The organism is Microbacterium testaceum StLB037, assembly GCF_900104345.1.
GTDB lineage: Bacteria > Actinomycetota > Actinomycetes > Actinomycetales > Microbacteriaceae > Microbacterium > Microbacterium testaceum_A.
The window spans coordinates 398889-455029 of record NZ_FNJN01000003.1 but is presented as its reverse complement, the minus strand read 5'-3'; the positions used below and the strand labels follow the sequence as shown (position 1 = coordinate 455029).

The following is a 56141-nucleotide window of genomic DNA, read 5'->3' as shown; positions in this document are numbered from 1 at the left end:
GCGGCCCCTCTCGCCCCCCGCGGACTGCTCGATGCCACGCCGACCGTTCTGGGTCTGCGCGTCTCGGCGATCGACCCCGAGCTCGAGTGCGACCTGGTGGTCGAGGCGTCCGCCCTGCTCCCCGCCCCCGACGACGCGTCCGCGGTCGTGCTGCCCGAGACCGCGACCTCGCCGGCCTGGGCGGGCATCTCGCCCCCGCGCGGAGGATGGGAGCAGACGGATGCCATCGACTCGGCCGTACTCGCATCGCGAGCGCAGTACGGGGTCGCGGCCGTCGCCGACGCCCTTCCCGCCGACGCCGGCGAGGACATCGTGCGCCTCGTGCGGGCACAGGTGTGGGGTCAGCCCGACGAAGCACTGGGGGGACTGCCCCTGGGCACGGCCTTCGCGGCCTTCGCTCTGGGCTTCATCGCCGGGTCCGAGCAGGCGCCCGTGCGCCGCAGCGGTGCCTGGACGCGCGTGAGTCTCGCGCGCGGCCACGTGCTGGTGCGCGGTCCGGTGCGTTCGGGGCTCACCGCGGTGCGCGCCACGGGGAGCTGATCCAGCAAGCGCACAGGTGGCCTCCATACGCTGAAGAGACGCAAGGGGAGTACTCCCGACGCGACGTATCCGTCATCACGAGTCCACGATTGGATTCCGGGTACGTCGGTCCGAAAGGGCGGAGGAGACCTTGACGCCGCGGCCGCGTGCCGCCCGTCGAGAGGTCCTTCCATGGTCTCGTTCTCCCGTCTGTTCGATCTCGCCTCCAAGGCCGCCGGAAAAGCCGCATCCTCGTCGCGCCCCCCGGGTGCCGCCGGAGGAAAAGACTGGCGCGACATGGTGCGCTCCGCGGCCGACGCCGTGACCGGCGATCGCGGAGCGAGCACCCCGCCCGCCGCGACCCGCGGCCCCGCGTCGAACGGGCGGTACGCGCCGCCCGCGGCATCCCGTCCCTCGTCCGCTCTGTCGGACGCCGACCGTGCCGCCATCGCCCGCTACGACTACCTCCTGCGCACGGCCGACCCCGACAGGGTCGAGCAGATGCACCGCGAAGCGTTCGCCCGCCTCACACCGGCGCAGCGCGCGCACGTGAAGGAGCGGATGGATGCCGATCTGGCCCCTGACGAGCGCCCGCGCACGGACACCGCGGACGACCTCGCGCGCACGGCTGCGCGTGCCGAAGCGGCGCGTCCCGGACGCATGTCCGGGCTGCTCGCCAAGGCCGGGCGCGGCGGTCTGATCGGTGCCGGCGTCGTGGGCGCCGGGGGCCTCCTCGCGGCGGTCGCCGGGGGAGCCGTCGTCAGCGCCGTCGCGGTGCCCCTGCTCGCGCAGGCCGGGCAGATGGGCGTCGACTTCGCGGGGCTCGCAGAGGGCGTCGACCTCGAGGCGATGGCATCCGGGGTCGATCTCGCCTCCCTTGCCGAGGGCACCGGTCTCGGCGAGTGGGCCGGAGGAGCTCAGGATGCCGTGTCGGGCGCCGGCGAGCAGATCAGCGGTTTCGGCGAGGGACTGTCGAACCTCGACATCCCCGGGTTCGGGGACTTCCTCGGTCGGTGATCAGTCGTTCGCGCGGACGGGCAGGCCCGTATCGGGGCGCCCGTCCTGGCGCGGACCGATCCCGCGCGACTCGAACGTGTTGACCATCGCGTAGGCCGCCCGCTCGAGGTAGTCCCACAGGGGCTCTTCGAACGCGGGCGGCAGGGCGATCTCGTCGACGGCGGCGCGCATGTGCCGCAGCCAGCGGTCGCGGGCGTCGGGGTCGACGTGGAACGGCATGTGGCGCATGCGCAGTCGCGGGTGTCCGCGCGTCTCGCCGTAGGTCGTCGGGCCGCCCCAGTACTGCGCGAGGAACAGGGTGAGGCGTTCGGCGGCCGGGCCGAGGTCCTCTTCGGGGTACATCGGCTTCAGCACCTCGTCGGAGGCGACGCCGCGGTAGAACGCGTCGACCAGCCGACGGAACGTCTCCATCCCGCCCACCTGGTCGTAAAAGCTGACGGGCTCGGTCATGACTCGTCCTTGTCGTCGGCGCGGACCGCCGGAGGAGTGGGCTTGGGCGCGTCGGCGCCGGGAGCCGGGGGCAGGTCGACGATGGCCGTGGGGGTGTCGTCCTGAACGGTCTTCTTCTTCACCTTGGCAGGGGGCGCTTCGCCGGCGTGCTCGTCAGCGGTCTCGGATGAGTCCATCTTGCTGCGGCGCGGGCGCCAGATCGGGCGGCTCGCGCCGACCGCGACCTGGGTCTCTTTGGTCTTCGGCGGGTGCGCTCCGCGCACGCTCTGCGCGCCCTCCGCGCCCGTCAGCACGATCGAGTTGAGCTGGGGGAGCGCGATGCCCATCGCGTCGATGGCCTTCTTCAGGCGCGCGCGCAGCTCGCGGGCCACGTCGTCCTTCGCGCTCGAGCGGGTCTTCATGACGAGGCGGATGACGAGGGCGTCGCCACTGATCGACTCCAGGCCCCAGATCTCGGGCTGCTCGATGATGCGCGAGCGCCACTTCGTCTCTTTCGCCATCGTCTTGGCGGCGGACAGCATCGCCTTCTCGACGTCGTCAATGTCGGCATCGACCGGCACGGCCAAGTCGATGATGACGCGCGACCAGCCCTGCGACATGTTGCCGATGCGGGTGATCTCACCGTTGCGCACGTACCAGAGCGTGCCGTTGACGTCGCGAACGTGGGTGATGCGCACGCTGACGAACTCCACGATGCCGGTCGCAAGCCCCAGGTCGACGACGTCGCCGATGCCGATCTGGTCTTCGGCGACGATGAAGATGCCGTTGAGCACGTCTTTGACGATGTTCTGGGCGCCGAAGCCGAGGCCTGCACCGATTGCGGCGGTGAGCAGCGTGAGCGAGGCGAGCGCGTCGGGCGCGACGATGCTGGCGATCCACACGAGCGCGACGATCACGAGAATGACGTTGACGATGTTCTGCAGGATCGTGCCGAGGGTGCGGGTGCGCTGCACCAGCCGTACCGCGCTGAGCGGCGAGCGATCGAGCGCCTGCGTGTCGTCGACGCGGGCCTTGCTCTTCGCCCCGTTGACGATCCGATCCACCACGCGGCGGATGATCACGCGAAGGATCCAGGCGGCGACGGCGATCCCGATGATGATCCCGAGCACCCTCAGCAGCACACCGCCGAAGCCGAGCAGCTGATCGCCGATCCAGGCCCAGGTGTCGGGGTTGGCCAGATCGCTCGGCGACGTGATGGAGGGTGACGGGGCGGGCGAGGGGTTTTCGGCGAGAACGGACATCGGATTCAGACTAACGACGGATGCCTCGGCGCCGGCTGAGCGTCGAGGCATCCATCGCGGATCGGATCAGGCGTCGCGCCAGCGCAGCGCGATCCACCCGAGCAGGAGGGGCCCGATCACCCACCCGGCCATCGTGAGCGCGGGCTCCACCAGGTCGGTCGCTCCGGCCCGGGTGAGGCTGCCGGCGGCGCTGACCGGGAGGTATTTGCCCGCCTCGACGACCCACATCCAGTCGGGGCCGGCGATCGAGAAGAGGCTCAGCATGATCGGCAGCACGAAGAGCACTCCCACCGTGACGGCGATCGCACCGGCGCCGCTGCGCAGGACGAAACCGAAGCCGACGCCCATGAGGGTGAAGCAGGCCATCGAGAGCATGCCGAGGGCGAGGGGCACGATCGAGTCGGCGGGCGTCGCCCAGTCGATGCCCGTGCCACCCAGCAGGGGAGCGGTGGCGGCGATGGCGACGGCGTAGATGATCACGGTGGTCACCATCATCGTCACGGCCACGACGAGCGCCTTCGCCAGCAGCACGGCACCGCGACGGGGCTCCGCGGTGAGTGTCGAGCGGATCATCCCGGTCGAGTACTCCCCGGTCACGACGATCGCGCCGAGGATGCCGGCCACGAGCATCGTGAACTGGGTGGGCGCGAGGATGACGTTCGTCGGCTCCATCCCCCCGCCCATGCCGCTCGTGGCGAGCGCGATGAGCAGCGAGATCCCCACCGACAGTGCGGCGGTGACCCCGAGCGACCACCAGGTCGAGCGGAGCGTGAGGATCTTGATCGCCTCGCTCTTCAGCAGGTGCGCGAAGCTCAGGCGCGGGGTGTTCGGGTGCGTCGCCCGGCGGGGCGCGGCGGCGAGGGCGGTCATGCGATCTCCTTGGTCTTGTACTCGACGGAGTCGTCGGTCAGGGCGAGATAGGCGTCCTCGAGGGAGCCGACGCGCGGGCTGAGTTCGTAGAGGGGGATGCCGCGGGCGGCGGCGATGTCGCCGACCGTTTCGGCCGTGATCCCGGTGATCTGCGCCGCGCCCGGCTCGACGGCCGAGACGGTGGCATCCGGGATCTCGAGGGCGGTGACGAGTTCGCCGAGGCGGGGGGAGCGCACGAGCAGGGTGGTCGTGGTCCAGGTGCGGACGAGGTCGGGGAGGGCCGCGTCGGCGAGCACGCGCCCGCGCCCCAGCACGATCACGTGATCGGCGGTCTGCGACATCTCGCTCATCAGGTGGCTCGACAGCAGGACCGTTCGACCCTCGCCCGCGAGATGGCGCACAAACTGGCGCACCCAGCGGACGCCCTCGGGGTCGAGGCCGTTGACGGGTTCGTCGAGGATCAGCGTGTGCGGGTCGCCGAGCAGGGCGGCCGCGATGCCGAGGCGCTGACCCATGCCGAGCGAGAAGCCGCCCGCGCGCTTGCCGGCCACGGATCTGATGCCGGTGAGCTCGATCACCTCGTCGACGCGGGCGTTCCCGATGCCGTGCGTCGCGGCCATGGCGCGAAGGTGATTGCGCGCCGATCGGCCGGTGTGGATGGCCTTCGCGTCGAGCAGGACGCCAACCTCGGTGAGGGGAGAGCGGAGGTGCCGGTAGTCCTGGCCGCCCACGGTCACGCGGCCGGCGGTGGGGCGGTCGAGCCCGACGATCATGCGCATCGTGGTGGACTTCCCCGCACCGTTCGGTCCGAGGAAGCCGGTCACCCGCCCGGGTGCCACCGTGAACGAGACGCCGTCGACGGCGGTCTTGTCGCCGTACCGCTTGGTGAGGTTGTCTGCAACGATCATGCCTCCACGCTAGGGACGGCGACCCGGTCGCCGCGTCCTCCGTCCGGATGATCGCGAGCGACGGGAGGATGACCCCGCAACGACGGATGCCCCCTCCCGAGGGGGAGAGGGCATCCGACGCAGACGCGGATTACTGGGCGTCGCGCTCCTGGACCGCCAGCGCGCGCTCGACGCCGGCGAGGTTCTCGCCGACGAGGCGACGAAGCGCGGGGGCGGCGTCGGCGTTCTGCGACAGCCACTGACGCGTCGCGTCGCGCAGCGCCTTGTTCGCCAGGGCGGCGGGGTACAGGCCCACGATCAGGTACTGCGCGATCTGGTAGCTGCGCGACTCCCAGATGGGCAGCAGCATCGCGAAGTACGGCTCGACGAAGTCGGCGAGCACGTCGACCGTCGTCGGGTTCGTGAAGCCCGAGGCCGTCGACCGAACGATCGTGTTCGGCGCGTCGGCGCGCTCGATGAGCGAGTCCCACGCCTCCTGCTTCGCCGCGTGCGAGGGAAGCGACGCCTTGGCCATGGCCGCGAACTCCCCGCCCTTCGCCGTGTTGTCCGCGGCGCGCGCCTCGTTGATGTCGGCCGCCGTGACCACGCCCGCGGAGGCGAGCGAGACCAGCAGCTGCCACGACAGGTCGGTGTCGATCTCGAGGCCCTCGAGCGTGGTGTCGCCGTCGCGGAGCGCACGGACCGTCTCGGCGTGAGCCGGGGTGGAGGCCGCCGAGGCGAACGCCGTCACGAACTGCAACTGGCTGTCGCTGCCGGCCTCGGCCTTCTGCGCCAGCTCCCACAGGCCGTCGGCCACGCGCTCGCGCGCCGCGTCACGGGTCTCGGGGGCGACGTACGAGTTCGCGGCGAGCTGCAGCTGGCCCAGCGTCGTGCGCACCGTGGTCGACTCGGTCTCGGAGCCGATGTTCTGCAGGACGAGGTCGAGGTAATCGGTGGCCGAGGCCTCGGCATCCCGCGTCTGATCCCACGCCGCACCCCACACGAGCGAACGCGCAAGCGGGTCGGAGATGTCCTTCAGGTGCGCGATCGCGGTGGCCAGCGAGCGCTCGTCGAGACGGATCTTCGCGTAAGCGAGGTCATCGTCGTTGAGCAGCACGAGGTCGGGACGACGGATGCCACGGAGCTCGGCGACCTCGGTGCGGTCGCCGTCGACGTCGATCTCGACGCGGTGGACGCGCTCGAGCGAGCCCGACTCGGTCACCGAGTAGAAGCCCACGCCCAGTCGGTGCGGGCGGATGGTGGGGTAGTCGGCCGGGGCGGTCTGCACGATGGCGAAACGCGTGATCGTGCCGTCCGCTCCCTCTTCGATGAGCGGGGTGAGCGTATTGACACCCGCCGTCTCGAGCCACTTCTTGGCCCAGTCGCCCAGGTCGCGACCGCTGGTGGCCTCGAGCTCGACGAGCAGGTCGCCGACCTCGGTGTTCGACCACTGGTGCTTCTGGAAGTACGCGGCCACACCCGCGAAGAACTGCTCGATACCCACCCACGCGGCGAGCTGCTTCAGCACGGAGCCGCCCTTGGCGTAGGTGATGCCGTCGAAGTTCACCTGCACGTCTTCGAGGTCGTTGATCTCGGCGACGACCGGGTGGGTCGAGGGGAGCTGGTCCTGGCGGTACGCCCAGGTCTTCTCCATCGCGTTGAAGGTCGTCCAGGCGGCCTCCCACTCGGTGGCCTCGGCGGTGGCGATCGTGGAGGCCCACTCGGCGAACGACTCGTTCAGCCAGAGGTCGTTCCACCACTTCATGGTGACGAGGTCGCCGAACCACATGTGCGCGAGTTCGTGGAGGATCGTCACGACGCGACGTTCCTTCACGGCATCCGTCACCTTGCTGCGGAAGACGTAGGTCTCGGTGAAGGTGACCGCACCCGCGTTCTCCATCGCGCCGGCGTTGAACTCGGGCACGAAGAGCTGGTCGTACTTGGCGAACGGGTAGGGGAAGCCGAACTTCTCCTCGAAGTACGCGAAGCCCTGACGGGTCTTCTCGAAGACGTAGTCGGCGTCGAGGTACTGCCACAGGCTCTTCCGAGCGAAGACGCCGAGGGGGATGACGCGGCCGTCGGCGCTCGTGAGCTCGCTGTAGGTCGCCTCGTAGGGACCCGCGACCAGAGCGGTGATGTACGACGAGATGCGCGGGGTGGCGGGGAAGTCCCAGCGGGCGGTGTCGTCCGACACGACGACCGGCTCGGGCGTGGGGGAGTTGGAGACGACCTTCCAGCGCGCGGGGGCGGTGACCGAGAAGGTGAAGGCGGCCTTGAGATCGGGCTGCTCGAACACGGTGTACATGCGGCGCGAGTCGGGCACCTCGAACTGCGAGTAGAGGTAGACCTCGCCGTCGACGGGGTCGACGAAGCGGTGCAGGCCCTCGCCGGTGTTGGTGTATTCGCAGTCGGCCTCGACGACGAGCTCGTTCTCGGCCGCGAGGTCGTCGAGCGCGATGTGCGAGTCGGCGAAGACGGCGGCGGGGTCGAGCGAGCGGCCGTTGAGGGTGATTGCGTGCACGGTGCGCGCGATCAGGTCGATGAAGGTCGACGCGCCCTCGGTGGCGGCGAAGGTCACGACGGTGCGCGAGGCGAAGACCTCGTCTCCGCGCGTGAGGTCGAGCTGCACGTCGTAGGAGTGCGTGTCGACGATCGCGCGACGCTCCTGCGCTTCGATGCGGGTGAGGTTCTCTCCTGGCACTGGCGTTCTCCCGGGGATCTGGGTGGTTTGTCGCAGGTGACGCGGTTGACGTCGGTGACAACCGTATAAGCCTAGTAGCGAGATATCTCGCGTCCGCGCCTCGCGCGGGAGTGCGAGGATGTGATCGTGAGCACGACCGACACGGACACCAGCCCTGAGACCGTCCTCTACGCGTCGCCCGCTGCGGCGTCCGGACCCAAGTGGGTCGAGACGCCGGTGGCGTACGACGGCATCCTCCTCGCCGGCTTCGGCGGGCCCGAGGGTCAGGACGACGTCATCCCGTTCCTGCGCAACGTGACGCGTGGGCGCGGCATCCCCGATGAGCGACTCGAAGAGGTCGCCCACCACTACCGTCACTTCGGCGGCGTCAGCCCGATCAATCAGCACAATCGCGAGCTCAAGGCCGCCCTCGAGGCCGAGATCGCCAAGCGCGGACTGGGTCTGCCCGTGTACTGGGGCAATCGCAACTGGTCGCCGTACCTCGAAGAGGCCGTCACCGAGGCGGCCGAGGCGGGCGACACGACCCTCCTCGCGATCGCGACGAGCGCCTACAGCTCGTTCTCGAGCTGCCGTCAGTACCGCGAAGACTACGCCCGTGTGCTTGAGGCGACCGGTCTCGGTGAGACGGTGACGATCGACAAGGTCCGTCAGTTCTTCGACCACCCGGGCTTCGTGAGCACCTTCGTCCGGGGCGTGACGGATGCCGTCTCGGCCTACGTCGCCGACGGGATCGCGCCCGAGAAGATCCGCGTGCTCTTCTCCACGCACTCGATTCCGAGCGCCGACGCGGAGCGTTCCGGCCCTCGCGACGTCGAATTCGGAGAGGGCGGTGCCTACGAGGCGCAGCACAAGGCCGTCGCCGCCTTCGTCATGGCCGAGGTCGCCGCCGCCGTCGCCGACGTCGAGTGGGAGCTCGTCTACCAGTCGCGTTCGGGCCCGCCTACGCAGCCCTGGCTCGAGCCCGACGTCAACGATGTGATCGCGGAGCTTCCCGGCCGCGGCGCCGAGGCGGTCGTCATCGTGCCCCTTGGTTTCGTCAGCGACCACATGGAGGTGCTCTGGGACCTCGACACCGAGGCCATGGAGGCCGCTGAAGAGGCGGGCATTCGCGCGGTGCGCACGCCGACGCCGGGCATCGATCCTGCGTACGTCTCGGGTCTGATCGACCTGGTCGAGGAGCGGCTCAAGGGCACGCCGAAGGCGGAGCGCCCGCACCTGACCGACCTGGGCCCCTGGTACGACGTGTGCCGGCCGGGGTGCTGCGAGAACATCCGCGCCGGTTTCAAGCCGGTCGCCGCAGGTCTGCGTCCCTGACGACCTCGACGCCGCCCGTTCCTCACCCGGAGCGGGCGGCGTCGTCATGTCCGCGCGCGATGTCGGACCCGCTCAATAGACTTGCCGCATGCGCATCCACATCGGCACCGATCACGCCGGTCTCGAGTTCTCCACCCAGATCCAGCACCACCTCGCCGCTCAGGGGCACGAGGTCGTCGACCACGGCCCGGTCGAGTACGACGCCCTCGACGACTACCCGGCCTTCTGCATCCGCGCCGCGCAGGCGGTCGTGCGCGACCAGGCCGCGGGCGTCGAGGCCCTCGGTGTCGTGTTCGGCGGCTCGGGCAACGGCGAGCAGATCGCCGCGAACAAGGTGCTCGGCGTGCGCGCGGCGCTCGTGTGGAACACCTCCACGGCTGAGCTCGCCCGCGAGCACAACGACGCCAACGTCATCTCGATCGGTGCGCGACAGCACACCTTCGACGAGGCCGCGTCGTTCATCGACCGCTTCATCGCGACGCCCTTCTCGGGTGAGGAGCGCCACGCCCGTCGCATCGGGCAGCTCGCCGCCTTCGAGCAGGACGGGGTGCTGCTGCCCGACCCGCGCGCTGGCCAGAAGCCGAACACCATGACCGACGCGAGCGACTCGTTCGACCCTGAGGCAGGCTGATGCCCGAAGGGCATTCCGTCCACCGCATCGCGCGGCAGTTCGACCGCAACATCGTGGGACGCACGGTCTCGGCATCCAGCCCCCAGGGGCGTTTCGCCGAGGGCGCCTCGGTCGTCGACGGCCGCGAGGCGCTCGAGGTGCGGGCCGTGGCGAAGCAGATGTTCCTCCGCTTCGACGGAGACGTCTGGCTGCGCGTGCACCTCGGCATGTACGGCGCCTGGGACTTCTCGGGCGAGGTGGTCGTCGATGCGACCATCGGCTCGGCCAACGGCCGCATGGGCCAGACGAATCAGCGCGGCACGGTCGTCGACGACGAGCCGATCCTGGATGCAGCGGGCGAGAACTCCTTGACCTCCATCGGCGCACCACGTCGCACGCGCGTGCGCATGTCGGAGCAGACGACGGGCCTCGAGGAGCAGAACGAGTGGCCCCCGCCGGTGGTCGGCCAGGTGCGCCTGCGCCTGCTCACCGACACCACGTGCGCCGACCTGCGCGGGCCCACCGCCTGCGTGCTGCAGACCCCCGACGAGGTGCAGGCGACCATCGCGAAGCTCGGGCCCGACCCTCTCGTTGACGACCTCCCCGAGGGCGAGGAGCGCTTCACCGCCACGGTGCGCAAGAAGCCCACGCCCATCGGCCTGCTGCTGATGGACCAGGCCGTCGTGAGCGGCATCGGCAACGTGTACCGCGCCGAGCTGCTGTTCCGCGCGCGGCAGAACCCCCACACGCCGGGTCGCGACGTGCCCGAAGAGGTCGTGCGGGGCATCTGGCGCGACTGGGCGACGCTGCTGCCGATCGGCGTCGAGACCGGTCAGATGATGACGATGGACGGGCTCGACCCCGCCGCCTACCGCCGCGCGATGGCGCGCCGCGCCGACCGGCACTGGGTCTACCACCGCGAAGGACTGCCCTGCCGCGTGTGCGGAACCGCGATCGTCATGGAAGAAGCCGCCGGACGCAAGCTGTACTGGTGTCCGAAGTGCCAGGCGTGAGCGAGCGGGTTCCGGGCTCTGCGACGGACTCAGGGACCGGGGCAGGAGGCGGCTGAGCCTGTTCGAGCCGCCCGGCGCCGCGTTCTAGGCTGATCCGGTGCGTCAGAATCCGATCTTCGCGATGACCGATGTCGGTGAGATCCGTCGTCTCATTGACCTCAACCCCTGGGTCACCCTCGTCAGTCAGACCGACGACGGCCTCGTTGCCTCGCACTACGCGGTCATGCTCGACGACACCCGGGACGACCTGACGATCGTGGGCCATGTCGGCAAGCCCGACGACGCGATCCTCGGTCTCGGCGACCGGGAGCTCCTCGTCGTCGTCCAGGGCCCCCACGGCTACATCACTCCGCGGTGGTACGGGGACGTCCCTGCCGTGCCGACGTGGAACTTCGTGTCGGCGCACCTCAGCGGCATCCCGGAACTCCTCTCTCCGGAGGAGAACCTGCGGGTCCTCGAGCGCCTGGTGGAGCGTTTCGAGGGTGATGGTGACGACGCGAGAGGGCTGTACGCGGTGCCCAACGACGCCGCCTTCGTCGAAAGGCTCGAGCGCGGAACCATGGGGTTCCGCCTCACGCCGACGCGGGTGACGGCGAAGCGCAAGCTCAGCCAGAACCGTCCCGCGGAGGTCGTCGAGACGATCATCGACGGTCTGACCGCCGAGGGGCGCCACGAGCTCTCCGCTGAGATGCGTCGCGCCGCCGACGCGCGGGTCCGCCCGTGATCGGCGAGAACGTCGGGTTCCTCCGCGCGGTGCGTGTCGCCGGACCCGGACGCGAATTCCTCCCGACGTCCGAGCCCGTCGACATCGTCATCTCCGACGGACGGATCGCCGATATCGCGCCGACGGGCAACCTGCGGCCCACCGGCGCCGTCCTCGAGGGGGAGGGCGGGTGGCTTCTCCCCGGGCTCTGGGACCACCACGTGCACGTGCTCCAGTGGGCCCTCGCGGCGGATCGTGTGCCCCTCGGCGAGGTGGCGAGCGCGCGCGACGCCGCGACGATCATGGCGCTCGCCCCCGAGTCCGACGGCCGCCGCGTCGGTTCCGGATTCCGTGACGGGCTCTGGTCCGACGAGCCGAGCCTGGAGTTGTTGGATGCCACCACCGGGGGCGTGCCGACGTACCTGATCAACGCCGACGTCCACAGCGTGTGGATGAACACGGCGGCTTTCCGACGCGAGGGCTTCGAGCCCGTGGCATCCGGGATGCTCGTCGAAGAGGACGCGTTCGAGATCTCGCGCCGTGTGAACGCCGTCGAGGCCGACGTCGCCGACGCCGCCGTGGAGCGCATGGCCCGCGCGGCCGCGGCTCGCGGGGTCGTGGGTCTCGTCGACCTCGACATGACCTGGAACGACGAACCCTGGCAGCGGCGAGCGGCGCGCGGATTCGACACGCTGCGCATCTCGTACGGCACGTACCCGCAGGACCTGGATCGGGCCATCGCCGAGGGTCTTCGCACGGGCGACCCCGTGAGGGGATCGTCGAACGGTCTCGTGCGGGTCGGGCCGCTCAAGGCGATCACCGACGGCTCGCTGGGCACCCGCACCGCGGCGTGCGCCCACCACTATCCGGGCGACACCGGCAACCACGGGTTGCTGACCGTCCCGCCGGAGGAGCTCGTCGACATGATGACGCGGGCCACGGCGGCTGGACTCGAGTGCGCGATCCACGCCATCGGCGACGTCGCGAACGCCCACGCGCTCGACGCGTACGCCCTCACCGGCGCGGTGGGCACCATCGAACACGCGCAGCTCGTCGCTCACGCCGACATTCCGCGCTTCGCCCGTCTGAGGGTCGCCGCGAGCGTGCAGCCCGAGCACGCGCTCGACGATCGGGACATGACGGATGCCATCTGGGCCGAGCAATCCGCCCAGCCCTACCCGCTGCGGGCCCTGGCCGACAGCGGCGCGAACCTCCGCTTCGGTTCCGACGCGCCCGTCGCACCCCTCGACCCGTGGGCCGCGATGGCGTCGGCGGTGTTCCGCACGCGCGACGGACGCGACGCGTGGCAGCCGCACCAGCGGGTCGACATCGACACGGCGATCGCCGCCTCGACGGCGGGGGGATCGACCGCACCCGCCGAGATCTCACCGGGCGCCCTCGCCGATCTCGTCATCGTCGGGGCCGACCCGCTGATCGCCGACGAGCGTGGACTGCGCGCGATGCCCGTGCGGGCGACGCTGCTCGCGGGTCGCGTCACGCACGGCGCCTGACGCACGATGGTTCTTTTGGCGTGAGGGGTCACTTTCTGTCGCTGGGCGCGTCTCCTGGCGACAGGAAGTGACCCCTCACGCGCGCGGTGGAGGGGCGGGGGAGCGGGAGACGTGCCGGAACGACGAAGGGGGCGGTGCCGAAGCACCGCCCCCTTCGAGGAACGTCTTACGCGGCGAGGTGCGCGAACAGGAACCAACGGTCCTTGTCGAGGCCGCGCTTGATCTCGATTGCCACGTCCTGGCTCGACATGTCGATCTCGTCGAGACCCTCGATGGCGGCTTCGATGTCGACGAGCACCGCGTCGATGTCGGCGATCACGGCGCGGATGACGACGTCGGACTGCGCGAAACCGGCCGGGACCTCGGTGGCCTTCGCCTTGGCGGCGACGGTCGACAGGCGCGAGTCGATGGGAAGACCCAGGGCGACGATGCGCTCGGCGGCCAGGTCGGCCCACTCCTGCGCGTGAGCGACGACCGAGTCGAGCAGCTCGTGCACGCCGATGAAGTTGGCGCCGCGGACGTGCCAGTGCGCCTGCTTGCCGTTGACGACGAGCGCCTCGAGGCCGATGACGACGGGGGAGAGGAACTGGGCGGTGCCGGCGGCCATCGTCGGGTCGACGGTGGTGGCGGCGGGGGTCTGGACGGTGCTCATGTGTGCTCCTTAGGCGACGTTCGAAGTCTCGATGGATGCAACGCTACTCACGTGGCAGCATTCCGCAAGCAAGATGAGGCTCGGCTAAATCCCTGGTGAATAGGCAATCCTCACCTTCCTTGATCGCGTCTCAGCCCTACGGCGAGACCGAGGGTCACCACCGCGGCGGCTCCGGCGACGAGCATTCCCCAGGGCGTTGAGCGGATGCCGGTCCACGCGAGGGATCCTCCGGTCTGGGCCGGGTCCGCGAGGGACGGACCGGGTTCTCCGGTCGGAGGGTCGCTCGCCGTCGCGTCCGTGAGCCGGACGACGGGAGTCACGACGGCGTCAGCGTTACGCGAGAGGTTGCCGGAGGCGGCATCCATCCTCACTCCGAGGTCGATGCGCAGCGTGTCACCCGGCGCGATCACCGAGCTCACCCACTGGTCCCCCTGCGGCACCGGGCTCGAGGCCACGACCAGGGTGAGCGAGCGCGCGAACGAGGTGTCGCCCGGGTCCGAGCCGACGGGGGCGGTATCGAGGCGCAGGCCCGCCCGTGCCGGATCGGGACTCGCGTTTCGGATCCACAGGGTGGAGGTGAGCGTGCCACCAGGAACGATGCGGTCCGGCTGGTCGAACAGGCGCACCGCTCCGTCCGAGACGAAGCGCGCCCCATCGTCGCTCACGAGCAACTGGCTGGACGAAGCCGATGCGGGAGTCGGCGTCAGCAGGGGAGCGGATGCCGTGACGAGGATCAAAGCGAACGCCGTGGTCGTTCTCCGGTGGCGATGCGAACGGACGAGATCGAAGATGAGCAGGACCAGGCCGTAGCCGACGACCGCGACACCGACCGCCGCGATGACGATCCCGCGCTCCTGTCCTCCGAAGACGATCCCGGGATACCCGAGATACGGCACCGCGAAGACCACTTTTCCGCGAAGTTGCTCGCTCTGCACCGGGGGATCGTCGGCGTCGTTGGCGTCCCCTCGCGTGATCAGCAGCCGCGCGCCACCGGTGCTGCTGGTCGTACCCACGACGCGGTGCGTGACCACGGCGGGCTCGCCCGAGCGCAGTTGATAGGTCACGACATCTCCGACCGAGACGTCGTCTATCGAGGACGGGCGGACCGCGATCAACGTCCCCGGTGGCATGCCCGGCTGCATGCTCGCGGTCAGGACGGTGTACGTCTGTGCGCCGAGGAGCAGAGGGATCACCACAGTGATCAAGCCGAAAAGCGACACCGCGACGAGAACGATGCTGCCCACGATGGCGCGCGTCCGAGCCCACCCCGGCCGTTCCGGCGGCGGAGTGGTGGAGCCGGGAGTGCGGGGATCCTCGATCAGTTCTGACACTTGACGCCCCCGAGCAGTCCGCCGACCAGGCTGGAGAGGACGACCGGCTGCCCGTTGCTGGGCGGTGACGTCCACTTCTGGGTGACGGCGGTGACGGTGATCACGACAGTGCCGCCGTCGAGCAGCGCCCTCACCACCGACGCCAGGAGCGATGTCAGCACCGAGCCGGTGATGTCGATCGTCGTGGCGGTCACGCCCGTCGCGACCACCTGGGCGGCGCCGTTCGCGGAGTTCGTGGCGGTCACGGTGTACGACGTCGCGTCGGTGATCGGGGACCACGAGATCTGCGCGTACGACGACAAGCCGAGTACCGCCGGCTTCGACGTGCACGTCGTGACGGGCGCCGCGAGTGCGGACGTGCTGAGCGAGAACGCCGGCGCGGAGGCGGTCGCACGCCACGCGGCCGCGGCGGCGGTGGGCACGGTGAGCGCCAGGGCCAGGGCGGCGGCGACGGCGACGGCCGCACGACGACGGGTCACGATGTCGCCTGATCGACGGTGATGGTGATCTGCGGGGTGAGAGCGATCGCCTGGGTTGTGGACGGAGCGTTCGGGTCGAGAGTGACGCGCAGGCACAGGTCGACCGACGCTCCGAGCGCGTATCCGCCGGCTGGGGCGTACCCACCCGCGGGCAGGGGCGTTCCCGTCCCGCAAGCCCCGACGAACACCTGTGTCGAGACGTACGGCGCGAGCGCTGCCGACACCGACGCCGCAGCGTTCACTCGCCAGCGCAACGTGTCACCCGACCCGGTCGCGCTCACGCGCAGGGCTGCGGTGTCGCTGGAGCGCCCCGGTAGGAGCGGTTTCCACGCACTCCAGCTTCCCGTCCAGCTCGCCGCGGCTCCGAGCGAGCCGGTCGAGGTCACCCCAGCGGTGAGCGGGCGGCGGTCCGACCAGACGGCGTGTGCCGCCACGGTGCCGGGGCCCAGCACGAGCGCTGCGACGAGGACCGCGGTCCACCGGACGCGCCGTGGAACGCGATCGTCGCGACGGTGCATTGTCAGTCCCTCAGCTGGAGGCCTGGGTCAGCGAGAACGCGAGCTGGTTGAGGTCCACGGGCGTGTTCACGCCCACGAGGTTGGGCGTCGTCGAATCGAAGGTGACCGTGACGGTGGCCGTCAGGGTTCCGGCCGTGGCGGGAGTCACGCGATAGGTGTTGGTCCCCGTCTGCGCTCCCAGTCCGGTGATGTTCACCGCGACCTTCACGTAGGGGGCTGCGGGACCGGTGACGAAGCTGGCGCCCTGGGTGACCGCGAGGTCGGCGGCGAGGGTGTCGCCGACGAGGGTGACGGTGACCGGCTGCGTGAGCGTGAGTACGTCGCCCGGGACGATCTTGACGTTGGTGAGGTTCGACACCGACGTCGCCTGCCCGAGGACGCCCTTCAGGCTCCACGAGCCCGTGCCGAGCGACAGGGCGAGGTTTCCGGAACCTACGGTCCCCGCGGTCAACGCGGTCTGCGTGGTCCAGAACGCGTAGGTGCCGCCCCCGCCGAGAAGCAGGGCGGTGCCGGCCGCGATCGCGAGGATCGCCTTGGTGCGGCGGTGTCGTCGGGCCGGGCGGGCGGTGCGGGTGCGGGTAACGGGTTCGGTCGACTGCGACATGAGGTCTCCAAGGGCGATGCGGCTGTGGTGGGACCGAAACTATGAGCCGTGATCAGGATCGCCGCTACTGATCCGCGGGCCGGAGCTACGGTGTTCGCCCACCCTCGGTAGTGCTCTCGCGCTTCTCGGTAGCTCCTCGGTAGGGCTAGCCTCGGGCTCATGCCGATCGCCCCCGATGCCTCTGTTCTCGCCCTCAGCGGAGCCGCTCCGAGCCTGGACGACACCGCGTTCGTGGCGTCCGGTGCGCGCATCATCGGCGATGTCACGCTCGGCGAACAGGCCAGCGTCTGGTACAACGCCGTCGTGCGCGGTGACAGTGCGCGCATCGTCCTGGGCGCGCGCAGCAATCTGCAGGACAACGTGTCCGTGCACGTCGACGCCGGGCGCCCGGTCACCATCGGTACCGACGTCTCGGTGGGGCACAACGCCGTCGTGCACGGCTGCACGATCGGTGACGGCTCGTTGATCGGTATGGGCAGCGTCGTCCTGTCGGGCGTCGAGATCGGTCCCGGGTGTCTGATCGCCGGGGGAGCTGTCGTGCTCGAGGGCACCGTCATTCCCGAGGGATCGCTGGTTGCGGGCGTCCCCGCGAAGGTGCGGCGCGCGCTCACGCCGGAGGAACGGGCGAAGATCCTCCGCAACGCGCAGACGTATCTCGCGCACGTCGAGCGCCACGGCTCGGCGAGGCGGATTCAGGATGCCGCAACCCCGGCGGACGGCGACAGTTCCGGCGCGTAACCTCGCGCGCATGCACATCACATCGCTCGCCCCGAGTGAGATCTTCGTCTTCGGCTCGAACTCGTCGGGGGCGCACGGCGGGGGAGCGGCGCGGTTCGCGATGGACCGCTTCGGCGCGATCTGGGGTCAGAGCGAAGGCCTGCAGGGGCAGTCGTACGGGATCGACACGATGTCGGGACTCGACGTCTTCGAGGAGCAGGCGCGGCGATTCGTGGCCTTCGCCGCGGAGCATGCAGAGCTGCGCTTCCTCGTGACCGAGGTGGGCTGCGGCATCGCCGGTTACCGACCCGCGCAGGTCGCGGGCTTCTTCGCGGGAGCGGGCGAGAACGTGGTCCTGCCGGAATCGTTCACGAGGGAGCTCGAGCGCTGATTCGCCGGCGTCAGCGTCCGAATTCGAGCGCTCCGCCGGCGAAGCTCACGCCGTCGGGCAGTCGGGCGTCGGTAGCCTCAGGGCTCACGGGGAAATCCAGGTCGAAGGCGTCGACGTCGTCTGCCGTCGCGGAACCCGAGAACGCGACGCTGTATCGCGCCGGGAGCAGCGAGGCGTAGGTCGACTCGGCCCCCAGGTCGAGGGTGAGCGCGCCCGAGATCACCAGCCGGCCGTCTCCGCCGCCGGAGCGGAGAATGGTCGGCATGCCCGACCACTGCTCGATTCGCGGCGGATCCGCCTGGTCGAGCATCAGATTCAGCTCACGGTCGTCGTCACCGAGGCGGAAGTCGACCTGGACGGCGACCTTGTCGTCGATATCCGTGGCGACGGAGATGCGCGCGTCGGCGGGGTGTTCGACTGCCTTCGCGTAGAACTCGTCGGTCATCGCCTCTCGTGCGAACGACGTGGTGTCGGAGAGGTACGTGGACGCCTGCTGCGCGTCACCGCGTTCGAGAGCGGTCATGAACGCGGTCACCGTCTCACGCTGCGCGCTGAAGTCGCCACCGGAATCGGGACTGCCGGCGCAGCCAGCGAGACCGGCCCCCATGATCGCTGCGAGCGACAACGCGAGAGCTCGCCGTGTGACCGTCGTTCCGCGCATCGTCCGCCCCGCCCTCCGCCAGCGTGTGCGCCCCCGCGCACGGCAGAAAACGTAGCAAACACCAAGGCGTCAGCGAGAAAGTCGCGAATCGATGCGCGATGCGCTAGCAACGGCTCGGACAGGAATTGGAGGGGCTGACGAGAATCGAACTCGCATCATCTGTTTGGAAGACAGAAGATAGTACTGCTGGTTTAGCCCCCTCATCAGGGTTTCACGGGCATAGTGTTACGTACACCTTAACCCCCTATCGCGCCGTTTAGAGGATGTTTTGTGTCACGACGGTGTGTCACGAACGTCGAACCACGCGACTTTTCGGTCTGCGGCGTGTCGCGGGCCTGCCAGTGTTGCGCCGTTCGAACATGCGTTCGATACTTTGACCATGCATGATGACGGACCGCGATGGCACCCCATCATGCTCGCACGTGAGTCTCCACCGGCTCACTGGATCTTTCTAGACTCGAAGCGTGAGGTCGCCGGTCGCATCGAGCTGCGGCGTACCGACGACGGACCGCGATACCGGGTTGAGCACCGAGGCCAGTTAATCGGGTGGGCCACGTCGCTGAAGGTGGCCTCGGAGCGTCTACACCGCGTCATCATCCAAGAGGGTGTTCCGGGTGGGGGCGTTAATGGCCTTCGCTAGCGGGTGCTCGCCGTTGAGTCACTTTCCAACCCACGTCGAATCGCCGCACGAAAGGTAACTACCTGAAAGTTTTCCGCAAGTTTCTGGCGCGCGCGTCTCACACGACCGCTGGTACCGGAAACCAACGCAGGGATTGTCTGGGATTGACCCAGCGACGGGCGTACTACCCGTGCGGACAAATTCCGGCGGAGGGTGTGCCCGTCGCTGGCCCCCGCAGTCAGCCTCGGTGCACTCGCGACACGCCGTGTGGACACGCCAATATTGCCGACCGGGCCGGGGCGATGTCGGAGGCCGAACGTAGACTGAAGATCCAGCAGGTCACCTCCTGAAAAGGAGAAAGCCCCGGGTTGACAACCGGGGCTGACTCGCTGGGATGCAAACGGCGACCAGTAGACGGCACGAGCCGCCTACAGGGCCAAATCGGGCCGTCCGGGGCTGCAACCTCGGGCGGCCCACCCTCGTCTGAGGGCAGTGAGTAGTGACCTACTCACTCTCGATGCTAGACGCTTGTCGAAGTACGCGCACACCTCTTGGAGTGGACGCCTACCTCATCGAGTGGGGCTACACCGTGGACACTACGCCGGGGGTCCGACATTGGGTTGCAGTCAGCTGGGAATACTGTGTTTCGGGCACGAGTAGACCGGCTTGCCTTTGGATGATGCGGATTTCCCGTCGAACGCCACTACCTGCATGCGCTCGTTGCACCCAGGGACGGGGCACTTCCGTTCGTCGTACATCAGGCGTGCGCCTCGTCGTACTTTGCCAGCACATCGTTCGAGAGGCGACCACGGCCACCCTTCTGCACATGACCCTGCTCTTCAGCCCACGCACGAGCGCCCGGACGACTCTTGCCAGCCTTCGGCGTAGGGCTTTTCGGGGAGCCGTAGTAGCGGGTGTACGCCTTGCTCGCTTTGTCGATATACGGCGCGAGGAAGTCATCTAGCTTCTTCGCGCTGTTGACGCCAAGGTCAATTGTGTAGTGGTCACCGCCGTAGGAAAACTCGACCGTCTGAAAGTCGTCTTCTTCAACAATCTCGCCGGTCAGATCGTCGCGGTAAATATAGGTTTTAATTTCTTCTTTTGCCATGAGTCACATGGTAGCGAAGAAATGTTTCCTACAACAAACTGTCACGGTCTGGCAAGTGCAATCGTGATAAGCCAACGCGTAAGCGTGATTGACTGTTCGAGTCCCGCAACGATGGCGTCCCGTTCGAAACCCCGGTACTTCACGGCGACGCGCTGAACAATTTCTAGATTCTTGGCCCTGAAGATGTCCTTCTGCGCGTTCCACATGAACATTCTCTCGTCAAGGTAATAATTCTGCCGCACGTAGCCAGGACAACGCAGTTGACGCACACGAGTGCACTAGGCCGCCGGAGTCCGGCGAACCCCGCGCCTAAGGCGAGAATCGGCCTTCGGCCCCGTGCGGTCAAAGCAGACCGGCCTGCCTGCCTTCCTCGACAAGGTAGGAGACGAACGCGGAACACGTCACCAGAAAGTACTTCGCGAGTGCCTGATCGACCTCAGCCGCTTCGAGTCCGCCGTGCCTGATGCCGGAGCCGTCGGACGTGTACCCGTACATCTTCGACCACGCCTCCTTCAAAGCGGGATGGAGTTTTACCCCTGACCCTTCCAGCGCTTGGAGCCCCGCACCGAGCGTCCTCGCGCCGGTAATCGTCCTGACGACAGCCTCGACAGCCGAGACAGATTCCTTCATCGAGTTCGGGTAGTCAGGAACCTGTCGGTCAGCCAAGAGCTCGACAGCCCGATTCAGTGCATGCCGTGCCCCCGCTAGCTGCGCAGCGGCCTCCTGCGCCTCGGTCACAGCTTGAGCTTCTACGGTCGAATCGATCGGAGTGACCTCCAACCCGATGAATCGGTAGCCGACCAGAAACCGCTCAAAGCTTCTGTTGCAAGAGTCAGTCAGTGCAGAAAATAAACCACTTGTCCAGAATGTCTGGTGTCGTTCGAGACTCTTGGCGATGGCTTCAGTCAGGTCGAGAACGTCATACCACTCTGCTCGCAGGATATGATGCTTGATAGCGCCCCAGGTTGAGTCAGTCTGGCCAATCTCGTCAAGCGGCTGATGCAACTCAGACGTCCAGATGTCGGCAAGCAGATTGGCCTCAGTGTCGTCGTCGAAATTAGACTCGTATTTTGCTTCGTCGATTTGATGGCGCAAGCGCGTGATGACGTTCCAAAGTTCTATCCGAGTCTCTTGATCTAGGTCCTCGGATTGCACGAGACTTCTTGCATGCCTATGTCCGAGGCGTTCAGCAAATCCAGCCATCATCCGTCCCATCCATTCCGGTGACCGCCCAACAACAACCGCAACTATCGCCTAAACCGGTTTGATTTGCTCGCGTGCGGCTTCGTCGAAGGTGTTGTACTCGTGAGCGCCAGACCCACTGCGCATGAAGGCCGTGGATGGCAGCCGGCGGACCGCCCCGTGCGGGATACTCAACCCGCCGCTCGTCCGCCTCTTCAAACCCCAAATCTCGCCGACCGGTCGACGGTCGCATTCGACCTCTGCGTCAACCCACTTCAAGACAAACGCATCTAGGGCGAGGGCGGTCTCCATGTCGACAACGTCGCCGTGCAGGTCCGTGTACTCAGGCATGCCCGGGAGAGTACACGAGTCGGAGTCTGACGCTCCGACTCGTGAGGAGACAGGCCGCAAGGCCCAGAGGGTGTTGGGCAAACTGCGCGACGTAGGCACCTGGGCTTCGAGTTCCGCCCGATAGGCTCAGAGGAGATGCGGGGGTGGTCGGGCTGGAAGAAGTGTATGTATGGACGCCGAGCGACTGGTTCGGCCTAAGCCAGCTAGTCGTCGGCGTCGCGGGGTTAGCCTTCGCTGGCTATCAGCTTCGGCGTACTGCTGTCGCGACGGAGGCGTCGCAACAACTACTCGCACGACGGTTGCTGACGAACGACCTCCTCGTGCTTTTACCCGAGGTGCGCGACCTCGAGGACTCAGTTGAGAGGGCGGTGCGATCTGGTAACCGCGACCAGACTTCCGATGCGTTGCGAGCATACGTTCAGCGCATCCCCACCGTCATAGGGCATCTCAAGGCGGACGTCGAACTCAAGGACGAGAACCTGGTGAAGCTCCTCGGGCAAGCTGTGAGCGCCGCAGGCAACGCCAAGGGCAACTTGTACGAAAGTCCTGCAGACTCCGTCGATTCGATTGTGAAGGCTGCGCGAAAGAAGATGATGGCCGCAACCATCGAACTAGGCGAGTTGATGGCTCGCATCCAAAAGCAGGAGGTAGCCAAGTGAGCACCGTCGCCGAACTTATCCAGATCGCAGAGTCTCTGCTGGCTCGGACTCGCGAAGGCGCCCTGACGTGGGGAACGAACGACAACTGTGGCGACGACGAGTACTACGCCGAGACAGACAGATTCGGTTACTACGTCGGCTCACGGGACAACGATGGCGAATCACCGTACCGGGTCGAGATTTGGCGTACCCGACCTGACGAGGAAGATATCAAGCTGCTAGACGCAGTGACGGTGAACGACTACTTCGATGCGCAACCTGCTGTGAAGGCGCTCGTAGAAGCTGCGCGCCAGAATCTCGCCGGTCTGCGTCTGTCCTTGCTGGAAGAAGTCGAAGCTGACTTGATGAAAAAGACGCCGTTCTGACATTTCGACATCAGAGGGTGCTGAGGACACGGTAGAGGGTCGCGGGACTGATCCCAACCATCCTCGCGATTTCTGCACGGCTGTACTCTCCGCTTGCAACAAGCTTCCTGATAGTCGCCAGCTTCTTTGCATCAACCACGGAGGGTCGCCCGCCGACCTTGCCTTGAGCTTTGGCAGCCTCTAGACCGGCGCGTGTGCGCTCGACGATTGTGTCTCGTTCGAGTTGAGAGAACGCCGCCATGATGGTGAGCATCGCCTGCCCCATGGGGCCTCTCGTATCGATCTGCTCTGTCAGGGATCGGAACGTGGCTCCGCGCTCTGTGATGGTCCTGACGGCTTCGAGAACATGAAGAGCGTTCCGTCCGATGCGGTCGAACTTCCATACCACGACTTCATCACCATCTTCCAGGCGGTCGACGAGCTTGTCCCACTCCGGTCGCGAAGCCAGGGTGCCTGACAGGCCCTCGTCTGCGTAGACGCGCTTCAGTCCGTCGACCCTCGCCATAGCTTCGCGCTGAAGGGCAGCGTTCTGATCTTTTGTGCTCGTGCGGATGTATCCAAAGCTCGCCATGAATCTACTGTCGCATAACTCGTATCGCATTACTAGGAGTAGCGAGAGTGAGTTTTGAGAGTGTCAGACGATGCGCTCCGTGGACTCTTTGTTGCTCTCATCCATCCCTCGTTTTTGAGACACAGAGAAGTGCCCCCTCCCTTGCCGCAACCCAGGAGGAGATTCCAAACGGCAAGAGAGGGGGCAGTGCGCCCCGCCACCGGTCCCGCACAGAGGCGGGTTCGGATTCTCGTAGGCGGCGGCGCAGTCACGAGCGGAGCACAACCAACACTCGTGACGTTTGAGTCGCTCTCGCTCAGACCCGGCCTTAGGTACCTACTGAGCGAGAGCGACGGTCTTAGGGGAGTTTGAAGCCGCGAGATTCGAGCGCCCACTCGGCGACAAGGCGTCGAACGGTCATCGCGGATTGTTTCTCGTCGATGTCGGCTCGGGTCGGGTCTTCGAGTACGTGGCTCAGCTTGCGGAGGCTGTCGAGGATACGTCCAGCCAGGGCGGGCATGTCGGTCATCGTGCGACCCTCTCGGCGAATGCGATCAACTCATCGATGGCTCGGCAGTCGTCTGCGGTCACTTCGTCTCTCAACAGAGCTTCCAGACCTGCCAACCGCAGATCGTCTAGAAGACGACGTGCGGCCGTTCTCTCTGAATCGCGCTCGAAACGCTCGGCTCTGTCCAAAGCGTCCCTCATCATTGGTCGTCTCCACTGTCGATCAAGCGAGCAAGGATGTTGACCGTCATCGACAGCGATGATCGCTGCGCGATGCCGAGGGAGGGGTCACCGGGGTCGAGGGAGACCCGCAGGCGTTCCAAGATGCCTAGAGCGATGTGCAACTCATCCGGCGTGGGACGCTGCGCGCCGTTCTCTTCGAACGCCGCGATACTCTCCCGCAACGCCGCTGCAAGGCGCTGTCCGATTCCGGAGACCATTAGAGGAGTCCGCTCGGGTCGTAGGTCGGCACGTAGCCGAGAGAGGTGGATGTGGGCTTACGCCCGTATACCTCTCTCGTGCGCTGCAACGCTTCAAACCGCTCGACGGGATCGGTAATTGCAAGCGCCATCAGGCGAGCGTCCTCTCGTGCACGGTCGCGACCGGCAGTGTCACCCGGCCCGTTCCAATGCGTGACGCTCTCGGGGCACGCACCACGAGCGAGGATGACCTTTGACCAGCGCTCGATCTGCGCCTGGTCGTCGTCCACGAGGTCGAGCCAAGAGTTGCCGTCGCGATCCTTCGAGTCGTCGAGGAGTTCGTCGTCGACTGTGAAGGTGTAGCCGCGGTGGCGCACCTCATGTCCAACCCGCATGCTCGCGAGAAGATGAATTTGGTCTCCGACGTTTACTGTCATGAGTTCGCTCCCGGGGTTGATGTGGCTAGCGCCTCTCGGATGGCGCGAGCGTCGTTTGCGAAACGCGGGCTGCGTTCCATTCGGTCGAGTAGCTGGCGAGCCGTCTCGTCGTCTCGCAGATGGGCAACGACCATCTGCACAAGATCGGCTCCCTCTGCCAGGTGGTCGGCGATGGCGGTGTCATCGATGCCGAGATGATCGCCAAGACGAGACAGCGCATCCAGTTCTGCGCGGATAGCACGTGACTGCACGAGCGGCGACGAGCCATGACGGCTCTGACGACGGACATCGCGGGCGTGATCGGCGGCTTCGAGCGCACGAAGGATCACGTCAGTCACGCTCACCTCATCCGCGAACACCTTCGCTAGCTCGCTCTTGCGAGACAGTGCGTATCGTCCCGTCGCTGCGAGGCTTAGTCCAAATAGGCTGCTGATGTCGCGATAGCTGACACCATCGTCGATTGCCTGGTTAATGCGGGCAAGCTGAGGATGCTTCTCCACGGTAGATAGTCGTTTTGCCATGCCTCACCTAGATTCGTCTGGGTGAGTAGGAGCCGGTAGTAGAGATATTTCGACGGATACCGAGCGCCGCCGGTTCTCCTACTCACCTTTTACTATCGATCATTCGCGTCTCGACTTACCGTCATCCGCGAGACAAATGTGAGACGCGCAGCGTGAGAATCTAGTTCTGGTCGCTGAGCATGGTTAGGGTCATGTCGACGAGACCGTCTAGACGATCAAGCGACCTGACGTAGCTCTCGCTGCACTCCTGCCACCTAGTGAAGATGTCGTCTGCATTCATGACTCCTCGCTTCCATTCGAGCCTGAGGGCATAGCTCCCCATTAAGACCGTGAAGTTATTCTTGATGATGCGTAGCATCATCCGTCCCCTTATTAATCATCTTCAATAAGCGGTGAAATTCCCCCCTGCGATAGCCGGAAAGATTCGACTATCACAAGAGGGATGTAGAGCTTCGATCAATGAAGGGAGCCAACACCCCGAGTCCGGAGACTCCCACGGGTACACGCACCTCAGACCATGGCGGTGTGGGACTGCCCGGTGGCGTGGAGACAGTCGATCTGGAGGCTCTTTGAACGTTGCCCCTCTAACGGACATCCTCGCGAGTATGAGTCGCGGCTCTTTTGGTAACGCAGGAGACCTACTGCGGCATCACACCTGCACGGCTTACGGGTTCCCGGCACCCACGGAGGATTTCTCTACTCAACGTTTCGGCGGGATGGGGAAGTCGGGACCCCGGTCGATGACTTCCATTCCATCGTGCGGTGCGAACACCACGAGACAAGTATGGCAGAAAAACGACCGCTCCCGAGATAAGCGCGGGTGGGCTTGGAAAACAAGAAATTGGAGCCTAGGAGGGCAGAGGAAACCCCCTGGTCGCTGATGGAAGTCCGGGACCAGGGGGCAATAAGAATCCTAGCGCGAATAGTAGGGCGAGTGAGATAAGAGCGATTAGGCCGACGACGACGACGACTAGGCTCGTACAAATCGCGCATTCGAGCCTCCGCTTGCGGGTGAGGTTCCGAGCGCGGGCAGGTGAATTTCCCGCCTCCGTCGCTTGGCCGTCTGCCCCTTCTCGTAGCGTCGGTGACATGACTTCGAACAAGCTTACCCGGCGCGCTCTCGCTCGTCTGCTGCGCGTCAGACCGTCGACCCTCCGAGCATGGGAGGAGGCTTAGGTCGGACCGCTACCGGTTCGGCGCGGGCGCTACGACCGCGAAGAAGTCACAAGATGGCTTCAGGAGGTGGACTTCGCCACCCGAGCCCTGGATTCCTGCGCTGGTGCAAGGGGTGCTCTCCGACATCTTTTATAGCGACAGTCGATTTCGGCCTGCGTGGTTTTTAGCCGGATTACCGGTCTTGGTCCGACAGACGGTGCCGGCCTCGGAACCACATGAAGGGCAGTCGCGACGCAGGTCTTGTGTGACTCTGAACTGCCGCTCCAGATCGCGGTAGAACTCGTCAGTGTCTTGAGCGTGGCCGTCAGCGAGAAGTTCCTTCACCTCGTCAGGGTTCGCCTTGATGACCTCGTACCACTCGGCGGGCGTGACGAACGACACACCGAAGGCTTTGAACATCGAGCGCAAGAACTGAGCGTGCGCACGCGGGCCGCCCGGACTGCCGTTCAGAAGCCGGGTACCGGCGACTCGTAGCTCTGCAATCAACAAGACCTCGGCGTAGTCCAATTCAGACGGGTCGTCGTAGTAGCCGAGAACCCGCTTCGTGAAATGCTCGACGCCCAACGCCGCGATCATGGGCGTCAAGAAGTCGCCGCTGCCAAGATACTTTTCGATGCTGTGTCGGTCCAGGCGGCGCGACTGGCCCGCGTAGACGTGCTCGTTGACGTCGTTGGTCGTGACGTACAGGTACCCAATTGCCATGATGTCCCCCGGGCACACGTTAGTCGGTCACATGTCGGCTCGAGTCTCGTTTCGCCTGGTTTTGTCTCGATGTCGGTACGAGTGTCGGCGACAGGGTTAGAGCGCTGTCGACGTCGCCTGCTCAGATGAGGCCCGATGCGGAGGAGGGTGAGTTTTGCCCCAACCTTCACATCGAGTAGCCGACCAGGTCATCGAAGCGTGTACGGATCAAGGCAAACCGTCGCTGGGCATCATCCGCTGCGTTCACCGTGGCTTCGAATTCCTTAAGAAGGACTAGAAGGTCAGCGTCGTCCAGCACGATGACGAAGCCGTGACCATCCAGAGCCGCAGAGCGGCACCGGTCGAGCATTCTCTGCTTGTTGGTCAAAGTCCGGCAGACGAGAAATCCGACCTGTCCGCGCTGCGGAGAGAGGCGCATAGCGATCTGGTCGAGTTCAGGGTTCGCTACATCCTCGAAGTAGTTTTTGCACTCGATAGGGACGTAGGCGGCAGGCCAGTGCAACGCGAGCCATCGGAACAAACCATCTGCGGCCACGTTGTCATAGGTGATATCGATGCGCTTCAAGCCATGAAGTGTGACCTCCAAACGCTGGTTGCCCAAGCTTCCCGTGAAGAGTGCAGTGAGGTAGGCGGCGACCGCGCGGTGGTAGGCCGTCGCTCCCGCCTTTCCCGGTTGTATCGCCCGAATCTCCTCGTAGAGTTCACGAAGATTGGGCGGCGGCGTTCCGGTGCTCTCCGCCAGCATGGCCAAGGACAGGGGTGCCTGTGCTTCCGTGGATTTAGCGGCACGGTAAGCCTCCATCGCAGCCGGGAACGTCTCGGCGTGCCTGGCGACTGCGGTCTTGGATGTTCCGAGGTGCTCGTCCAGCGCGCCCTTGTCGACTCGGAGTGCTTGATTTTTCTTACCCTGGCGGATGAGGGTGACGAACTCCGAGTTGACGCCCTTCTCTAGTTCCGCGCCCTCGAAGAACGGACGAAGAAAACCTCGGTAAAACTGTCCCTTGTCATAGGTCGGATGCAGGCGAACGATCGCCTTGGGGACGAGTACAAGTGGGCCATCTGGCACACGCGGTAGGTCGAAGTCCGCTTCGCGCCACGTCCTCGTTTCGGAATCCCAGTGTGGACCGGCGAACTGACGCTGCAGAGGGATGCCGTGGAAGGTTGCCTGGCTGACGGTGTACTCGATTAGGTGTACGCGAATGACGCAAGTCGCGATATCGCTGAGGATGTCGCGGCCTATGCCGTCGACAAACAGGACCGTATCTTCCAGGTCTTCGATCAGTCCGCTCGTCATGGCGCGGCTGCCGCGCAAAGCGTCGACCAGGTCGTCGGCGCGCTTCCTGCTACCTAGCGAACGTCCTTTGGCTTTCCCGCTGCTCACGCCGAGATGTGTCTCGTTTGGCTCGCTAAGCGGGTAAACGAGGGATCTGATGTGCGTGAGGTCGTTCGCGCGGACCGCTTGCAGGAGTGTTTCGAAGTAGACGGCGATAGAGTGCGCGCAAGCTTCGGCCCAGTCTCCGAGTTGGGTGCGGATCGCCGTGGGGTCGATGTAAACGGGGACGTCTCCCATGACGTCGACGTCGACGAAGTCCAGTGCACCCTGCTCTAGCCCCAGGTTGAATATCTCAGAGACTCGTTGAATACCGCTCACGTGCTTTCCCCCCGGTGGCGCGACTCGTTCGAAGCATAACGAAGACATCGTGACCGCCAGGACTCTAGACCGGCGCACCTTCTAAGAACGGGCGGGGACGTTCCCGAATCTGACGTATGCCCAGCTGTCAGTCACGTCCGTTGCGATCTATCTGGTCAGACGCTTGACAGAGTGAGTGCCGCCACACCGCGTCGTCCGCCAACTCGCTAGGCACTTTTCGGGCCGTTCGCCGTGGCGAGAGGGAGCCACCTAACCAGTCAGTAAGATGTCTGCTCGGCGGAATCAGGCTGGACCACTAGAAGATTCTCTGAGGGTGGGGCAGCGGCCCGGCGAAGGGCGCGTCAGTCGGTCTCATTCTTCGGCATCTCCGCTCGCGGCACCAATTGTCCTCGGGCAAGCTGGAGGGCGGCGTCTGCGGCGTCAGCCATACCTGAGTCTGCTTCTAGACGTGCGTGCTGATACTTCAGCGCTGCGGCTGTCGTGGAGTGACCACCGCGTAGCTGAACATTCTTGATGCCCTGCCCGGTGCCCTCTGCGATGGTCAGACCCGTGTGACGGATGTCGTGCACGTGAAACTGGGGGAGTCCCGCCTTCTCCCGAGCCTTGCGCCAGTGGTACTGCAAGTACGTGCGGGTGATCGGAGAGCCGTCCTCCCGGAGAAAAAGTGGATCAGAAGGCTTGGTGCCGATTCGACTAGCCAGCATGACCCTGACCGGCGCGAAGCTGGACGGGAAGACGGTAACCGTTCTCTTCGAGCCGTACTTGTTCCCTGCCGGTGCTTCGCCGTCCTTGCGAATCTGACGCACCAGGGCGACGGTGCCTAGCTCTAGTGACACGTCAGCCACCGTCAGTGCCACAACCTCACCTAGGCGAGCGTGGCTACCGAGCATGAACTCGAAGATCATCCGTGCTGGCTGCGGTGCCTGAGCAACGATGCGGTCGAAGTCGGCGGGGGACATGTATGGGCGGTCCTTCGCGACGGTAGCCCCGGCGTCCTCTACCTGGCACGGGTTCTCCGCGATGTACCCACGAGCGACGGCGTAGTTCATGATCGACCGCAACGCGAAGTAGGTGTTCCTTCGAGCGACCGGACGCTTCTCCATGGTGGGAGTGTGCCACCAGACCTCGATCTTCCAGCGGTCGATCTGGTTAAGAGGTATGCCCTTGAAGTACGACACCACGTGGTTGTTCAGTGATGCCAGGTTCTCGGTACGGGTGCGCTCGGAGAGCTTCTTCCCTCGCGTCTTGAAGTACTGGTCGATGACCATCTCTAGGCCGTTCTGACCTTTGCGCGTGGGTTCTTTCTCTAGACCCAAAGTGAAGCGCGCTTGCACCTTCGCCAGCGCCTCTTCTGCGTCCTCCCACGTCTCGAAGGTGCCGAGGTTCGTGAGCACTCCGTTAGCGCGGTAGCGACCCCGCCAGCGACCACTAGGCAGCACGTCGATGGTGCCGTAGCGAGGTTGGCGACCAGCCTTCTTGCGAGGCATCTAGACCCCTCCATGACTCAAAACTAGAAATAGCTTGTGTCACGGAGTGTGTCACGATGTGACACACGCTCTGCGCCTTGTGAGGTAGTTCCCGCGTGATCTCGCGGTGGAAAGGTGGAGGGGCTGACGAGAATCGAACTCGCATCATCTGTTTGGAAGACAGAGGCTTTACCACTAAGCTACAGCCCCGGAATTCCGCGGTTTTCTGACGAACCGCGGAGTCGGACGACACCCACTCTACGACACCCTGAGGCCCGTCGCGAACGCGGGGGAGTCGGCATCCCTCCGCTCTCGTACGCAAGGGGGTCGGCAAAATCGGCGCAGCCAGGGGGATCGACTAGACTTTCAGCGGTCGTTTCGTCGGCGCGTGCCGCGCGCCGCCCCGGGGCGTAGCTCAGCTTGGTAGAGCGCCCGCTTTGGGAGCGGGAGGCCGCAGGTTCAAATCCTGTCGCCCCGACGAACGGCCCCACAGACCACAGGCCCAATCGGCCCCCGCGTGCGCGCGGGCCACACGAGGAGAACGAACCGCATGGTCAACAGCACCGTCGAGAAGCTCAGCCCCACCCGGGTCAAGCTGCACATCACGGTTTCGCCCGACGAGCTCAAGCCGAGCATCGCCCACGCCTACGAGCACATCGCCCGCGACGTGCAGATCCCCGGCTTCCGCAAGGGCAAGGTGCCCGCGCCGATCATCGACCAGCGCATGGGCCGCGGCGCCGTCATCGAGCACGCCGTCAACGAGGGGCTCGACGGGTTCTACCGCGCGGCCGTCGAGGCCAATGACCTGCGCGTCATCGGTCGTCCGAACGCCGAGATCGTCGAGCTCCCCGAGCTCAAGGACTTCTCGGGCGACCTCATCGTCGACGTCGAGGTCGACGTGCGCCCCGAGTTCGACCTGCCCGCGTACGACTCGATCACGGTGACGGTCGACGCCGCCGAGGTCGACGAGGCCGGTATCGACGCCGAGCTCGACCGCCTGCGTGCGCGCTTCGGCACGCTCATCACGGTCGACCGTCCCGCCAAGACCGGTGACTTCGTCGAGCTCGACCTGGTCGCCACGATCGACGGCAACGAGATCGACCGCGCCGAGGGCGTGTCGTACGAGATCGGCTCGGGCGAACTGCTCGAGGGCATCGATGAGGCCATCGAGTCGCTCACGGCCGACGAGCAGACCACGTTCCGTTCGAAGCTGGTCGGCGGCGAGCACGCCGGTGAAGAGGCCGAGGTCTCGGTCACCATCACCGCCGTCAAGGAGCGCGAGCTCCCCGAGGCCGACGACGACTTCGCGCAGATGGCGTCGGAGTTCGACACCATCGCCGAGCTGCGCGAGTCGCTCAGCGAGCGCGTGTCGCAGCAGTCCGTCTTCACGCAGGGCTCGGCCGCGCGCGACAAGTTCATCGAGGCGCTCCTCGAGGCCGTCGAGATCCCGGTTCCGCCGCAGCTCATCGAGGACGAGGTGCACCAGCACCTCGAGGGCGAGAACCGCCTCGAAGACGACGAGCACCGCGCCGAGGTCACCGAAGCGAGCGAGAAGCAGTTCCGCACGCAGATGGTGCTCGACAAGATCGCCGAAGATGCCAACGTCCAGGTGTCGCAGGACGAGCTGACCCAGTACCTGATCCAGTCGGCTGCGCAGTACAACATGGCGCCGCAGGACTTCGTCAACGCGCTGCAGCAGGGCAACCAGCTGCCCGCGCTCGTCGGTGAGGTCGCCCGCAACAAGGCCCTCGCGATCGCGCTCGGCAAGGTCACCGTCGTCGACACCGACGGCAAGCCCGTCGACCTGACCGGTTTCGTCGCCGTCGAGGGCGAAGAGCCCGTCGAGGGTGACGACGCTGCGGACGAGGCTCCCGCCGAGGAGGCCGCCGCTGAGGAGGCTCCCGCGAAGGCTCCCGCCAAGAAGCGCGCCCCCGCGAAGAAGAAGGCCGACGCTGACGAGGCGCCCGCCGCTGAGGAGGCTCCCGCTAAGGCTCCCGCCAAGAAGCGCGCCCCGGCCAAGAAGAAGACCGACGAGGCCGCTGACAGCGAGTAAGTCGTGACGAAGGGGGCGGATGCCGTGGCATCCGCCCCCTTTTCCGTCCCCGGGCGCCGTCCGGGGGGAACGGCCCCGTTGAGTGTCCAGAACACTCGGACCGCGTCTCGAAGCGTCCGAGTGTCGTGGACACGCAGTGCGTGAGCATGGGGTCAGAACGATGATGAGGATGCGACACATGAACGACTGGCAGAGCAGAGTGGATGCCGTGTGGGCCGATGACACGCTCAGCCCCGAGCACGTGATCGAGCGGATCGACGAGCTCGCCACCGAGCGCCCGGCGGACGATGCGGTGGCGCTGTTCGAACGCGCCGGGGCGCGTGACTCGGCCGGCGTCGAAGACGAGGCGGAGGTGCTGTACCGCCGCGCCCTGGAGATCGGGCTCGACGACGAGCGACGCACGCGGGCGACGATCCAACTGGCGAGCACGATCCGCAACCTCGGCAAGACCGAAGAGTCGCTCGCGATGCTCGAGGCGGAGTACGAGCGCGAACCGCGCGGGCCTCTCCACGACGCGGCCGCCGCCTTCTACGCCCTCGCGCTCGTGTCGAACGGAAAGCCCGAGCGGGCGGCATCCATCGCCCTTCAAGCTCTCGCCCCGCACCTGCCGCGCTATACCCGTTCCGTCACGGGATATGCGCGAGAAATCGCCGACCAGGCGCGCTGATCCGCCCGCGGCGAACACGGCATCCCGCTCCGGAACGCGCCGGTAGATTCATTTCAGATCACGGAAGAGGAGCACACATGCCCGAACCCCTTATGGCAACGAGCGTCTTCGACAGACTGCTCAAGGACCGCATCATCTGGCTCGGTTCCGAGGTGCGCGACGACAACGCCAACGAGATCTGCGCCAAGATCCTGCTGCTTGCCGCAGAAGACCCGCAGAAGGACATCTACCTCTACATCAACTCGCCCGGCGGCTCGATCACGGCCGGCATGGCGATCTACGACACGATGCAGTTCGTGCCGAACGACATCGTCACCGTCGGCATCGGCATGGCGGCCTCGATGGGCCAGCTGCTGCTGACCAGCGGTACCAAGGGCAAGCGCTACATCACGCCGAACGCGCGCGTGCTGCTGCACCAGCCCCACGGTGGCTTCGGCGGAACGTCGAGCGACATCCAGACGCAGGCGCAGCTCATCCTCGACATGAAGCGCCGTCTCGCCGAGATCACCGCGGCCCAGACCGGCAAGAGCGTCGAGCAGATCAACGCCGACGGTGACCGCGACCGCTGGTTCACCGCTCAGGAAGCCCTCGAGTACGGCTTCGTCGACCACATGCGCGAGCACGCCACCGACGTCACCGGCGGCGGCGGAACCGCGGCCTGAGCCGAGAGGAAAAGGACACCATCATGAACATCCCCACTTTCGGCGGCGCCGCATCGCACATGCCCTCGAGCCGCTACGTCCTTCCTCAGTTCGAGGAGCGCACGGCCTACGGCTACAAGCGCCAGGACCCGTACAACAAGCTGTTCGAAGACCGCGTGATCTTCCTCGGCGTGCAGGTCGACGATGCGTCGGCCGACGACGTCATGGCGCAGCTGCTCGTGCTCGAGTCGCAGGACCCCGACCGCGACATCATCATGTACATCAACTCGCCCGGTGGCTCGTTCACGGCCATGACGGCGATCTACGACACGATGCAGTACGTCTCGCCGCAGATCCAGACGGTCGTGCTCGGTCAGGCCGCCTCCGCGGCATCCGTGCTGCTGGCCGCCGGCGCCCCCGGCAAGCGTCTCGCCCTGCCGAACGCCCGCATCCTGATCCACCAGCCCGCCATGGGCGAGGCCGGACACGGACAGGCGTCCGACATCGAGATCCAGGCGCAGGAGATCCTCCGCATGCGCACCTGGCTTGAAGAGACCATGGCGCGTCACACCGGTCAGGACGTCGCGAAGGTCAACAAGGACATCGACCGCGACAAGATCCTCTCCGCCGCCGAGGCGATGGAGTACGGCATCGTCGACCAGGTGCTCACGACCCGCAAGCGCACCCCGGCGGCCCTCACCGCCTGACGCGCTCGCGACACGACGAAGCCCCGCAGACCCGTTTCGGTCTGCGGGGCTTCGTCGCGCACGGGGCGTGAATACGGCCGGTGCTCGCGCAGGGTCGGGGATTCGCGCAACCTCAGCTCGACGGGGCGGATGCCGACGGAGGTTGTGCAGATCGCGGAGGTTGTGCGCGCGGCGACGAGAGCTCCGCACAGGATCAGGGATTCGCGCAACCTCAGCTCGCAGGGAGAATTCGAGCCTGAGGATGTGCAGATCACGGAGGCTGCGCGGCAGGGAAGGTCCGCGCCCTCCGCGGAAGCGCGACGGGACGCAGTGTGTCCGCCGTGGGCGATCACGACACCGCCGCGCGCGCGAATGCCCTTGGATCACCCGGGCTCGGGTTAGGCTCGGGTAACACACCGGCGGGGGCCGGGTGACGGGAGGAACCGGCCATGGCACGTATCGGTGAGAGCGCCGACCTGTTCAAGTGCTCCTTCTGCGGCAAGAGCCAGAAGCAGGTACAGCAGCTGATCGCCGGTCCGGGCGTCTACATCTGCGACGAGTGCGTCGAGCTCTGCAACGAGATCATCGAAGAGCGCATGGCCGAATCGTCGGCCGGCGAGGTCGCCGAGTTCGACCTGCCCAAGCCGCGCGAGATCTTCTCGTTCCTCGAGGAGTACGTCGTCGGGCAGGAGCCCGCCAAGCGCGCCCTCGCCGTCGCCGTCTACAACCACTACAAGCGCGTGCGCTCGCACGGCACCCTTCAGCCCGCGGAGCAGCGCGCCGAAGAGATCGACATCGCCAAGAGCAACATCCTGCTGCTCGGGCCCACCGGTTGCGGCAAGACCTACCTCGCCCAGACCCTCGCGAAGCGCCTCAACGTGCCGTTCGCGGTCGCCGATGCCACCGCGCTCACCGAGGCCGGCTACGTCGGTGAAGACGTCGAGAACATCCTGCTGAAGCTCCTGCAGGCCGCCGACTTCGACGTCAAGCGTGCCGAGACCGGCATCATCTACATCGACGAGGTCGACAAGATCGCCCGAAAGGCCGAGAACCCCTCGATCACGCGCGACGTGTCGGGCGAGGGCGTGCAGCAGGCGCTGCTGAAGATCCTCGAGGGAACGGTCGCTTCGGTTCCGCCGCAGGGCGGCCGCAAGCACCCGCACCAGGAGTTCATCCAGATCGACACGACGAACGTCCTGTTCATCGTGGCCGGGGCCTTCGCGGGCCTCGAAGAGATCATCTCGGCGCGCGTCGGCAAGCACGGCGTCGGGTTCGGCGCACCGCTGCAGCGCAAGGAAGACGCGCCCGACCTATTCAGCGAGGCCCTGCCCGAGGATCTTCACAAGTTCGGCCTGATCCCCGAGTTCATCGGTCGCCTGCCCGTCGTGGCATCCGTCTCGCCCCTGGACCAGGACGCGTTGATGGAGATCCTCACGGCACCGCGCAACGCGCTGGTCAAGCAGTACCAGCGGATGTTCGAGCTCGACGGTGTGCAGCTCGAGTTCGAAGAGGACGCGCTGCGCGCGATCGCCGACCTCGCCGTCTTGCGGAAGACCGGCGCGCGCGGTCTGCGCGCAATCCTCGAAGACGTCCTGGGCCCGATCATGTTCGACGTGCCCTCGGCCGACGACATCGCTAAGGTCGTCATCACGCGTGCGGCCGTCGAAGACCGCGCGCAGCCGACCATCGTGCTGGCGCAGAAGCGACGGAGCGCGTAACCCGCTTCGCTCACACCTCACCTACGGACCGGGGGGACCGAATGGATGTCGACACCGACCAGCTGTCACTTGCGCAGCAGGTGCTGGAGAGGCAAGCCGGACACGGGCAGGCGATCGGGGAGCACCTCGAAACGTACGCCCGCCTGAACGCGGGAGAGCTGGGCCTGATCCTGCAGCTGTTCCAGCCGATCAGCGACGGCATCGTCGACATCGGAAAACGCGTCGCCGACATGTCGTCGCAGGCCTTCGGCATCGGCACCGAGCGGATGGGCGAGACGGTCGCGGCGTATCGCGCTGCCGAGCAGACGGCTCACGACGCGATCGCTCAGGTCGCCGCGTCGCTCGGCGTCGACACGCCGCCGTATTCGCCGGGCACCGCGCCGACTCTCGGCGCTGCACAGGGCGGGGCCTCGAGTCGCTACGGCGAGCCCGACGGGAACCTGTTCAACCAAGCCTTCTGGGACGGTTACTCCGCCGTCGAGTGGGCCGACGGGACGGCATCGGGAATCTCCGACCGCGTGGGAGACGGACTGTCCGCGTCTCGAACGGTCACCGAGAAGCAGGACGTGCGCTCGTACCTCCCTCGACCCCAGGGCGAGGATCCCGAGATCGAGAGCATCCGTTGGAAGGCGGGTCCGATCTTCGGCGGAGTGGACTGGCTCTTCGAAGAGCTCGTCGGCTACTCACTCCTCGAAGAGGTGACGAAGCCCTTCTCGGGCGACTGGGAGCGCATGCGCGAGGCGCAGTTCGCCTGGACGCACGCGGGCGATGCCATGAGCGCGATCGGTCAGAACGCGATGGGGCTTCTCCCGCCCCTCGCGTCGTGGACCGGCAAGGGCTCCGAGGCGTTCGTCGCAGCGGCCGGCGTGATGTCGCAGGCGCACACCGTCGTGGCAGGGCCCGCGGGCACCGTGGCGACGGCGATCAAGGTGCTGATCCTGTTGTGTAAAGAAGCCGTCGGCAAGATCCTGAAGATCCTCGACCGTCTCGCGCAGAAGCTCCTGCGGATCGCGGCCGAAGCTGCGGTTCCCGTGGCGGGTTGGCTCGTGGCGGCCGTCGAGGCGGGAATCGCCGTGTACGACCTGATCCAAGATGCGCGGTGGGCGTACAAGTGGATCAACATGATCTACGACCTCGTCTCGGGGATGGTCGGAAATATCGGCACGATGACCGACAGTGCGATGCGCATGGCCGACCTGTACGAGGGTCTGGCGCGCGGAGCGGCGGCGCGAGTCTGATGGCACGCATCGACGACCCGATGATGGATCACGTTCCCGGCCCCGACGACGATCGGCTGGTCGGCGACTTCCGCACGATGGCGGAGACGTTCGCACGACTTCTTCGCGAAGACGACGAGCGCGAGAACGCGCGCGCCGCGATCGAGGCGGAGGAGCGCCGAGAGGCCGACGAGCATCGTGCCGCCCGTGCTCGCGCCGGCGAGATGGGCGCGGAGTGGCGCACGGTGCAGTCGCGCATCGACCTCGGCGAGACCAGCCTTGAAGCGGTCTTCCGCGGCGAAGATCAGACTTCTGCCGCCCAGGCTCTGCGGAAGATGTCATCCGAGAATCTCCGCGCACTGCGGGAGTCGTGGGACGAAGTCGACGACGACGTCACGGAGGACGACGATCGTCCGTCACCCGACGCTGAGTTCGACGCCGCCGCCCGCCAATCGCACGAGCGCTACACCGAAGCTCTGGCGAAGATCCGCGACGCGCTCGAACTCGCGCGTCGCGACGTGTGAAGGGAGAGTCCTCGCTCATGACGTCTTTTTCGATCAAGCCCGATCGGCTCGTGGAGACGGCCTCGTCCATCGACGCCGCCGTTCAGCGCACCGCAGCCGAGACCGCGACGCTCGCCTCTGCACGCAACACCCTTCTCGGGGGGTGGCAGGGCGACGCGGCTGACGCGTACGCCGCCAAGCAGGGGGACTGGCTCTCGGAGATGACCCGCTTGGCCGATGTCGGCCGCGCCGCCGCCGACGCGGCCCGGACGGCGGCCCAGGCCTATCGCGAAGCCGATGACGCCGTGGGGAGGGCGTGGTCGCTGTGATCATGCGCGGATCCGGAGAAGACGCCCACATCGGTCCCGTCCGATGGAACGGATTGACGCGGGGCGGGGCGCGGATGCTCGTTCGTGAAGAGCCCTCCAGCGCGGTCCGCCGCGCCACGGATGCGCTCATCGCGGCGGGATTCTCCGACGGGGGCGACGCCTTCGCCACCGCGATCCGGGAGAGCGGGTCGGAGTGGACCGCCCATGACGTCCGCCTCGGCGACGTGGCGAAGTCGTGGAAGCGCGGAGTCGTCGAGTTCTTCGCGGAGGGAACGGGCTTGGAGTTCTTCCCCAAATTCTGGAGAGGGGCGACTCCGACGGTGGTTGTCGCCTGTGCGCGACAGATAGACGAGGGGACCGAGTTGCTCGTCTACCCCCACTATTCGGTACGCGGCGGCGCCGATCGCAATGACGCGGCGCCTCTCGTCCGTCAGGCGGTTCAGGGGCTCTCGGACGCGTACGGAGCCTCGGGGGCACTCGTCTCCAGCGAGAAGCTGCTCGCCATCAAAAACGACGGTTCACCGGCGTCGCAAGCCGTCGTGCGCGAGGTGCTCGGCTGGCGCTGACGCGCACGGCAAGATGGAGAGCGTGCTCTCCGACCTCGATCTGCCCACGACGGTGACCGCCCGCATCTCAGAGGTGACCGTCCGCCGGGCGAAGCCGACCGACCTGCCCGCGTTGATGGCGCTCCTGGCAGATGACCCCGTCAGTGCGGCACGGGGCGATCGAGCCGATGCCTCGGACGAGGGAACGTACGCCACCGCATTGCGAAGCGTCCTCGAGGCGCCGTTGAACGATCTGATCGTCGTCGACGACGCGGCGGGGGAGGTGATCGGCACCCTGCAACTCACCGTCATCCCCGGCATGGCGCGTCAGGGGGCCACCCGGCTGCTCGTCGAGGCGGTCAGGGTGTCTTCGAGTGTGCGTTCCGGCGGGATCGGCAGCGCGGTGATGCGCTGGGTGATGCACGTCGCCGCACCCGCGACCGGCGCGACCCTCGTGCAGCTGACCTCTGACGCTGCGCGCGTGGACGCTCACCGGTTCTACACGCGTCTCGGTTTCGCCGACTCGCACGTCGGCTTCAAGTACGCGGTCTGAGCCTGCGTGCCCGGACGCCGAGAGCGGCCGGGCACGTCGACCTCAGCCCGCGAGACCGCGGCGCTGCAGCAGCGGCTGGATCTCGGCATCCCGGCCCCGGAAATCCCGGTAGGCGGCGAGAGGGTCGCCGGAACCACCGACCCCCAGCAGCTTCTGGCGGAACCGGTCGCCGTTCTCGCGCGTGAGGCCGCCGTTCTCGCGGAACCACTCCACGGTGTCGGCGTCGAGCACCTCGCTCCAGATGTACGAGTAGTACCCGGCGCTGTAACCGCCCGAGAACACGTGGGCGAAATACGTCGAGGCGTAGCGGGTGGGGATGGCGGGGTTGTCGAGCCCGATGTCCGCGAGGGTCGCCGCCTCGAAGGCCGCGACGTCGATGTCGGCCGACGCCTCCTCGACGGAGAGGCCGTGCCACGCCTGGTCGATCCATGATGCGGCGAGGTACTCGCTCGTCGCGAAGCCCTGATTGAACGCCTCGGAGGCGTGCAGACGCTCGACGACATCGGCCGGCAGCGGCTCGTCGGTGTCGATGTGCCGCGCGTAGTTGGTCAGGATCTCGGGCCACAGGATCCACATCTCGTTGACCTGGCTGGGGAACTCGACGAAGTCGCGGTAGACGGCCGTTCCGCCGAAGTGCGGGTAGGTCACGGTGGCGAACAGTCCGTGCAGGGCGTGTCCGAACTCGTGGAAGAGTGTGGTGACCTCGTCCAGCGTCAGCAGCGTCGGGGTGCCGGGGGCGGGCTTGTTCACGTTCAGGTTGTTGACCACGACGGGGGCGGTGCCGCGGAGGGCCGACTGCGTAACGATCGAGTTCATCCACGCGCCACCGCGTTTCCTGTCGCGCGTGTACAGGTCGAGCAGGAACAGCCCGAGCTCGCTGCCATCAGCGTTGTGCACCTCGAAGACGCGCACGTCGGGGTGATAGCCCTGAAGGTCGTGGCGTTCGGTCATGCGGATGCCGTAGAGCTTCTCGGCCGCGAAGAACACGCCGTCGCGCAGCACCCGCTCGGCCTCGAACCACGGACGCAGGGCCGCCCGATCGAGGTCGTACCGCTCGGCGCGGACTTTCTCGGTGTAGAACGCCCAGTCGTGGGCTTTGATCCGGATGCCATCGGCCTCGGCGATCTTCTGCAGAGCCTCTTGCTCGGCCCGGGCGTTGGCGGCAGCGGGGGTGGCGAGTCGGCGCAGCAGGTCGCGCGCGGCATCCGGAGACCCCGCCGTCTGATCGGCGAGGACGGCGGCGGCGTGCGAGGGGTAGCCGAGCACCGCGGCGCGCTCGGCGCGCAGACGCACGATCTCGCGGAGGACCCCGCGGTTGTCGTTGTCGTTGCCGCGCGTGGCGCGCGAGCGCGAGGCCTCGAGCAGACGGCGACGGCTCTTGCGGTTCGTCAGCGACGCGAGCAGAGGGTGACCGGTGTACAGCGTGAGGTTCACGATGTAGCGCCCGTCCAGGCCGCGACTCGTGGCCGCCTGCGCCGCCGCCGAGAGCTCACCGTCGCTCAGGCCGTCGAGCTCGTCGGCGGAGTCGAACACCACCGCGAGCTCGTTGGTGTCGGCGAGCAGGTTCTTCTCGAACGTGGTCGTCAGCACCGACAGACGCTGGTTGAGCTCGGTGAGCGTCCGCTTCTGGGCGTCGTCGAGACCGGCGCCGGCCAGCGACATCTCGCGGTGGTACCGCTCAACGAGGTAGCGGCTCTCGGCGTCGAGGTCGAGGTCGTCGAGCTGCGCGTGCACGGCGGCGATCCGGGCGAACAGACCTGCATCGAGCTGGATCGCGTCGCGGTGCGCCGACATGAGGGGAGCGAGTTCCTCTTCGACGGCCTGGATCGCCGGGGTGCCGTCGGCGGATGCCACGGTGTAGAAGGTGCGCGCGACCCGGTCGAGCAACTGCCCGCTGCGCTCCAGAGCGACGAGGGTGTTCTCGAACGTGGCCGCGTCGCTCTGCGCGGTGATCGCATCGACCTCCGCCCGCTGCGCGGCGAAACCGGCGCGGAACGCGGGGAGGTAGTGCTCGACGTCGATGCTGCCGTAGGGCGGCAGGTCGTAGGGGAGCGAGGGCGGCGCGAGGAGGGGATTGTTCACGGCATCCGTCATTCATCCAGCCTAGGCGCAGTCGTGGAGGGGGTGCAGAGAAGATGTTGCAAAGGAACCCGTGCAAAGGTATCTTTGCATTCATGGTCGACAGGTCGAAGCCCCGCGAAGAGCGTGTTCTGGATGCCGGGGCGCTCCGCGCCCTGGCGCACCCGCTGCGCGTGCGGCTCTACGACATCCTCAGCCAGTACGGCCCGCAGACCGCGAGCAGCCTCGCGGAGCTGACGGGGGAGTCCACCGGAGCGACGAGCTACCACCTGCGGGCGCTGGCCCGTCACGACCTCATCCGCGAAGTCGCCGATCGCGGAACCGCCCGCGAACGCTGGTGGGAGCGCCCGGCCGGCAGCGTCACGCTGACCAACCCCGAGCTCGAGCACACGCCGTCGGGACGCGCCGTGATGGAGGCCGTGCACTCCGAGACCCTGACGCTGCGTCACCAGCAGCTCATGCACTTCGCCACGCACGGCTGGGACGAGGACGAAGAGTGGCGCGACGCGTCGGTGATCTCGACCGCGACCGCGCGCCTGACCGCCGAGCAATCGCGGGATCTTGTGCAGCGCATCGGGGCGCTCATCGATGAGACCGTCCAGCGTTACCGCGATCAGGAGGGCGAGGGCGTCCGCCCCGTGACGATCCGCAACGACGTCTTCCCGCTGCCGACCGAGAGGGGCTCCGCATGACCGCCGTTACCCGCACCATCGCCCTGCCGGTGCGTCCCACCCGACTCGAGGCCGCGCTGCTCGCGCTGTCGCGAGCGATGGCCCTCGCCGCCGAAGAGCGGATGCGCCGTCGCGCGTGGGCCGTCGAGGCGGAGCCCGCGCGGCGAGCCGGACGTGCCGCGTCGCAGGCGATGTCGGCGGATGCCGCGCGGTACCTGCTGCCGCGGTGACGCCTCGGGCCCCGGGGCTTGTCGAGGCCCGCGACCGGTGGACCGCGGGTGGCTTCGACAGGCCCAACCACCTGAGAACCGCAACGCACAGAGCCCGCCGACGCGCGAAGGCGTCGACGGGCTCTGCGATCCCGAGCGGTGAGGCTCAGGCGAACTCGGCGTCGTCGTCGTAACGCACGACGACCTCGCCCGCGGCATCCTGGCTCACGATGACCCCGGTGTCGAGCTCGGCGACGGGGCGTCCCTCGAGGAAGGTCAGCGTCCACTTCGGAGCCGGAGCGCTGAGCCCATCGGGGTTCAGCGCGGCTTCGACGGCGGCGATCTGGGCGTGGAGCACCTCGGGAACAGCCTTCGGCGGCTGTTCGCGGGCGGTCCAGCGGCTTCCGAGTTGCATCAGGCCTCCTGGGGTGCGAACACGATGTCGGTCACGGTGGTGGAGTCGGCCTCGGCGAACGAGATCGTCTCGATGCGGCCCACGGCGCGCAGGTCGCCCTCGGCGAGGCGCAGGGCCTCGACGTGCGGCCCCGACACGGTGAGCGAGGTCACCGGCGTCTTCTGCGAGGCCTTCGCCTCGGTCTTGGCGCGACGGATGCCGATGAGTGCGGCGCTCACAGCGGTGAGCACGGCCGGGTCGCCCTCGATGCCGAGCGGCGCGGGCCAGGCCGCGGTGTGCACCGAACCCTCTTCGAACCACGACCACACCTCTTCGGACGCGAACGACAGCACGGGCGCGAACAGACGGACGAGCGTCGACAGAGCCGTGCGCAGGGCAAGGGCGGCCGAGGCCTGGCCCACGTCGGACTGGTCGTACGCGCGCTCCTTGACGAGCTCGAGGTAGTCGTCGCAGAACGTCCAGAAGAACGACTCCGTGATCTCGAGCGCCCGCGCGTGGTCGTACGCCTCGAACGCGAAAGTCGCGTCGCGCACCACGGCATCCAGCGTCGCGAGCATCGACGCGTCGAGCGCGTGCGTCACCTCGGCGCCCTCGGGCACGGGGAACGACAGCACGAACTTCGCGGCGTTCAGGAGCTTGATCGCGAGACGGCGACCGATCTTCACCTGCGTCGGGTTCTGCGGGTCGAACGCCGCGTCGGTGCCGAGACGGCTCGACGACGACCAGTAGCGCACCGCGTCGGAACCGTGCTGCTGGAGGATGTCGGCGGGCGTGACGACGTTGCCCTTCGACTTCGACATCTTCTTGCGGTCGGGGTCGACGATGAAGCCCGAGATGGCGGCATCCGACCAGGGGCTGCGGTCGTCTTCGAGCGCACTGCGCAGCATGGTCGAGAAGAGCCACGTGCGGATGATGTCCTGCCCCTGCGGGCGCAGGTCGAACGGGGCCACGAGGTTCCACAGCTCCTCGTCGCGCTGCCAGCCACCGGCCAGCTGCGGGGTGAGCGACGAGGTCGCCCACGTGTCGAGGATGTCGCGCTCGGCGTCGAAGCCGCCCGCCACGCCCCGCTGGTCTTCGGTGTAGCCCGGGGGCACGTCCACCGTCGGGTCGACCGGCAGCGACGCGACGTCGGGCGTCAACACGCGCGAATAGTCGCGCTCTCCGCTGTCGTCGAGGCCGTACCAGACCGGGATCGGCACCCCGAAGAAGCGCTGCCGCGACACGAGCCAGTCGCCGGTGAGGCCGCTGGTCCAGTTTTCGAAGCGCACGCGCATGAAGTCCGGATGCCACGACATCTCGCGACCGAGCGAGATGAGGCGCTCGCGCAGCTCGGCATCCCGAGCACCGTTCCGGATGTACCACTGGCGCGTCGACACGATCTCGAGCGGACGGTCGCCCTTCTCGAAGAACTTCACGGGGTGGGTGAAGGGCTTGGGGGCGCCCTCCATGGCGCCGGACTCCTGCAGGAGCTCGACGATGCGCTTCTTGGCGCTGAACACGGTCTTGCCCGCGAGCTCGTCGTAGGCCGCCTTCGCGGCATCCGTCACGATCACATCGGGAGCCTCGGCCACGATGCGGCCGTCCTTGCCGATGATGGTGCGGTTGGGCAGGTCGAGCTCGCGCCACCAGATAATGTCGGTCACGTCGCCGAAGGTGCAGATCATGGCGATGCCCGATCCCTTGTCCTTCTGCGCGAGGGGGTGCGCGAGCACCGGCACCTCGACGTCGAAGAGGGGGGTGCGCACGGTCGTTCCGAAGAGCGGCTGGTACCGCTCGTCGTCGGGATTGGCCACCAGCGCCACGCAGGCCGGCAGCAGCTCGGGGCGGGTCGTTTCAATGAACACGTCGCCCGAGCCGTCGGCCTTCGCGAAGCCCACGCGGTGGTAGGCGGCGGGCTGGTCGCGGTCTTCGAGCTCGGCCTGGGCGATCGCGGAGCGGAAGTCCACGTCCCACAGCGTCGGCGCCATCGACTGGTACGCCTCACCGCGCTCGACGTTGCGCAGGAACGCCAGCTGGCTCGTGCGGATCGAGTCGTCGGAGATCGTGCGGTAGGTCTGGGTCCAGTCGACGCTGAGGCCCAGCTCGCGGAAGAGGTCTTCGAACTGCTTCTCGTCTTCGACGGTCAGCTGCTCGCACAGCTCGATGAAGTTGCGGCGGCTGATGGGCACCTGGTCGGCGGCCTTGCTGCTCTTGTTGTCGCCGCCCGCGAACGGCGGGGTGAAGTCGGCGTCGTAGGGGAGCGAGGGGTCGCAGCGCACGCCGTAGTAGTTCTGCACGCGCCGCTCGGTCGGCAGGCCGTTGTCGTCCCAGCCCATGGGGTAGAACACGGTCTTGCCGCGCATGCGCTCGAAGCGCACCTTCACGTCGGTGTGCGTGAACGAGAACACGTGGCCGATGTGGAGGCTTCCGGATGCCGTCGGCGGTGGGGTGTCGACGGAGTACACGCCCTGGCGGCCGAGCTCGGCTGCGCGCAGGCGGTCGAAGACGTACGTGCCGCGTTCACGCCACGCGGCGTCCCACTTCTGCTCGAGGCCTTCCAGGGCGGGCTTGTCGGGAATGGTGGCCATGGGGGTACTCCTCGAGCGATATGGGCGGCACTGTGTGAGCGTGCCTGATGGGTTCTGCGTCCACGATACCGGGGGTCTCGCGTGAGCGCGCGTCGTAGCGCGCTCGCTCAGCGATTCGCGCAGATTCAGCCCGGCGGGGCGAATGCGGGCTGAGCTTGTGGGGATTGCTGAGGTTGCGCGGGCGAGAGCCACGCCCTGCGCAGTGTCGGGGATTCGCGCACCTTCAGCTTCCGGGGGCGGATGCCGACTGAGATTGCGGGAATCGATGAGGTTGCTCCTTCTGCAGCGATTGCGCGTTGGCGTTCCTCCCCAGCGTGGAGTTCATCCACAAGACCGGCCGCCGAGCGTTTTTGCTGCTCCAGGCGGGCGACGATGGCGCACATGGATGACGCCCCCGCCCGTGCCGTCGCAACGCGAACCGCTGAACTCGGAGGCGTCGTTCGCCCGACCCGTCTCATCCGGGAGGGGCACAGCCGACACCGCATCGCTCAAGCGCTCCAATGTGGATTCGTTCTGAGGGTCAGGCGGGACTGGATTGCGCTTCCGACGGCCGACGCACACGTGGTTTCCGCCGCGCGAACGGGCGTCGTGCTGTCGTGCGTCACCGCCGCCGACAGGCGTGGGCTGTGGGTCGCCGAACGGCCGGACAAGCCACACGTCGCGTATCCCGGCCGAGGAAGGGTCGACGGTCCAGCAGCCGTCGTGCACTGGCAGCGGGCTATCGTCCCTCGGCATCCGGATCTGCTCGAAGACCACATTGAGAACATCCTGCTGACTGTCGCCTCGTGTCAGCCCTACGAGGCGGCTCGCGCGATCTGGGACTCGGCGCTCAACAAGAAGCTGGTCGACCTGGCGCACCTACGCCGCCTGCCTTGGACCGGCGCCGCACGCCGGCTCGTTCGAGAAGCGTGGCCCTGGGCCGACTCCGGGCTCGAGACGTTCGTGATCGTCCGACTGCGGTGGATGGGCTTGCCCATTCGCTCCCAGATCTGGATCTGCGGCCACCGCGTCGACTTCCTCATCGGAGAACGACTCGTTCTCCAGGTCGACGGCGGTCACCACGTCGGGGCTCAACGCACAGAGGACATCCGCCACGACGCGGAGCTGATGTTGCTGGGATACCACGTCATCCGCGTGGGATACGAGCAGGTCATGAACCGCTGGCCCGAGGTGCAGGAGCAGATCATGGACGCCGTGGCGCAGGGGCTGCACAAGGCGTGAGCGGTCGCGCACACTCAGCGATCCGCAGATCTTCAGCAAGATGGGGCGGATGCCGACGGAGGTTCTGCGAATCACTGAGGTGATGCGGGCCTCGAGTGAGCCGCCGCCCGCGCAGGATGAGCAATCCGCAGGGAGTCGCCGATCCGCGCGACCTCGGTGCCAAAAGACGGATGCCGACGGGGACTGGGCGTACCACTGAGGTTGTAAGTTCCTGTGGGTACAAGGTGCCCCTTCCGCAAACTCAGCGATCCGCACATCCTCGGCCCGGAGGGGCGGATGCCGACCGAGGTTCTGCGAATCACTGAACGTGCGAAAGCCCGGGGGTGCGGTGCCCCTCTCGCAAACTCAGCGATTCGCACATCCTCGGCCCGGAGGGGCGCATGTCGACTGAGGTTGTGCGAATCGCTGACTTTCTGCGGCGGGGCACCCGCCCGCGTTCGCCGTGAGCGCGCGCGGCGCCGCGGACTTTCCGCACCCGGTCCAGGAACCCCGGTAAGCTGAAAGCCTTCCCACCAGAGATTCCGAGGTTTTTCCATGCCTTCTTCGCTTTCGCGCCGCGTGCTGTCGGCTGTCGCCGTCGCGGCCGTCGCCGCCCTCTCGCTCTCCTCCTGCGCCGGGTCGGACCCTGCCGCGCAGGGCGACGGCGAGGTCGTCTGGGCGATCGAGGGAGCGAACCTCTCGGCCGGGCACATGGATCCGCAGACCAGCCAGCTCGACGTGTCGGCGATGGTGCAGCGCGCTGTGCTCGACTCGCTCGTGTTCCAGGAGGCCGACGGCACGTTCTCGCCGTGGCTCGCCGAGTCGTGGGACGTCGAGGACGGCGGCGCGAGCTACCTCTTCCGTCTGCGTACCGACGTGACCTTCCACGACGGCACGCCCTTCGACGCGGCCGCGGTCAAGGCGAACTTCGACCGCATCGTGAACCCCGACACCGCGTCGGCGCAGGCCGCCAGCATGCTCGGCGGCGAGCTGTACGCCGGCACCGACGTGGTCGACGAGCACACCGTGCGCGTGCGCTTCACGCAGCCCTACGCTCCGTTCCTGCAGGCCGCCAGCACCGCGCTTCTCGGCTTCTACTCGCCGAAGGTGCTCGAGACCAAGGCCGACCAGCTGAAGGCCGGCGGCCCCGACGTGACCGTCGGCACCGGCCCGTTCGAGCTGACCGAGTACACGCCCGACCAGGACATCGTGTACACCCGCAACGACGACTACACCTGGGGTCCCGACGGCGGCGGTCAGCCGAGCTTCAAGACGCTGCGCGTCGACATCCTGCCCGAGGCGTCGGTGCGCGTGGGCGCGCTGTCGAGCGGCCAGGCCGACGTGGTCACCAACCTGCCGCCGAACCTCGTCGAGCAGGTTCCCGCTGACGACACCGTGAAGTCGATCGCTTACCCGGGACTGCCGTACTCGCTGTTCCTCAACGAGAAGTACGGCGTGTTCGCCGACCAGAAGGTGCGTCAGGCCTTCACGCGCGCGATCGACGTCGACGCCGCGGTGAACGAGATCTTCTTCGGTCAGTACCCCCGCGCTTGGAGCGTCCTCGGCGCGACGACCCCCGGCTACGACGCGAGCCTCGAGAACTCGTGGCCCTTCGACCAGGCTCAGGCCAACGCCCTCCTCGACGAGGCCGGCTGGACGGGACGGGATGCCGACGGCATCCGGACCAAGAACGGTCAGCGTCTCACCGCGCGCTGGATCGCGTGGACTCCGGTTCCCGACGACCGCGCCGCGCTCGCCAACGCCGTGCAGAGCGACCTGAAGGCCGTGGGCTTCGACCTGCAGCGCGAGGTGCTCGAGCCGGGCGCCTACAACGAGCAGTACGGACCGAAGACCTACGACGTCACGGACTGGGGCTTCTCGGGCGTCGACGCCGATCTGCTGCGCAGCCACCTCGCCACCGACGGGTTCCAGAACGCCTCGCAGGTGAGCGACCCCGCGCTCGACGCGCTGCTCGAGCAGGGCGCCTCGACGACCGACCCCGCCGCGCGCAACGCGATCTACGCCCAGGTGCAGCAGTGGAACGCCCAGCAGGCGGCAATCGTGCCGCTCTACAGCCCGGCCCTCATCAGCGCCGTGACCCCGAAGGTCTCGGGCCTGACGTTCGACCTGTACGGCCGCCCGCTGTTCGCGACCGCCTCGGTCGGCTGAGCCGCCGGGTATCGGACAGACTGATCGGATGCCACGTTCTCGCTCGCGCGCCCTGCTGAGGCGCCTCGGCGGGATCGTGGCATCCGTCTTCCTGGTGCTGTGGGGAGCGGCGACGCTGGCGTTCGTGGCGTTCCGGATCATCCCGGGCGACCCGGTCGACGTGCTGCTCGGACCGCAGGCGCAGGTGAGCGAGGCGGTCAAGGCGGGCATCCGCAGCGACCTGGGGCTCGACCGGCCCGTGCTCGAGCAGTACGCGACGTTCCTCGGCCGACTCGTGCGCGGCGACCTCGGCGAGTCGTATCAGCTGCGTCAGCCGGTCGTCGAGGTCATCGGGCGCCAGCTCGCCCCGACCCTGCAGCTCTCGGCGCTCGCGCTGGTCATCGCCGTCGTGCTGGCCCTCGCCTCGTCGCTGTTCGTGCGCGGGCGGACCGGTCGGGCCGTGGCATCCGGAATCGAACTCGTCGTGCTCTCATCGCCGGTGTTCTGGACGGGGCTGCTGCTGTTGAGCGTGTTCTCGTTCCAGCTGGGGTGGTTCCCGGTATCGGGGGCGCGGGATGCCGCCGCCATTGTGCTGCCCGCGGTGACCCTCGCTCTGCCGGTCGCGGCGCTGCTGTCGCAGGTGCTGCGCGACGGGGTCGAGGCGGCCGAGCGCGAGCCGTTCCTCACCACCGTGCGCGCCCGCGGCGCGACGCCCCTTCGCGAGAGCGTGCACCACACGCTGCGCCACGCGAGCGTCGGGGGAGTGACGCTCGCCGCCTACCTCGTCGGGTCGTTGCTCGGCGGTGCCGTGCTTGTCGAAACCGTGTTCGCCCGCCCCGGCATCGGGCGCGTGACGCTGACCGCGATCACGGACCGCGACCTGCCGGTGATCACCGGCGTGATCCTGCTGAGCGCGCTCGTCTTCGTGGTGGTGAACACCGTCGTCGACCTCGTGGTGCCCCTGATCGACCCGCGGCTGCGCACGGCGGCCCCGGCGCTGGCCGCACGCACGGCGGTGCCCTCGTGAAGCGCCGTGGCCAGGCCGTGGCGCTCGGGATCGCCGGTGCCGTGCTCGCCGTCATCGCCGTGGGCGCGGTCGCCCCGGGGCTGCTCGCCACGCACGACCCGCTGCTGACCGACGTGCGCGCGACCCTGCAGCCGCCGAGCGCGGCGCACTGGTTCGGCACCGATCAGAGCGGCCGCGACGTGTACTCCCGCGTGGTCTACGGCGCCGGGCGGTCGGTCGGCATCGGCCTGCTCGCCACCGGACTCGCCCTGGTCGTCGGGGTGATCGCCGGTTCGCTGTCGGCCGTCGCGCCCAGATGGGCGGATGCCGCGGCCATGCGCATCGTCGACGTGCTGCTGGCGTTTCCCGAGTTCCTGGTCGCCCTGCTGGTCGTCGCGGTACTCGGCCCCGGCCCGGTCAACGTCGCGTTCGCGGTGACCATCGCCGCGGTACCCGTGTACATCCGCCTCGCGCGGGCACAGACCCGAACCCTTGCCGCCGCCGAGCACGTGGAGGCAGCGCGAATCATCGGGGTGCCGACCGTGGTGGTGCACGTTCGGCACGTTCTCCCCGGCGTGCTGGGCGCGGTGAGCGTGCTGGCCACGATCGGCATCGGCACCTCGGTCCTCGCGGCGGCCGGGCTCAGCTTCCTCGGCCTCGGCCCGACCGAGCCCACCGCCGAATGGGGCCTCATGCTCTCGGCCGGACGCAACCTGCTGCTGCAGGCGCCGTGGGTCGCCGTGTTCCCCGGGCTCGCGATCACCGCGACCGTCGTGAGCGTCAGTGTGATCGGCCGCATCCTGCGGGCTCGAGCCGAGGAGCGCGACGCATGAGCGGATTGCGGCTGCGCGGCCTGCGCATCGACGGCCCGACCGGTGCGATCGTGCGCGGACTCGACCTCGACGTCGCCCCGGGCGAATGCGTGGCGATCGTGGGGGAGTCGGGCACCGGCAAGTCGGTCAGCGCCCGTGCCCTGCTTGGGCTCATGCCCGCGGGCCTCATGGCGCGCACCGACGAGCTCGAGATCGACGGCGTCGACGCTCGCTCGTTCGGTGAGCGGCAGTGGCGCGGGCTGCGCGGCGACCGGATCGCCCTGGTCTCCCAGGACGCCCTCGTCTCGCTCGACCCGCTGCGACGCATCGGCGCCGAAGTGGCCGAGCCCGTGCGCATCCACGAGCCCGAGGTGCGCGGAGCGGCGCTCGCCGCGCGCGTGCGCGACAGCCTCGAGCGCGTCTCGCTACCGGAGCCCGACGCGCGAGCGCGGCAGTACCCCCACGAGCTGTCCGGCGGTCTGCGGCAGCGCGCTCTGATCGCCTCGGCGCTGGCCGCGAACCCCGCCGTACTGGTCGCCGACGAGCCCACCACCGCGCTGGATGCCACCGTGCAGGCCCGCGTGCTCGATCTGCTGCGCCGCATCGCCGATGACGGTGTGGCCGTGGTCTTCATCAGCCACGACCTCGGGGCGGTCGCGCGTGTGGCGGATCGCGTCGTCGTGATGCACGAGGGACGCGTCGTCGAGACCGGGCCGACCGCCGAGGTGCTGGCGTCGCCACGTGATCCCCACACGCGCGCGCTCGTCGAGGCGGTCTCGCACGAGCCGCTCCGCCGGGCACCGCGCACCGACGCCCCGATCTTCACCGCCGACGCGCTGATCAAACGTTTCGGCGACCGGGCCGCGGTCGACGACGTGTCGATCGAGGTGCGCCGCGGTCGGACCCTCGCGGTCGTGGGGGAGTCGGGGTCGGGCAAGACCACCCTCGCGCGCCTGATCGTCGGAGTCGCGGACCCCGATGCCGGGACCATGACGTTCGCGGGACGACCCTGGTCGTCCGGGGTCGCCCGCGGCGCCGCGCGCACCCGCGTGCAGCTCGTGCAGCAGAACCCGTGGGGCGCCCTCGACCCCCGCTGGACGGTGGGCCGCACGCTCACCGAGGCCGTAGCCGCCGGAGGAGTCCCGCGCTCCGAGCGTCGCACTGCCGTCGCCGCCCTGCTCGAAGAGGTGGGCCTCTCGCCCGCGTTCGTCCGGCGCCGACCCGCGCAGCTGTCGGGGGGACAGCGCCAGCGCGTCGCAATCGCCCGCGCCCTCGCCGTGACGCCGGCGCTTCTCGTGCTCGACGAGCCGGTGTCGGCGCTCGACGCGTCGGTGCGCGCACGGATCCTCGACCGCCTGCGCGCCCTGCAGGCCGAACGCGACCTCGCGATGGTGTTCGTCACGCACGACCTCGACGTGGTCGCCGGTATCGCCGAGACGTGATCGTGATGAAGGACGGGCGCGTCGTCGACTCGGGCACCGTGTCGTGCGTGTTCGCCGCCCCGCGGCATCCGTTCACGCGGGAACTGCTGGCCGCGGCCGGTCTGGGCGCGCCCGGTGCGTGAGCCGAGGGTCGCGTCCGGCCCCTCTGTCTGCGCTGAGTGTCCATGAAACCCGGACGAGTCCGCCCTTGCGTCCGTGTTTCTCGGACGCTCGACGGCCGCGCACACCCCGCTGCGCGCCGCGCGCGGCTCGCGTAGACTGGACGTACACGCACCGATCCGGCCATCACCGGGGAGCACGCGGAAGAAACGGGTCCAGGCCCGGAGTAGAACCGCGCGGGGCAGGCCCGTCACAGCCGCAGTGAGAGTGGCACCGGTCCCGAACGGGGGCGGCGCAAGGCGGGGTGGTACCGCGGTCCGCACGGATCGTCCCCGCAGGTGGATCCCAACCTGCGGAGAGACATGACCTACCCACGCCCCTCATCCTTCGGCCCGGCTGCCGACGCGGCATCCGTCGTTCCGAGCCCCCGCTTCCCGTCGATCGAGAATGACACGCTCGACTTCTGGGCGCACGACGACACCTTCCGCGCCTCGATCGCGAACCGCGAGGGCGCCGAGGAGTGGGTCTTCTACGACGGCCCGCCCTTCGCCAACGGCCTTCCGCACTATGGGCACCTTCTCACCGGGTACGCGAAGGACGTCTTCCCGCGCTTCCAGACGATGCGCGGCAAGAAGGTCGACCGCGTCTTCGGGTGGGACACGCACGGCCTGCCCGCCGAGCTCGAGGCGATGAAGCAGCTCGGCATCACCGAGAAGGACGAGATCGAGTCAATGGGCGTGGCGACCTTCAACGCCAAGGCCCGCGAGTCGGTGCTCGAGTACACGCGCGACTGGCAGGACTACGTCACGCGTCAGGCCCGCTGGGTCGACTTCGAGCGCGGCTACAAGACGCTGGACACGACCTACATGGAGAGCGTGCTGTGGGCATTCAAGACGCTCCACGACAAGGGCCTCGCCTACGAGGGCTACCGCGTGCTGCCGTACTGCTGGCGCGACGAGACGCCCCTGTCCACGCACGAACTGCGCATGGACGACGACGTCTACAAGATGCGTCAGGACCCCTCGGTCACCGTGACCTTCCCGCTCGTCGGGGCCAAGGCCGAGGCGCTGGGTCTCACCGGCGTCCGCGCGCTCGCGTGGACGACGACGCCGTGGACGCTCCCGACGAACCTCGCGTTGGCCGTGGGTCCCGGCATCCGCTATGCCGTGATCGAGGGCGGACCGAACGGCGCCGCCGACGTGCACCGCGCTCCCGACGGCACGCCCGACGAGGCCTTCGAGGCCGTCGCCCACCGCTACCTGCTGGCCGAGGACCTGCTGCCCGGATACGCCAAAGACCTCGGGTACGAGAGCGCGGATGCCGCCCGCGAGGCCGTCCAGTCCACGATCCTGGGCTCGGAGCTTGAGGGCGTGTCGTATGACCGCCTCTTCGACTACTACGCCGACGCCTCCGTCTGGGGCACGCAGGACGCCTGGAAGATCCTCGTCGACGACTACGTCACCGTCAGCGACGGCACGGGCATCGTGCACCAGGCTCCCGCCTACGGTGAGGACGACAAGCGCCTGGCGGATGCCGCGGGCCTGCCGACGATCATCTCGCTCGACGACAGCGGCCGCTTCCTCTCCGCGGTCACCGACGTCGCCGGCGAGCTGTGGATGGAGGCCAACCGCCCCCTCATCCGCCTGCTCAAGCAGGACGGCCGACTGCTGCGCGAAGCCTCGTACGAGCACTCGTACCCGCACTGCTGGCGCTGCCGGAACCCCCTCATCTACAAGGCCGTGTCGAGCTGGTTCGTGCGCGTGACCGATATCAAGGACGACCTGCTGGCGAACAACCAGCAGATCACCTGGGTGCCTGAGAACGTCAAGGAGGGCCAGTTCGGCAAGTGGCTCGAGGGCGCGCGCGACTGGTCGATCAGCCGCAACCGCTACTGGGGTTCGCCGATCCCGGTGTGGAAGAGCGACAACCCCGACTACCCGCGCGTCGACGTGTACGGCTCGCTCGCCGACATGGAGGCCGACTTCGGCCGCCTGCCGGTGAACGCCGACGGCGAGGTCGACCTGCACCGTCCCTACATCGACGACCTCACGCGTCCGAACCCCGACGACCCGACCGGCGCGTCGACGATGCGTCGCATCGAAGACGTGCTCGACGTGTGGTTCGACTCCGGATCGATGCCGTTCGCGCAGGTGCACTACCCGTTCGAGAACCACGAGTGGTTCGACGAGCACGCCCCCGCCGACTTCATCGTCGAGTACATCGGGCAGACCCGCGGCTGGTTCTATGTGATGCACGTGCTCTCGACCGCGCTGTTCGACCGCCCGGCCTTCACCGGGGTCTCGTGCCACGGCATCGTCCTCGGCAACGACGGACAGAAGATGTCGAAGTCGCTGCGCAACTACCCCGACGTGCGTGAGGTGTTCGATCGCGACGGCTCGGATGCCATGCGGTGGTTCCTCATGTCGAGTTCGGTGCTGCGCGGGGGCAACCTCGTCGTGACCGAGGAGGGCATCCGTTCGGGCGTGCGCGAGTTCCTGCTGCCGCTGTGGAACGCGTGGTACTTCTTCGCGACCTACGCGAATGCCTCGGGCGCCGGCGGGTACGAAGCCGAGTGGCGCACCGACTCCACCGACGTGCTCGACCGCTACATCCTGGCGCTCACCGGCGACCTCGTGACGAACGTCGCGGCCGACCTCGAGGGGCTCGACTCCACGACGGCGGCCGAGCGTCTGCGCGACTTCGCCGAGGTGCTGACCAACTGGTACATCCGCCGCTCCCGCGACCGCTTCTGGGTGGGCGTGACCGACGACCCGCGCAGCCGCGAGGCCTTCGACACGCTCTACACCGTGCTCGAGACGCTGACCCGCGTCGCGGCCCCCCTGCTGCCGCTGGTCACCGAGCGCGTGTGGCAGGGCCTGACAGGCGGGCGCAGCGTCCACCTGACCGACTGGCCCGACGCCTCGGCGTTCCCCGCCGCCGAAGACATCCGCACCGCGATGGACACCGTGCGCGAGGTCTCGAGCGTCGCGAACGCGCTGCGCAAGCGCGAGGGCAAGCGCGTGCGCCTGCCGCTGCCGCGTCTGACGGTGGTGACTCCGGATGCCGCGGGCCTGGCCCAGTTCGAGGACCTCGTGCGCGAGGAACTCAACGTCAAGGACGTGAAGCTCGTGGAGCTGAACCTGCAGTCGTTCGACGAGTTCGGTCTCGCGCAGCGCCTCGTGGTGAATGCTCGTGCCGCGGGACCGCGTTTGGGCAAGCGCGTGCAGCAGGTCATCCAGGCCGCGAAGGCCGGCAACTGGGCGGAGACCGACCGCGGCATCGTCGTCCAGACGCCGGACGGCGAAGTCGTCCTCGGCCCCACCGAGGGCACCCTCGAGACCGATGCCTCGCGCCTCGCGGAGGGAGAAGCGGTGGCCCTCCTGAACGCCGCCGACGGCTTCCTCCTCCTCGACACCGTCACCACCCCCGAGCTCGAGGCCGAGGGCCTGGCGCGCGACATGATCCGCGGCATCCAGGACACCCGCAAGGCCGCCGGCTTCGACGTGAGCGACCGGATCGCCCTCACCCTCACGTTCGACGACGCCGGGGACGCGGCCGCCGTGGCCCAGGCGTTCGATGTCGCGGGAGTGGCATCCGAAACCCTCGCCGAAGGCGTCGTGCTGGCCAGCCGTACCGAACGGCTCATCGAGCGCGGGGACGTGGGCGAGCCCGAGTTCGAGAACGTCCTCACCGCCAAGACCTACGCGAACGTCGGCGCCGTCACGGTGGCCGTCGCCCGGATCGGAGCCCCCGCATGAGCGATCGCACCAGGGCGGATGCCGTCTACGCGGCGCTGCTCGAACGACAGGGCGAGCAGTGGGTGCAGCCGCGCGTCGAGCGCGCGCGCCGCGTGCTCGAGCTGCTCGCCGACCCGCAGCGCACGTACCGCGTCATCCACGTGACCGGCACGAACGGCAAGACGTCGACCAGCCGCATGATCGAGAGTCTGCTGCGCGCGATGGGCCTTCGCACGGGCCTGTTCACCAGCCCCCACCTCGAGCGCTTCACCGAGCGGATCCTCATCGACGGAGAGCCCGTGGCCGACGCCGCGATCGCCGACGCGTGGGACGAGATCCAGCCGTTCGTCGGCATGGTCGACGGCGAGCTCGAGGCCGCCGGAGACGCCCCGCTGACGTTCTTCGAGCTGCTCACGGTGCTCGCGTTCGTCGTCGCGGCCGACGCGCCGATCGACGTGCTCGTGCTCGAGGTCGGCATGGGCGGGGAGTGGGACTCCACCAACACCGCCGACGGAGACGTCGCGGTCTTTGCGCCGATCGACATCGATCACACCGACCGCCTGGGGTCGACGATCGCCGAGATCGCGACGGTGAAGGCCGGCATCATCAAGCCGGGCGCCGCCGTCGTCTCGGCCGCCCAGCCCGACGAGGCCCTGCGCGCGATCCGCGCTCGCGCCGAGAAAGAGGGAGCGACGGTCGCGGTGGCCCCGGACGGCTTCGCCCTCGAGGGCCAGACCCTCGCCGTCGGCGGGCAGCAGCTCGACATCCGCGGGGTCGCGGGCACGTACCGCGAGGTCTACCTGCCGATGTACGGCGCGCACCAGGGTTCCAACGCGGCCCTGGCCGTCGCGGCGGTCGAGTCGCTCATCGGCGGCGGCACCCAGCCCCTCGCCGCCGACGTCGTGGCCGACGGCCTCGGCAACGCGACTTCTCCCGGCCGCC

At 67.6% G+C, this 56141-nt stretch carries 56 protein-coding genes and 3 tRNA genes (2 of these 59 cut by a window edge); 32 read left to right on the top strand and 27 right to left on the bottom strand.

Going from position 1 to position 56141, the window contains the following annotated elements; translation table 11 throughout:
* Both BLS25_RS08455 and BLS25_RS08450 read left to right on the top strand, forming a co-directional pair.
* Window positions 1-540, top strand: partial view of a DUF8185 domain-containing protein gene (locus tag BLS25_RS08455; protein WP_074695074.1) — the 3' portion only. Its footprint begins 129 nt before the window's first position; only the last 540 of its 669 coding nucleotides appear in the window; its start codon lies off the left edge, out of view; it ends in the stop codon at window positions 538-540.
* A gap of 171 nt (window positions 541-711) precedes the next feature.
* Entirely contained in the window at window positions 712-1536 is an 825-nt protein-coding gene (locus BLS25_RS08450) for a cation-transporting ATPase (RefSeq protein ID WP_074695073.1), read from the top strand.
* Here the strand turns inward: BLS25_RS08450 and BLS25_RS08445 are convergent, their stop codons facing one another.
* From BLS25_RS08445 to pepN, 5 genes are all read right to left on the bottom strand, one after another.
* Window positions 1537-1986, bottom strand: a complete 450-nt coding sequence (locus BLS25_RS08445; protein WP_056231007.1) for a globin — start codon at window positions 1984-1986, stop codon at window positions 1537-1539. It abuts the gene before it with no gap.
* Window positions 1983-3227 carry a mechanosensitive ion channel family protein gene (locus tag BLS25_RS08440; protein WP_056231010.1) on the bottom strand — a complete coding sequence of 415 codons (1245 nt, stop codon included), beginning with the start codon at window positions 3225-3227 and terminating at the stop codon, window positions 1983-1985. The genes BLS25_RS08445 and BLS25_RS08440 overlap by 4 nt, the downstream gene beginning before the upstream one ends.
* A gap of 66 nt (window positions 3228-3293) precedes the next feature.
* Window positions 3294-4097: an ABC transporter permease subunit gene (locus BLS25_RS08435; RefSeq protein WP_074695072.1), complete on the bottom strand. Its 804-nt coding sequence runs from the start codon at window positions 4095-4097 to the stop codon at window positions 3294-3296.
* On the bottom strand, window positions 4094-5005 hold the full coding sequence (locus BLS25_RS08430; RefSeq protein WP_074695071.1) for an ABC transporter ATP-binding protein: 912 nt from the start codon (window positions 5003-5005) through the stop codon (window positions 4094-4096). The genes BLS25_RS08435 and BLS25_RS08430 overlap by 4 nt, the downstream gene beginning before the upstream one ends.
* Before the next feature lie 130 nt (window positions 5006-5135).
* A complete protein-coding gene (pepN, locus tag BLS25_RS08425) occupies window positions 5136-7685 on the bottom strand; it encodes an aminopeptidase N (protein ID WP_074695070.1) in 2550 nt (849 codons plus the stop codon).
* A gap of 126 nt (window positions 7686-7811) precedes the next feature.
* Here pepN and BLS25_RS08420 point away from each other — a divergent pair, with 126 nt between their 5' ends.
* The 5 genes from BLS25_RS08420 to BLS25_RS08400 all read left to right on the top strand — a co-directional run bounded on the left by BLS25_RS08420 (window position 7812) and on the right by BLS25_RS08400 (window position 12836).
* The gene (locus tag BLS25_RS08420; RefSeq protein ID WP_074695179.1) at window positions 7812-8999 is read left to right on the top strand and encodes a ferrochelatase; all 1188 of its coding nucleotides are present in this window, start codon (window positions 7812-7814) and stop codon (window positions 8997-8999) included.
* Window positions 9000-9087: 88 nt separating this feature from the next.
* Window positions 9088-9630 carry a ribose-5-phosphate isomerase gene (locus BLS25_RS08415; protein WP_074695069.1) on the top strand — a complete coding sequence of 181 codons (543 nt, stop codon included), beginning with the start codon at window positions 9088-9090 and terminating at the stop codon, window positions 9628-9630.
* Window positions 9630-10622, top strand: coding sequence for an Fpg/Nei family DNA glycosylase (locus BLS25_RS08410; RefSeq protein ID WP_074695068.1), 993 nt, complete (start codon window positions 9630-9632; stop codon window positions 10620-10622). Before BLS25_RS08415 ends, BLS25_RS08410 begins: the two co-directional genes overlap by 1 nt.
* 97 nt (window positions 10623-10719) lie before the next feature.
* A complete protein-coding gene (locus BLS25_RS08405) occupies window positions 10720-11346 on the top strand; it encodes an FMN-binding negative transcriptional regulator (RefSeq protein WP_176786339.1) in 627 nt (208 codons plus the stop codon).
* Window positions 11343-12836, top strand: coding sequence for an amidohydrolase (locus BLS25_RS08400; protein WP_074695067.1), 1494 nt, complete (start codon window positions 11343-11345; stop codon window positions 12834-12836). Before BLS25_RS08405 ends, BLS25_RS08400 begins: the two co-directional genes overlap by 4 nt.
* Before the next feature lie 166 nt (window positions 12837-13002).
* On the opposite strand, the gene BLS25_RS08395 is transcribed toward BLS25_RS08400, so the two are convergent.
* The 5 genes from BLS25_RS08395 to BLS25_RS08375 all read right to left on the bottom strand — a co-directional run bounded on the left by BLS25_RS08395 (window position 13003) and on the right by BLS25_RS08375 (window position 16420).
* A complete protein-coding gene (locus tag BLS25_RS08395; RefSeq protein WP_056231037.1) occupies window positions 13003-13488 on the bottom strand; it encodes a Dps family protein in 486 nt (161 codons plus the stop codon).
* 110 nt (window positions 13489-13598) lie between these two features.
* Window positions 13599-14732 carry a signal peptidase I gene (locus BLS25_RS16455; RefSeq protein WP_074695066.1) on the bottom strand — a complete coding sequence of 378 codons (1134 nt, stop codon included), beginning with the start codon at window positions 14730-14732 and terminating at the stop codon, window positions 13599-13601.
* Between the two features lie 74 nt (window positions 14733-14806).
* A complete protein-coding gene (locus BLS25_RS16885; RefSeq protein WP_074695065.1) occupies window positions 14807-15298 on the bottom strand; it encodes a hypothetical protein in 492 nt (163 codons plus the stop codon).
* Complete coding sequence (locus BLS25_RS16635; protein ID WP_074695064.1) at window positions 15295-15816, bottom strand: hypothetical protein; 522 nt, start codon at window positions 15814-15816, stop codon at window positions 15295-15297. Before BLS25_RS16635 ends, BLS25_RS16885 begins: the two co-directional genes overlap by 4 nt.
* 10 nt (window positions 15817-15826) lie before the next feature.
* A complete protein-coding gene (locus BLS25_RS08375) occupies window positions 15827-16420 on the bottom strand; it encodes an alternate-type signal peptide domain-containing protein (RefSeq protein WP_056231050.1) in 594 nt (197 codons plus the stop codon).
* A gap of 159 nt (window positions 16421-16579) precedes the next feature.
* Here BLS25_RS08375 and BLS25_RS08370 point away from each other — a divergent pair, with 159 nt between their 5' ends.
* Together BLS25_RS08370 and BLS25_RS08365 are read left to right on the top strand one after the other, a co-directional pair.
* On the top strand, window positions 16580-17158 hold the full coding sequence (locus BLS25_RS08370) for a gamma carbonic anhydrase family protein (protein ID WP_056231054.1): 579 nt from the start codon (window positions 16580-16582) through the stop codon (window positions 17156-17158).
* Between the two features lie 10 nt (window positions 17159-17168).
* Window positions 17169-17528 carry an A1S_2505 family phage non-structural protein gene (locus tag BLS25_RS08365; RefSeq protein WP_074695063.1) on the top strand — a complete coding sequence of 120 codons (360 nt, stop codon included), beginning with the start codon at window positions 17169-17171 and terminating at the stop codon, window positions 17526-17528.
* Between the two features lie 10 nt (window positions 17529-17538).
* On the opposite strand, the gene BLS25_RS08360 is transcribed toward BLS25_RS08365, so the two are convergent.
* The 5 genes from BLS25_RS08360 to BLS25_RS08335 all read right to left on the bottom strand — a co-directional run bounded on the left by BLS25_RS08360 (window position 17539) and on the right by BLS25_RS08335 (window position 21449).
* Window positions 17539-18063, bottom strand: coding sequence for a hypothetical protein (locus tag BLS25_RS08360; RefSeq protein ID WP_143017874.1), 525 nt, complete (start codon window positions 18061-18063; stop codon window positions 17539-17541).
* A 252-nt stretch (window positions 18064-18315) separates the two neighbouring features.
* Window positions 18316-18388, bottom strand: a tRNA-Ser gene (locus BLS25_RS08355).
* Window positions 18389-19565: 1177 nt separating this feature from the next.
* Complete coding sequence (locus tag BLS25_RS08345) at window positions 19566-19916, bottom strand: histone-like nucleoid-structuring protein Lsr2 (protein WP_074695060.1); 351 nt, start codon at window positions 19914-19916, stop codon at window positions 19566-19568.
* A gap of 342 nt (window positions 19917-20258) precedes the next feature.
* Entirely contained in the window at window positions 20259-21119 is an 861-nt protein-coding gene (locus BLS25_RS08340) for an AbiJ-NTD4 domain-containing protein (protein ID WP_074695177.1), read from the bottom strand.
* A gap of 51 nt (window positions 21120-21170) precedes the next feature.
* Window positions 21171-21449 (bottom strand): hypothetical protein, encoded by a 279-nt coding sequence (locus tag BLS25_RS08335; protein ID WP_074695059.1) that lies wholly within the window; start codon window positions 21447-21449, stop codon window positions 21171-21173.
* Between the two features lie 143 nt (window positions 21450-21592).
* Here BLS25_RS08335 and BLS25_RS08330 point away from each other — a divergent pair, with 143 nt between their 5' ends.
* A complete protein-coding gene (locus tag BLS25_RS08330) occupies window positions 21593-22108 on the top strand; it encodes a hypothetical protein (protein ID WP_074695058.1) in 516 nt (171 codons plus the stop codon).
* Entirely contained in the window at window positions 22105-22473 is a 369-nt protein-coding gene (locus tag BLS25_RS08325) for a hypothetical protein (protein ID WP_074695057.1), read from the top strand. Before BLS25_RS08330 ends, BLS25_RS08325 begins: the two co-directional genes overlap by 4 nt.
* A 10-nt stretch (window positions 22474-22483) precedes the next feature.
* Here BLS25_RS08325 and BLS25_RS08320 read toward each other — a convergent pair whose 3' ends face one another.
* The 9 genes from BLS25_RS08320 to BLS25_RS08285 all read right to left on the bottom strand — a co-directional run bounded on the left by BLS25_RS08320 (window position 22484) and on the right by BLS25_RS08285 (window position 30112).
* Window positions 22484-23044: a recombinase family protein gene (locus BLS25_RS08320; RefSeq protein WP_074695056.1), complete on the bottom strand. Its 561-nt coding sequence runs from the start codon at window positions 23042-23044 to the stop codon at window positions 22484-22486.
* Between the two features lie 337 nt (window positions 23045-23381).
* A complete protein-coding gene (locus BLS25_RS16880) occupies window positions 23382-23552 on the bottom strand; it encodes a hypothetical protein (protein WP_176786338.1) in 171 nt (56 codons plus the stop codon).
* Window positions 23553-23730: 178 nt separating this feature from the next.
* Complete coding sequence (locus BLS25_RS08315; protein WP_074695055.1) at window positions 23731-23970, bottom strand: hypothetical protein; 240 nt, start codon at window positions 23968-23970, stop codon at window positions 23731-23733.
* Complete coding sequence (locus tag BLS25_RS08310) at window positions 23970-24344, bottom strand: hypothetical protein (protein WP_143017873.1); 375 nt, start codon at window positions 24342-24344, stop codon at window positions 23970-23972. The genes BLS25_RS08315 and BLS25_RS08310 overlap by 1 nt, the downstream gene beginning before the upstream one ends.
* Window positions 24345-24382: 38 nt before the next feature.
* A complete protein-coding gene (locus BLS25_RS16630) occupies window positions 24383-24907 on the bottom strand; it encodes a hypothetical protein (protein WP_143017872.1) in 525 nt (174 codons plus the stop codon).
* A gap of 1305 nt (window positions 24908-26212) precedes the next feature.
* A complete protein-coding gene (locus BLS25_RS08300; protein WP_143017871.1) occupies window positions 26213-26785 on the bottom strand; it encodes a zinc finger domain-containing protein in 573 nt (190 codons plus the stop codon).
* Between the two features lie 166 nt (window positions 26786-26951).
* On the bottom strand, window positions 26952-28436 hold the full coding sequence (locus BLS25_RS08295) for a hypothetical protein (protein ID WP_081349747.1): 1485 nt from the start codon (window positions 28434-28436) through the stop codon (window positions 26952-26954).
* 341 nt (window positions 28437-28777) lie between these two features.
* The gene (locus tag BLS25_RS08290) at window positions 28778-29923 is read right to left on the bottom strand and encodes a site-specific integrase (RefSeq protein ID WP_081349746.1); all 1146 of its coding nucleotides are present in this window, start codon (window positions 29921-29923) and stop codon (window positions 28778-28780) included.
* Between the two features lie 115 nt (window positions 29924-30038).
* Window positions 30039-30112, bottom strand: a tRNA-Gly gene (locus tag BLS25_RS08285).
* A 194-nt stretch (window positions 30113-30306) separates the two neighbouring features.
* On the opposite strand from BLS25_RS08285, the gene BLS25_RS08280 reads away from it, so the two are divergent.
* The 11 genes from BLS25_RS08280 (at window position 30307) to BLS25_RS08230 (ending at window position 38814) form a co-directional block, all read left to right on the top strand.
* Window positions 30307-30380 (top strand) — tRNA-Pro (locus tag BLS25_RS08280).
* A 72-nt stretch (window positions 30381-30452) separates the two neighbouring features.
* Window positions 30453-31955, top strand: coding sequence for a trigger factor (gene tig / locus BLS25_RS08275; protein WP_074695050.1), 1503 nt, complete (start codon window positions 30453-30455; stop codon window positions 31953-31955).
* Between the two features lie 178 nt (window positions 31956-32133).
* On the top strand, window positions 32134-32622 hold the full coding sequence (locus BLS25_RS08270; protein ID WP_074695049.1) for a tetratricopeptide repeat protein: 489 nt from the start codon (window positions 32134-32136) through the stop codon (window positions 32620-32622).
* A gap of 77 nt (window positions 32623-32699) precedes the next feature.
* Window positions 32700-33284 carry an ATP-dependent Clp protease proteolytic subunit gene (locus tag BLS25_RS08265; protein ID WP_056231069.1) on the top strand — a complete coding sequence of 195 codons (585 nt, stop codon included), beginning with the start codon at window positions 32700-32702 and terminating at the stop codon, window positions 33282-33284.
* A gap of 23 nt (window positions 33285-33307) precedes the next feature.
* Window positions 33308-33970, top strand: a complete 663-nt coding sequence (locus BLS25_RS08260) for an ATP-dependent Clp protease proteolytic subunit (protein WP_056231073.1) — start codon at window positions 33308-33310, stop codon at window positions 33968-33970.
* Window positions 33971-34398: 428 nt separating this feature from the next.
* A complete protein-coding gene (clpX, locus tag BLS25_RS08255) occupies window positions 34399-35667 on the top strand; it encodes an ATP-dependent Clp protease ATP-binding subunit ClpX (RefSeq protein ID WP_056231076.1) in 1269 nt (422 codons plus the stop codon).
* A 41-nt stretch (window positions 35668-35708) separates the two neighbouring features.
* Window positions 35709-36905, top strand: a complete 1197-nt coding sequence (locus tag BLS25_RS08250) for a hypothetical protein (RefSeq protein ID WP_074695048.1) — start codon at window positions 35709-35711, stop codon at window positions 36903-36905.
* On the top strand, window positions 36905-37408 hold the full coding sequence (locus tag BLS25_RS08245; protein WP_056231081.1) for a hypothetical protein: 504 nt from the start codon (window positions 36905-36907) through the stop codon (window positions 37406-37408). The genes BLS25_RS08250 and BLS25_RS08245 overlap by 1 nt, the downstream gene beginning before the upstream one ends.
* A 17-nt stretch (window positions 37409-37425) precedes the next feature.
* Window positions 37426-37716, top strand: coding sequence for a WXG100 family type VII secretion target (locus tag BLS25_RS08240; RefSeq protein WP_143017870.1), 291 nt, complete (start codon window positions 37426-37428; stop codon window positions 37714-37716).
* Window positions 37717-37790: 74 nt separating this feature from the next.
* Window positions 37791-38282, top strand: a complete 492-nt coding sequence (locus BLS25_RS08235) for a hypothetical protein (RefSeq protein ID WP_143017869.1) — start codon at window positions 37791-37793, stop codon at window positions 38280-38282.
* 22 nt (window positions 38283-38304) lie between these two features.
* Entirely contained in the window at window positions 38305-38814 is a 510-nt protein-coding gene (locus tag BLS25_RS08230; protein WP_074695173.1) for a GNAT family N-acetyltransferase, read from the top strand.
* Window positions 38815-38856: 42 nt separating this feature from the next.
* On the opposite strand, the gene BLS25_RS08225 is transcribed toward BLS25_RS08230, so the two are convergent.
* Window positions 38857-40908: a M3 family metallopeptidase gene (locus tag BLS25_RS08225; protein WP_074695046.1), complete on the bottom strand. Its 2052-nt coding sequence runs from the start codon at window positions 40906-40908 to the stop codon at window positions 38857-38859.
* Between the two features lie 80 nt (window positions 40909-40988).
* Between BLS25_RS08225 and BLS25_RS08220 the strand changes: the two genes are divergently transcribed.
* On the top strand, window positions 40989-41585 hold the full coding sequence (locus tag BLS25_RS08220) for a helix-turn-helix domain-containing protein (protein WP_056231093.1): 597 nt from the start codon (window positions 40989-40991) through the stop codon (window positions 41583-41585).
* Window positions 41582-41794 carry a hypothetical protein gene (locus BLS25_RS08215; protein WP_056231098.1) on the top strand — a complete coding sequence of 71 codons (213 nt, stop codon included), beginning with the start codon at window positions 41582-41584 and terminating at the stop codon, window positions 41792-41794. The genes BLS25_RS08220 and BLS25_RS08215 overlap by 4 nt, the downstream gene beginning before the upstream one ends.
* A gap of 145 nt (window positions 41795-41939) precedes the next feature.
* Here BLS25_RS08215 and BLS25_RS08210 read toward each other — a convergent pair whose 3' ends face one another.
* Complete coding sequence (locus BLS25_RS08210; RefSeq protein WP_074695045.1) at window positions 41940-42188, bottom strand: hypothetical protein; 249 nt, start codon at window positions 42186-42188, stop codon at window positions 41940-41942.
* Window positions 42188-44755: a valine--tRNA ligase gene (gene valS / locus BLS25_RS08205; protein ID WP_074695044.1), complete on the bottom strand. Its 2568-nt coding sequence runs from the start codon at window positions 44753-44755 to the stop codon at window positions 42188-42190. Before valS ends, BLS25_RS08210 begins: the two co-directional genes overlap by 1 nt.
* Before the next feature lie 702 nt (window positions 44756-45457).
* On the opposite strand from valS, the gene BLS25_RS17165 reads away from it, so the two are divergent.
* The 8 genes from BLS25_RS17165 to BLS25_RS08170 all read left to right on the top strand — a co-directional run.
* A complete protein-coding gene (locus BLS25_RS17165; protein WP_256335559.1) occupies window positions 45458-45976 on the top strand; it encodes an endonuclease domain-containing protein in 519 nt (172 codons plus the stop codon).
* A 534-nt stretch (window positions 45977-46510) separates the two neighbouring features.
* A complete protein-coding gene (locus BLS25_RS08195) occupies window positions 46511-48124 on the top strand; it encodes an ABC transporter substrate-binding protein (protein ID WP_074695042.1) in 1614 nt (537 codons plus the stop codon).
* A 28-nt stretch (window positions 48125-48152) separates the two neighbouring features.
* Window positions 48153-49130 carry an ABC transporter permease gene (locus BLS25_RS08190; RefSeq protein WP_074695041.1) on the top strand — a complete coding sequence of 326 codons (978 nt, stop codon included), beginning with the start codon at window positions 48153-48155 and terminating at the stop codon, window positions 49128-49130.
* Entirely contained in the window at window positions 49127-49942 is an 816-nt protein-coding gene (locus tag BLS25_RS08185) for an ABC transporter permease (protein WP_081349745.1), read from the top strand. Before BLS25_RS08190 ends, BLS25_RS08185 begins: the two co-directional genes overlap by 4 nt.
* Complete coding sequence (locus BLS25_RS08180) at window positions 49939-51363, top strand: ATP-binding cassette domain-containing protein (RefSeq protein ID WP_256335558.1); 1425 nt, start codon at window positions 49939-49941, stop codon at window positions 51361-51363. The genes BLS25_RS08185 and BLS25_RS08180 overlap by 4 nt, the downstream gene beginning before the upstream one ends.
* On the top strand, window positions 51360-51485 hold the full coding sequence (locus BLS25_RS17160) for a hypothetical protein (protein ID WP_256335557.1): 126 nt from the start codon (window positions 51360-51362) through the stop codon (window positions 51483-51485). The genes BLS25_RS08180 and BLS25_RS17160 overlap by 4 nt, the downstream gene beginning before the upstream one ends.
* Window positions 51486-51824: 339 nt before the next feature.
* Window positions 51825-55220, top strand: a complete 3396-nt coding sequence (ileS, locus tag BLS25_RS08175; RefSeq protein WP_074695040.1) for an isoleucine--tRNA ligase — start codon at window positions 51825-51827, stop codon at window positions 55218-55220.
* Window positions 55217-56141: the 5' portion of a bifunctional folylpolyglutamate synthase/dihydrofolate synthase gene (locus tag BLS25_RS08170; RefSeq protein WP_074695039.1), read on the top strand. Its footprint extends 428 nt past the window's final position; 925 of the gene's 1353 nt are visible here — the first part of the coding sequence; its start codon is at window positions 55217-55219; its stop codon lies beyond the right edge, outside the window. The genes ileS and BLS25_RS08170 overlap by 4 nt, the downstream gene beginning before the upstream one ends.

Coding starts and splice junctions, on each gene's coding strand:
- BLS25_RS08450 (WP_074695073.1), top strand. CDS start 712: ATGGTCTCGTTCTCCCGTCTGTTCGATCTCGCCTCCAAGGCCGCCGGA.
- BLS25_RS08445 (WP_056231007.1), bottom strand. CDS start 1,986: ATGACCGAGCCCGTCAGCTTTTACGACCAGGTGGGCGGGATGGAGACG.
- BLS25_RS08440 (WP_056231010.1), bottom strand. CDS start 3,227: ATGTCCGTTCTCGCCGAAAACCCCTCGCCCGCCCCGTCACCCTCCATC.
- BLS25_RS08435 (WP_074695072.1), bottom strand. CDS start 4,097: ATGACCGCCCTCGCCGCCGCGCCCCGCCGGGCGACGCACCCGAACACC.
- BLS25_RS08430 (WP_074695071.1), bottom strand. CDS start 5,005: ATGATCGTTGCAGACAACCTCACCAAGCGGTACGGCGACAAGACCGCC.
- BLS25_RS08415 (WP_074695069.1), top strand. CDS start 9,088: ATGCGCATCCACATCGGCACCGATCACGCCGGTCTCGAGTTCTCCACC.
- BLS25_RS08410 (WP_074695068.1), top strand. CDS start 9,630: ATGCCCGAAGGGCATTCCGTCCACCGCATCGCGCGGCAGTTCGACCGC.
- BLS25_RS08395 (WP_056231037.1), bottom strand. CDS start 13,488: ATGAGCACCGTCCAGACCCCCGCCGCCACCACCGTCGACCCGACGATG.
- BLS25_RS16635 (WP_074695064.1), bottom strand. CDS start 15,816: ATGCACCGTCGCGACGATCGCGTTCCACGGCGCGTCCGGTGGACCGCG.
- BLS25_RS08375 (WP_056231050.1), bottom strand. CDS start 16,420: ATGTCGCAGTCGACCGAACCCGTTACCCGCACCCGCACCGCCCGCCCG.
- BLS25_RS08370 (WP_056231054.1), top strand. CDS start 16,580: ATGCCGATCGCCCCCGATGCCTCTGTTCTCGCCCTCAGCGGAGCCGCT.
- BLS25_RS08365 (WP_074695063.1), top strand. CDS start 17,169: ATGCACATCACATCGCTCGCCCCGAGTGAGATCTTCGTCTTCGGCTCG.
- BLS25_RS08345 (WP_074695060.1), bottom strand. CDS start 19,916: ATGGCAAAAGAAGAAATTAAAACCTATATTTACCGCGACGATCTGACC.
- BLS25_RS08340 (WP_074695177.1), bottom strand. CDS start 21,119: ATGGCTGGATTTGCTGAACGCCTCGGACATAGGCATGCAAGAAGTCTC.
- BLS25_RS08335 (WP_074695059.1), bottom strand. CDS start 21,449: ATGCCTGAGTACACGGACCTGCACGGCGACGTTGTCGACATGGAGACC.
- BLS25_RS08320 (WP_074695056.1), bottom strand. CDS start 23,044: ATGGCGAGCTTTGGATACATCCGCACGAGCACAAAAGATCAGAACGCT.
- BLS25_RS16880 (WP_176786338.1), bottom strand. CDS start 23,552: ATGACCGACATGCCCGCCCTGGCTGGACGTATCCTCGACAGCCTCCGC.
- BLS25_RS08315 (WP_074695055.1), bottom strand. CDS start 23,970: ATGGTCTCCGGAATCGGACAGCGCCTTGCAGCGGCGTTGCGGGAGAGT.
- BLS25_RS08310 (WP_143017873.1), bottom strand. CDS start 24,344: ATGCGGGTTGGACATGAGGTGCGCCACCGCGGCTACACCTTCACAGTC.
- BLS25_RS16630 (WP_143017872.1), bottom strand. CDS start 24,907: ATGGCAAAACGACTATCTACCGTGGAGAAGCATCCTCAGCTTGCCCGC.
- BLS25_RS08300 (WP_143017871.1), bottom strand. CDS start 26,785: ATGGCAATTGGGTACCTGTACGTCACGACCAACGACGTCAACGAGCAC.
- BLS25_RS08290 (WP_081349746.1), bottom strand. CDS start 29,923: ATGCCTCGCAAGAAGGCTGGTCGCCAACCTCGCTACGGCACCATCGAC.
- tig (WP_074695050.1), top strand. CDS start 30,453: ATGGTCAACAGCACCGTCGAGAAGCTCAGCCCCACCCGGGTCAAGCTG.
- BLS25_RS08270 (WP_074695049.1), top strand. CDS start 32,134: ATGAACGACTGGCAGAGCAGAGTGGATGCCGTGTGGGCCGATGACACG.
- BLS25_RS08265 (WP_056231069.1), top strand. CDS start 32,700: ATGCCCGAACCCCTTATGGCAACGAGCGTCTTCGACAGACTGCTCAAG.
- BLS25_RS08260 (WP_056231073.1), top strand. CDS start 33,308: ATGAACATCCCCACTTTCGGCGGCGCCGCATCGCACATGCCCTCGAGC.
- clpX (WP_056231076.1), top strand. CDS start 34,399: ATGGCACGTATCGGTGAGAGCGCCGACCTGTTCAAGTGCTCCTTCTGC.
- BLS25_RS08250 (WP_074695048.1), top strand. CDS start 35,709: ATGGATGTCGACACCGACCAGCTGTCACTTGCGCAGCAGGTGCTGGAG.
- BLS25_RS08245 (WP_056231081.1), top strand. CDS start 36,905: ATGGCACGCATCGACGACCCGATGATGGATCACGTTCCCGGCCCCGAC.
- BLS25_RS08240 (WP_143017870.1), top strand. CDS start 37,426: ATGACGTCTTTTTCGATCAAGCCCGATCGGCTCGTGGAGACGGCCTCG.
- BLS25_RS08235 (WP_143017869.1), top strand. CDS start 37,791: ATGCTCGTTCGTGAAGAGCCCTCCAGCGCGGTCCGCCGCGCCACGGAT.
- BLS25_RS08225 (WP_074695046.1), bottom strand. CDS start 40,908: ATGACGGATGCCGTGAACAATCCCCTCCTCGCGCCGCCCTCGCTCCCC.
- BLS25_RS08220 (WP_056231093.1), top strand. CDS start 40,989: ATGGTCGACAGGTCGAAGCCCCGCGAAGAGCGTGTTCTGGATGCCGGG.
- BLS25_RS08215 (WP_056231098.1), top strand. CDS start 41,582: ATGACCGCCGTTACCCGCACCATCGCCCTGCCGGTGCGTCCCACCCGA.
- BLS25_RS08210 (WP_074695045.1), bottom strand. CDS start 42,188: ATGCAACTCGGAAGCCGCTGGACCGCCCGCGAACAGCCGCCGAAGGCT.
- valS (WP_074695044.1), bottom strand. CDS start 44,755: ATGGCCACCATTCCCGACAAGCCCGCCCTGGAAGGCCTCGAGCAGAAG.
- BLS25_RS08195 (WP_074695042.1), top strand. CDS start 46,511: ATGCCTTCTTCGCTTTCGCGCCGCGTGCTGTCGGCTGTCGCCGTCGCG.
- BLS25_RS08190 (WP_074695041.1), top strand. CDS start 48,153: ATGCCACGTTCTCGCTCGCGCGCCCTGCTGAGGCGCCTCGGCGGGATC.
- BLS25_RS08180 (WP_256335558.1), top strand. CDS start 49,939: ATGAGCGGATTGCGGCTGCGCGGCCTGCGCATCGACGGCCCGACCGGT.
- ileS (WP_074695040.1), top strand. CDS start 51,825: ATGACCTACCCACGCCCCTCATCCTTCGGCCCGGCTGCCGACGCGGCA.